Consider the following 46,938-nt stretch of genomic DNA (forward strand, 5'->3'; position numbering starts at 1 on the left):
CGTTGCCCGGTTCGGCGAGCATCCGGGCAATGACCACGCCGGCATCCACCGCCGAGTTTTCAGCGATGAACCGGGCCGGTGCTTCCAGTGCCCTGCGCAGAATCTGCAGGCCGGTTTTGACATCGCCCTCATGGCTGGCTTCCTCGGCGGCGATCATCGGCACCGCCTTGAGCAGCGCCAGGCCGCCGCCTGGAACAATGCCTTCGGCGATCGCTGCCCGGGTCGCGGAAATCGCGTCGTCGAGTGCATCCTTGCGCGATTTCATTTCCGCTTCGGAAGGCGCGCCGACGCGGATCACTGCCACGCCGCCAGACAGCCTGGCCAGGCGTTCCTGAAGTTTTTCCCGGTCGTAATCGCTGGTGGTGTTGTCCATTTGCACGCGGATCTGTTGCAGGCGCGCCTCGATAGCCTCGCGTGCACCTGCGCCGCCAATCAGCGCCGTGCTGTCTTTTTGCACCACGACGCGATGAGCCCGGCCCAACTGGCTCAACTCTACCTGTTCGAGGTTGATCCCCAGCTCATTGGAGATCACGGTTGCGCCGGTCAGAACGGCAATGTCCTGAAGCATTTCCTTGCGTCGATCACCGAAGCCTGGCGCCTTGATCGCCACCGCGCGCAATACCCCCCGAATCTGGTTGACCACCAGCGTGGTCAACGCTTCACCCTCTATGTCGTCGGCGATCAGGACCAGTGGCTGGCCACTTTTGGCAATCAGTTCCAGCAATGGCAGCAGGTCTTTGAGCACCCCGATCTTATGGTCACAGAGCAGCAGGTAGGCATCGTCAAGTTCGGCCTGCATCTTCTCGGTGTCGGTTACGAAGTAGGGCGAGACATATCCACGATCCAGACGCATCCCTTCCATGACCTCGACCACTGTTTCGGTGGTCTTGGACTCTTCGACACTGACCACACCTTCAATGCCGACCTTTTCCAGAGCGTCGGCCACCAGTTGACCGATGACCGCGTCGTTATGGGCCGAAAGCGTGGCCACTTGGGCCTTTTCCTTGGGCGTGCTGACCGGGCGCGATTGCGCCAGCAGTGATTGCATGACCAGAGAAAACCCCCGGTCCATACCGCGCTTGAGGTCGATCGCACTGGCGCCGGCGACGACGTTGCGGATGCCGTCGGCCAGCATTGCATGGGCCAATACCGTCGATGTACTGGTGCCGTCCCCCACGGCCTCGCCGGTGCGTTCCGCCGCTTGCCGCAGCATTTGCGCACCCAGATTCTCCTCGGGGTCCAGCAGGTCGATCCGTTTGGCAATTGTCACGCCATCGTTGCAGACCGTCGGATTGCCCCATTTATTCTGGATCAACACCGATTTCGATTTCGGTCCCAGGGTCACCCGGACAGCGTCCGCCAATTGTGTGGCTCCGCTGAGGATTTTCTCGCGAGCGCCAGCACGAAACAGGATTTTAGTGTGAGCCATCAGGTTGTTCTCCTGAAGAGTTCTGCATTGTTTCAGCTTCTATGAAATGGCACGTGCAGCGTTGATTTTTATCAACAAAGTCACACAGGCAGACGTGCAGTCGCAGTACGTACCGTTCGGATGATCGACCGTCGGTTGTTGGCCCGAATTGACAAATATCAACTTGCGCCGCAGCAAACCGGGCCCAAATGAAATCTTCAAATCCACCGTGTTTTCAGTGGACCTGACTGGAAGGGGGCGATTTGAAAGCGCGGTTCGCGTGGGATTTTTAGCCAACTCATTTGCGAGGAAAGACCATGGACAAGTTTCAGCAGAGTCAGAAAAACCAGCTGTTCAAAACACCGGCCCATGATCCTTATTGCTTGCCGAAAATCGAAGGCTCTGCCGTCTGCCCGCAGTGTGGGGCCGCTTACCAGGCAGGTAACTGGACCTGGAAAGTTCCTGAAAACACGGTGGTTCATGATGCGCAATCAGTAACCTGTCCAGCCTGTCAGCGTACCAATGACAACAAGCCGGCGGGTACGCTCAGGCTATCGGGCAGCTTCTTGGCCGCGCATCGAAGCGAGATCATCAACCTGATCGAAAACACCGAGAAAAACGAAAAAGCGGAACATGCCCTGGAGCGCATCATCAGCCTGGCCGACTCCGAGGGCGCGCTGGTTGTGACCACCACAGGCATCCATCTCGCGAACCGCCTGGGGCATGCACTGAAAGCGGCTTTCAAAGGGCACGCCGATTATCAGTACAGCGATGATGAGTTCGGGGTGAACATCGACTGGACGCGTGACGAGTAGAACCGGGCGAGGGTGTACTCGACGCTACGAACTTGAAGAGGTGACAGGAGGTCGGGATCGTTTACTGGTACTTGCGGGAGGAGTACGACCATGATCGCCAATGATTCAACGACACAATCTTCTGCCTGTTCTGAATCAATCAATCGATGTTCGGCGCTCTTTGCTGAGGCCGACCAACTGAGTAAACAAGCCTATGCGTTGTTGAGTGAGCCTGTTTCGACCCAGACGATACAGCGATTTTCTGCAGCGAAAAAACTGGCGGATGACAAATACCGTCAAGCCCACCAGGAATGGTTGAAAACCATGAGCAAGAGCGACTCATGATGGAGGGCTGCTGCCGGTAGCCTGCCCGGCGAAGGTATTTGATTTATATCAACGCCAAAGCGATTCCAACGGAGGACTCTGGGTTGACGCTGGTGCCTGATCCAGCGAGGGCGCAACGACCGCGCCCTCGCAACAGGCCATGGCGCGTTGAAGCCCACCTGCCTGGAGTCAGATCATGAGCCAGTATCAACGGTTGTTATTGATCATCAACCCGGCCCTGCGCCAGTCTCCTGCGATACAACATGCGGCGGCCCTGGCCAAGGCCAGCGGGGCACGTTTGCATATCGCTGCCTTGATAAAGTCGTTGGATATTCTGTCGCTGCTTGAAGAGGGCGTGCGGGAAACGGCGCGGGAGACCTATCTGCAGGACCATCGCGACTGGTTGAAGTATCAGGCAAAAAATATCCGTGGCCTGGGGATCGAGGTGACGGCAGAAGTGGCCTGGGCCGATGACCTGCAGCAGGATATTCTGGATCACGTCACGGAAATGCAGCCCGACCTGTTGATCAAGGAGGTTCAGCATGAATCGGCGCTCAAGCGCGCGTTCTTCACCCCGCTGGATTGGCACTTGCTGCGCCACTGTCCAGTGCCGGTCTATCTGATAGGCGGCAGTGGCCATACCTTGCCGCACAAGATCGTGGCCGCGGTTGACGCTTCGGGTACCGATGCCGACAAAGAGTTGAATGACCGGATCATCCAGCAGGCCAATGGCCTTGCGCTGCAGTGCAATGCCGAATTGCACCTGCTGTATGCCTGCGACACGACAGACTATCTGGGCGATATGGGCGGCGGCGGCCTGACTCTGTCGCAGCTGACCAAGCAGCTGCGCAGGGAACTGGAAAAATCGTTCCTGGCGCTGGCCGGTCGGTACGGTGTGGCCTCTGACCGTCGGCATTTCATTCTGGGGCACCCGGTCTCGGCGCTGAGTGAGTTTGCCGAGGCAAATCAGGTGGACGTGATCGTGATGGGCAGAGTCCAGTCCCATGGATTGAACAAACTGGTGGGCAGCACGACCGAACATATTCTGTATCAGGTGCCATGCAGCATCCTGGCGGTCTAGGGACAGTCCCGTTCACGGTTGATCACACCCCTGGGTGACGGGTTGTGATGAACAGCCGTTGAGGTGAAGCCCATGCATTTGCCGATGATCAAAAAGCAACTCACCCGTTTGCCGACAAAGCCCAATTGGCTGGACAGCGAGCAAGCCCGCGCAGCCTTTTCATGGCAGGCTCAAGCGCTCGAATTGGCCGGATTGCCAGGGGGCGGCATGAACCTCGCCTATGAGGCGGTGGATCGGCATGCAATGGGAGGGGAGCGTGAACAGACGGCGTTGCGCATTCTCGATCGCCATGGCGGGCACCGCGACATCAGCTATGGGCAACTGAGCACGCTGACTAACCGCTTTGCCAATGTGCTGAAAACGTTGGGCGTGGCCCCCGGTGAACGCTTGTTTGTGCTCTGTGGCCAAGGGCTGGAGCTGTATCTGGGCGTGCTCGGTGGCTTGAAGCTCGGTTGCGTGGTTTCGCCGTTATTCTGCGCGTTCGGCCCCGAGCCCATCGAAACCCGGATGCGTCTTGGTGAAGGCAGCGTGCTGTTGACCAGCGAAACTCTTTATCGACGCAAGATCGTAGCGATTCGTGAGCATTTGCCGGCACTCAAGCATGTGCTGCTGTATGACGCCGAGGGTGGGGATACGAACGCTGTGGCGGGCACCCTCAGTGTGCATCGATTGCTGGCCGAAGCCGCTGACGATTTCGACATCGCCCGGACAACGGTCGACAGCCCCGCACTTTTGCACTTCACCAGCGGCACGACCGGCACCCCCAAAGGCGTGTTGCATGTGCACGGTGCCGCGCTGACGCATCGGGTCACCGCCAAATACGCCCTGGATTTACACCCTGAAGATATTTACTGGTGCAGCGCCGATCCGGGCTGGGTCACGGGGACTTCATACGGGATTTTCGCGCCGCTGCTGATGGGGGTCACCAGCGTGGTCGAGGGCAACGAATTCGATGCCGAACGCTGGTACAGGATTCTCGAAGAGCAACAGGTGACGGTCTGGTACACGGCACCGACGGCCATTCGCCTCTTGATGAAAGCCGGTGACGCCTTGGCGCGCCGCCATCACTTTCCCTGCCTGCGATTTATTGCCAGTGTCGGCGAGCCGCTCAACCCCGAGGCTGTCTGGTGGGGCAAAGAGGTGTTGGGGCTGCCGATCCACGACAACTGGTGGCAGACCGAAACCGGCGGAATCATGATTGCCAACACGGTCTCGATGGCCATTAAACCGGGCTCCATGGGCAAACCGTTGCCCGGCGTCGAGGCGGCCATCGTCGAGCGCAAGGCGGACGGTTCGCTGGTGTTTCTCGAGGCAAATGAAGTCGGTGAACTGGCTCTGAAACGACCGTGGCCCGCCATGTTCCGTACTTATCTGGGGCAAGAGGAGCGCTATCGACAGAGCTTCGTCGGTGAGTGGTACCTCAGTGGTGATCTGGTGCGTCGCGATGCCGACGGTTATTACTGGTTCGTCAGCCGCGGCGACGATGTCATCAAGTCGGCCGGGCACCTTATCGGCCCGTTCGAGGTGGAAAGCTCACTGATGGAACATCCGGCGGTGGCCGAGGCCGCCGTGATTGGCAAGCCCGATCCTCTGCTGGGTGAAACCGTGAAGGCGTTTGTTTCCCTCAAGAGCGGATTCACCGCCAGCCCGGCCCTGCACGATGAATTGCTGGGCCATGGACGCAAGCGTCTCGGTGCCGTGGTCGCGCCAAAGGAACTGGCATTCATCCAGGCACTGCCGCACACCCGCAGCGGAAAGCTCATGCGACGCCTGCTCAAGGCTCGGGAGCTGGGTTTGCCGGAGGGCGATACTTCCAGCCTGGAGAATCCGTCATGAGTCTTCAATCGTTGCCCAAAGACTTTGCTCTCGATTTGCTGCGGGACATGGTGCGCATCCGTCGCCTTGAGGAGCGCGCCGGCGAGCTGTATGGAGAGGGCAAGATCCGTGGCTTCCTGCACCTGTACATCGGTGAAGAAGCGGTGGCGGTCGGCGCTCTGCATGCGCTGGCAGCCGACGATGCGGTGGTCGCGACGTATCGCGAACATGGCCATGCCCTGATCAAGGGAGTGCCCATGAAGACCATCATGGCCGAGATGTACGGGCGCCAGGAAGGCTGCTCGCGAGGGCGTGGCGGTTCGATGCACTTGTTCGATGCCGGTACACGTTTCTTCGGCGGCAATGCCATCGTCGCCGGCGGCTTGCCACTTACCGTCGGCCTGGCGCTGGCCGAGCGTATGCAGGGTGGCTCACGGCTCTCCACATGCTTTTTCGGTGAAGGTGCCATGGCAGAGGGGGCATTTCACGAGTCGATCAACCTGGCCGCTCTGTGGCAGTTGCCGATGCTGTTTTGCTGCGAGAACAACCTCTATGCCATGGGCACGGCCCTGGAGCGTTCGCAGTCGCAAACCGACCTGTGTGCCAAAGCCTCGGCGTACAAGGTCCAGACCCGGTCTGTCGATGGCATGGATGTGGTCGCGGTGTACGAAGCCACCCGTGAGGCGGTTGAACACATCCGGCAAGGGAGCGGACCTTTTTTCCTGGAGTTTCGTACCTATCGGTTTCGCGCCCACTCGATGTTCGACCCGCAGCTGTATCGCGACAAGGCTGAGGTGGAGCAGTGGAAGACCCGCGGACCGATTCACACCTACAGTGCCCGGCTCAAGGCCCAAGGCCTTTTGGACGAGCCCGGTTTTCTGGCAGTCCTGGCCCAGGTGGACGCTGAAGTGGAGGCCGCCGTCGCTTATGCCGAAAGCGCCAGCCTGGAACCGTTGGAGGATCTGTCTCGCGATGTCTACACCCCGAGGGCCGCGCCATGAGCACTCGCATGACCTACCGCGACGCGTTGCGCGAGGCACTGCGTGAGGCGTTGCAACGGGACCCTCGGGTATTTCTGATGGGCGAAGACGTCGGCCGTTACGGTGGCAGCTATGCCGTCTCTTTGGGGCTGCTTGAAGCATTCGGCCCGGAGCGCATTCGAGATGCGCCGTTGTCCGAGTTGGGCTTCGTAGGGGCCGGTATCGGGGCGGCGCTGGGGGGCATGCGGCCGATTGTAGAAATCATGACCGTGAATTTCAGCCTGCTTGCCCTCGATCCTCTGATGAACACGGCCGCTGCCCTGCGGCATATGTCCGGCGGCCAATTCTCGGTTCCCCTGGTTGTGCGCATGGCGACGGGCGCGGGACGTCAGCTTGCGGCGCAACACTCTCACAGCCTCGAAGGCTGGTATGCGCATATTCCCGGGCTGAAAATTCTCGCCCCGGCGACCGTCGAGGATGCACGCGGCATGCTCTGGCCTGCGCTGCTGGATCCGGACCCGGTGCTGATTTTCGAACACGCCCAGCTCTACAACATGGAGGGTGATACCGGCGACTGGAAGGCTCTGGACATCAGTGCCGCCAAGGTCCGCCGAGTCGGCAAGGACCTGACCCTGATTGCGTATGGCGGCACCCTCGGCAAAGCCCTGACGGCGGCTGAGCAACTGGCCGGGGAGGAGATTGATTGTGACGTCATCGACCTGCGGGTTCTGCGCCCTCTGGATGACACCACAATCATGACGTCGGTTTGCAAAACCCGCCGCGCCCTCGTCGTCGATGAAGGCTGGCGCAGCGGCAGCCTGGCGGCAGAAATCATCACGCGGATCGTCGAACAGGGCTTTTACGAACTGGATGCACCGCCAGCGCGGGTGTGCAGCGCCGAAGTGCCGATGCCTTATCCCCGGCATCTTGAAGAAGCCGCGCTGCCCCAAGTGTCGACGATCGTCACCGCTGCGCATGAGCTGTGCGAGGGGACTGCAACGTGATGGCAGGCATGTACCGCGTCCAGGTATCGGGCCAGGAGGGGCAACCATGATCGAGTTCAAATTGCCGTCGCTGGGAGCCGATATGGATGAAGGCACGTTGCTGGAATGGAAAGTCCATCCCGGTGATGCGGTCAAGCGTGGTCAGGTGATTGCCGTCGTCGATACGGCCAAGGCAGCTATCGATGTGGAGTGCTGGCACGATGGCACGGTGTTGCAACTGCTGATCGATGTCGGCGCCAAAGTGCCTGTCGGTACCGCCATCGCGCAGTTGCTGGAACCGGGTGAAAGTCCGCAGAGCGTGCGACGGACAGCGAAGCCCGCGCCTGTGCCGCGTGAGGTGGAAAACCTTTCAGCGCAGCGGCCGAAGATTTCTCCCGCCGCACGCAAGCGCGCGGCCGAACTGGGGCTCGATGCCAGTCAGTTGCAGGGTCATGGTCCACACGGCGTGGTGACCCTGGAAGATGTCGAAACAGCCGCCCGTGTGGCGCCGGAACCCGACCGTAACCAGGCCATGCGTCACGCGATCGCGGCGGCGATGAGTCGTTCGAAACGCGAGATTCCCCATTACTACCTGAGCGAAACCATTGCCCTGGATAAGGCCATGGCCTGGCTGCAGGCACACAACGCGCAAAGCCCATTGCCGGAGCGCCTGTTACCCGGTGTCTTGTTGCTCAAAGCGGTGGCGTTGGCCTTGCGCGACTATCCGCAGCTCAACGGTTCCTGGCAGGACAACGGCTTTAAACCGGCAGCCGATACAGACCTTGGAGTGGCAATTACCTTGCGCCAGGGCGGGTTGGTCGCCCCGGTTCTGCGGCATGTGGCCGACACGTCCTTGACCGATCTGATGAGTGAACTGTCCAGCCTGGTGGAGCGCGCCCGCAGCGGTTCTTTGCGCAGCTCCGAACTGGGTGGCGCCGGCATCACGGTCACCCAGCTCGGCGATCAGGGTGTAGACAGCGTACTGGGGGTGATCTACCCGCCCCAGGTTGCCTTGGTCGGTTTCGGCCGTATCGGCGAGCGGCCCTGGGTCAAAGATGGCCAGTTGTGTGTGATGCCCACCGTCGTCAGCAGCTTGTCAGCCGATCATCGGGTCAGCGATGGTCACTACGGCGCACGCTTCCTGGGGGAAGTCCGTCGTTTGTTACAAACCCCAGAGAATTTGTGAGGGTGAGCCCATGGACCCGCTATCGGTACGCAATCAGGTGTTGAACGCGTTGAAGCGCATCGCTCCTGAAGTCGACCCTGAGCAATTACCCGGTGACCGCCCGCTACGCGAGGAGGTTGATCTGGACTCCATGGATTGGCTTCGCCTCATCGAGGCCCTGAATCGGAGCCTGGGGGTGGTCATTCCTGAAGTCGATTACCAACAGGTGGACACCCTGGACAAGCTCGTCGCGTATCTGATGCAAAAGGAAAAAACCGGCGGACAGGCGCCATCGATAGGTAGTCGATGACGCTGCCGGTCAATACAGCAAGTTCTCCTGCCGTAGCCGCGCGAAGCGCGCAAGCGGCACTGCGTCGAGCGCCTGCGCCGCGTCAGGTGTTGCGCCATCGCGAATCGCCTGCCACACGCTTTGCGAGCCGATAGAATCACGGGTCGCCGCCAGGTCGAATATGTGGGGATAGAGTGTGTGCAAGGTGGCGAGCAGGGCCAGTCCCAGGCTGGCTACAGGGCGTTGCGCAGGCGTTGAGAGGCGGGTGATGCTCACGCCATGACAGAGTCGACCGTGCCAGTTTGATTCGGTGGGGACGAAGTCGACCGGCTCGAAATGCGCGCCGACGTCAAACGCATTCAGCGCGTTTGCGAGCCGGGTCGCGTCGATCCACGGCGCGCCGACCCACTCGAACGGGTGCGGTGTGCCGCGCCCCACACTCAGATTCGCGCCTTCGAGCAAACCGATATCCGGGTACAGGTCCAGCTGGGAGAGCGTGCGCAGGTTTGGCGAGAGCGGCACCCATCCCAACCCGGTGTCGGCAAAGGTCATCGTGCGCCGGTATCCCTGCATCGGCACCACGCGCAGATCCGCACCAATGTGCTTGTTGCGGTTGAATAGACGCGCCAGCTCACCGACGGTCATGCCGGGCTGCAGCGGTGCAGGGAAATAGCCGGTAAACGATTCACGGCGACTGTCCATCACCGGGCCGCCGAAACGTAGTGCGCCGAGCGGGTCGGGCCGGTCCAGCACGAACAGCGCAATGCCTTGCGCCGCGGCGGCTTCGAGTGCGTAGCCGAGTGTCGTCTCATAGGTGAAGAAGCGCACGCCGGCGTCCTGAATATCGAAGATCAGCGCATCCAGCCCTTTGAGCGAGCCGGCCGGGAAGCGCTGGGTTGCGCCGTAGAGACTGTGCACCGTGAGGCCCGTCGCCGGGTCGCGGGTGTCACCGACCCGTTCGTCCACGTCGATGTTCAGTCCATGCTCGGGCGAAAACAGCGCCACCAGTCTGACGCCTGGCGCATGGGCGAGGACGTCGACGGTGCGTCGGCCTTTGGCGTCGAATCCGCTGCGATTGGTGATCAAGCCCACGCGCAGGCCGGCGAGCGGGGCAAACTGCTGTGCCTCAAGCACATCAATACCTGTCTGCACCGGGCCCGTCGAGGTGGGCAGGCGATCGGCGGCCCGCAGTGCCGGCACCGCTGAGGGCAGCAACCGGCCGATTTGCGCGCCGCTTGCAGGTGCCCCGCGACTGGCCATCAGTGCAAGCAATTGCGCACGAAGGGGGCGAGCGTCACCGCGGTCATCGGGATACACCCGGTTGCTCAGGATGACGATGAATTGGCGGGTCACCAGATCAATCCACAGCCCCGTGCCGGTGTATCCGGTATGGCCGATGACGCCAATCGGCGGCAGACGATCATGGTTCGATACGAACGGTGCGGCCAGTTCCCAGCCGAGGCCGCGCCACGGCACGCTGTCGAGCGGCGAAGCGGCGCTCGTGAGGGCGGCGATGCTCGCTGGCCGCAGAATCTGCCGGCTGCCTGCGCGCCCCTGGTTCAGCACCATCTGCGCGAAACGCGCAAGGTCGTCCGCCGTGGAAAACAGCCCGGCGTTACCGGAGACACCGTCCATCCATTGCGCCGTCGGATCGTGTACGCGCCCCCGGAGCGTACCAGTCTTGGTGGCGAGTGTCGGTGCGCTGCGTATCGCTCGCAGGGTATCGGGCAGAAAAACCGTGTCGCGCATGCCCAGCGGCCCGAAGATGTGAGCCTGGCAATAGGCGTCGAGCGAGCTGTGGGTGATGCGTTCGACCAGTTCGCCGAGCACCACGAAATTCAGGTCACTGTAAATGACTTGGGCACCCGGCGCGTTGCGCAGCCGCTGCGCCGCGATGGCGTTCAACACACCTTTGCGGCCCGCACCGGGTGGCCGCCCAGGCAAATCTGGGCGCAGCCCGGACGTGTGTGCAAGCAGGTCACGCACCTTCACCGTCTCTTTGCCGTGCGCCCCAAAGGCCGGCCAATACCGTGCAACGGGGGCGTCCAGGTTGATGCGGCCCGTTTCGGCCAGTTGCAGGATGGCCGTGGTGGTCGCGATGACTTTGGTCAGCGATGCCAGATCGAACTCGGTGTCCAGCGTCATCGGCTCTTGGGGGGGCGTCGTCGTGCGTTGTCCGAAGGCCTGGCGATAGAACACATGCGTGGAGTCACCGATCAGGACGACAGCCCCTGGAACGCGTCCGGCGGCGATCTGGCCCTCGACGATCTGTGCGGCTTGCTGGCGCGTCGTCGCATCGAGATCGCCGGCGCAGGCAATGTGCGCCGCCATCGCCAGGCCAAGCAGCATCACCCAACGCTTCAGCGTTGTGGCAGATCGACGGCATCGTAGTGATTGCGTGGGTTCCATAACATCCATCCATCGGTGCCGGCTGCGTCGGCGGCGTGAACCTGCGCACTGATAGCGGCCGCGTCAAACGGGCGACGATCGAAGGCATAGTCACGAAAGGCCTGCAACCAGGGACGAAAGCGCACGCCCGGCAGGTGGGTGCGCTTCATCGCCTCCGCCAGGGTACGCCTGACAATCTGGCCGGGGTCGGCTGTCGGGTTGGTAAAGCCCGGCAGCCCCCATGTGAAGCTGGACGGGTACAGCATTGGCGAAATGTAGTCGAGCTCCGCGCCCAGCAGTTCGATTTGCTGGCCGATCGCCGTATCGTCGAGGTTCCAGCAGACGTAGCCGAAGATGTCCGCGGAGACGAATACATTGTAGGGGGCGAGTCGTGCGCGTGCGGCCTGCAGAAAGCCGATGATCGCCGCGGTCCGGTTGGCGCGGTTGTTGGGGAGGGCAAAGCGCAGCCCGCTCTTGTCGGGAAAACGCACATAGTCGAACTGGATCTCGTCGAAACCCATCTTCGCTGCCTCTTCGGCGACATCGAGATTGTGCTGCCAGACCTCGTGTGAAAACGGATCCATCCATTGCAGCTTTTCGAGATCCCGCCACGGCTGGCCGTCAGCGGTGTGCACGCTCCACTCTGGATGCGCACTGGCGAATGGATCGTCCTTGAACACCACGATGCGCGCGATCAGGTACGGGTGTTGCGCGCGCAGCTTGGCAAGCAACGCCGGAAAGTCGCGCATCTGAGGTGCCCGTGTGGTCAAGTGGGCCGTTGCGCCGATCGCCTCGCGCGCCGCACTGCGATAGGGCGTCAGGCCACGGTCACCCTTGACGTCGATCACCAGTGCATTGATCTCGGTTTTTTCACTCAGGCTGACAGCGTTGTTGCGCAGGATCGAACTGGTCACGCCGAACACCGACAGGTAGACCGCTTTGGGGCGAAACGGGGTCAGGGCGAGCGTCATAGGGGTTTCGTCGCTCACGTTGGCCTCGGTGCGTAAATACCCTGGGGCGCGGGCGGCGACACGCTCGACTGCCTCGGCCGTCTCGAACCGTCCGTTTTCGTCGGTACGCATCACGCCGGCAGAGGTCGTGATGATCGCGTCGGCGAGCGGTTTCTGCGTGCTCGAGTCGAGCACGACACCGGTGACGGCCAGTGCGCCTCGCCCGGTCAGCAGGGCAGTGACGACGAATAGCGCCGGGATCGCATAGCGCCTCAATGTGCGGCTAACGGTCATCGTGGGTTCCCTGCTGTCGGCTGAGTGTCCGGCTCACCGAGCAACTGCGCGAACGCGTGTGCGCCGTAGGCATCACTCATCAGAAAACGCGGCAGGGCGAGCAGTCGCGCGTGCCGGTCAGCCTTGCGCGCGTCTAGTGTGAAGGCCACTGTGTAACCCTCGTCGCGGGCGAGTGCGATCAACTCGTCGTCATAGATACCGAACGGCCACGCGAGCATGTCGATCTGCTGCGCACCGGTTTGCGACTCGATGCGTTGACGTGATTTTTGCAGTTGGGTACGGACGAATTGCTGGAAGTCCGCCGGCGTGCGGTGCCTGCGCTCGACGTTGAAATTGGGATGCCAGTACGTATGCGACTGGATGTCGAAGAGTCCGGTCTGCTTCAGGGTTCGCAACTGCTCCCAGGTCAGCGCATAGGACGCGTTGGAGATGGCCGATGGATAGATAAACAGGGTCACCGGAAAACGCTCGCGCTGGATGACGGGCAGCAGTTTGTCGAAGACCGAACGATGCCCGTCGTCGACGGTGATCGCCACCGGCTTCGACGCTAACGTCGCATCGGGATTGCGCAGCCAGTCGACCACCTCGCGCAGCGACACGATGTGATAACCGTGCTCGCGCAGGACGCGCAACTGGGTTTCGAAGGTGCTCATGCGCACGGTCATCGAGTCGTCCGCCGTGTCCGAGAAACGGTGGTAAACGAGGATCGTGACGCCTGGCTCGACGCTCTGTGCAGCGTTCTGTGTGGCGCCGGCCGCGCTCCAGGCCAGTGCGCAGACGCTTGTCAGCATGATGCGGATCAGCAGCCGGAACGCGACACTCCCACCGATACACGCCATGATTTTCCCGCACATGTCAGCGCTCCTGCGCGAGCCAGACGCTTGCAGTGTGTATTGAGCGTTCATCGTCTATCTGATGCAGATCAATTTCGCGCAATGTAGTCCGTTCCGAGGGGGCAAGTCGTCAGACAAAACGGCAGGCCGGTTGTGCCTTGATTTGATTTAGATCAACAGCAAGCCCTCGTGGGCGGATGACTTTATAAAGAATATGACACTCTTTTGAGGTATGCCCCTCATGAACATTGATAAGGCGATCTTGGGCCCCCCGCCCCGGTACCCGTCCCCCGGAAGGAGCCAGTGATCCGCTGGATTAGCACCGCCAATAACGATTGCTGGCTGCTTTTCCAATTACGGGGGCAGCTCGACCGTTTATCCACTTGCCCGGAGGTCTGCCTGTTTTCTGATGTGGATCAGATACGCCCCCAGGCCGACTCCTATTCTCGAATCAACCCACGGTATCGAGATGAACTGAAATGAACAGATCAAGCCTGATCGGCCAATGCATGTTAATGGCGGCAAGCATGTTGCTGGTGCCCTCTACCAGCGTCTTCGCCAACCCGCCGATGTCTGCTGCGCAAGGTGGCATGTATCATCGTTTTCAGGATTTCGATTGGGTCAAATACACGCAACAGACCCTGGACGATCTCAAGGGCAAGCTCAATCTCAAGCCGGAGCAAATGGCTGCCTGGGATACCTGGGCCACGGGGGTCATGGCGGACGCCAATCAGCATCAGGAAAAGGCCAAGGCCGAACGTGATGAAAGGGCGAGCACGATGAGGGCGCCGATGAATGAAACGACCCCCGAAAGAATGGCCAGAGAGATAGAGCGTTTGCGCACGCAAACCAAGTGGATGGAGGCGCATCTGGAGCGCATGGATGCTGCGCTGGTGCGTACCAAAACTTTCTACGAGGTTTTGGATGCTGAGCAGAAAACCATTTTCGATCTGTTCTGGACGGTGGTGCATCACCGGCTCTACGGCAATGACCGTTGGCAGATGCCGATGCACATGTTCAGACCACGGATGATGGAAGGCGACCAGGACGAAAAAAACAAACAGTAAGCGCTACTCACTGTTCGATTACGCATGTTGCGCCGTCATCGCGCGGCGCCATGGCGCCAGACTTCAATACAAAATTCCGTTTCGTAAGGGGGCACGTTGCATTCGACGATGTCAGTGGCGGCCACTTGCAGATGCACGCCGACGATATCGGCATGGATCGGCTGCTGGCAGACGTGCCGGTCGACCAATACGGCCGTGAAGACCCGACGAGCACCGAGTTGCGCCAGATACGCGCAGGTACGCAGGAGCGAATGGCCTTCAAACAGCACATCGTCGACAACGAGCAGGGTGGTGCTGGCAAGATCCTGCTCGCCCAGCAGCGGGTTTTCGGTCAGTTCGGTGTGGGCGTGCAGTACTTTGAGGTCATCGGCATAGCGCTTGACCTTCAAGGGGTAGAGCGGCAGTTCTGGCTGGCCGGTCTGATGTGACAGATGCTGTTGTAAACGCTGCGCCAGAGGTTCGCCGCGGCGCTGGATGCCAATCAGTGCCGCTTGAGTGGGCGGCAACAGTGCCGCTGCCTGGCGCGCCATTGCCTGCAACACCGAATCGAGTTCATCGCTGTCGTACAAGCGCAATCGCGGGCTCGCAAATAAGGTCGGCATGACAGTCTCCCATAACGCGCCGCTGTAGGGCGGCGCTGTCCACTATCGGCAACGTAATCCATTGGGCCCCAGCCTGATTGATATTGATCAACAACGACGAAATGAAATGCCCGGTCCCTTGCGCGGACAGGGTTGGCCTTGCGCGCGAGCTTGATAAAAATCAACGACAAGGAGACTCCAGCGGAGGACTTTTAATGAAAACTGATGCTTGATCCCGCAAGGACGTGGAGAGGTCAAGGCTGTGTGATACGAACCGACAGGTGTGCTCGCCTGGGGAGGTTTTCAAGTGATTTATAGTCCCTCAACGCAAACCCTCCTGCGTGACCGGGTTGATGCCGGTCGAAGGCTGGTGGAGCCGCTGCTCAAATACGCTCATCGACCCGATGTCATCGTTCTCGCCTTGCCCCGCGGCGGCGTGCCGGTGGCCTATGAAATTGCCACGGCCCTGGAGGTTCGCCTGGACCTGATGCTGGTCCGCAAGCTCGGGGTGCCATTCCATCAGGAGTTCGCCATGGGCGCGATTGCCAGTGGCGGTATCCAGATCGTCAATGACGATACGCTGCGGGCGAACCGTATCGATCAGCGCACGCTCGATAACGTGGTGGCACGGGAAACCCAGGAGCTGTTGCGTCGCGAGCGCTTGTACCGGGGCTCGCGTGCCCCCTTGGCGCTCAAGGATCAGGTGGTGATTCTGGTCGACGATGGCCTGGCGACCGGGGCCTCAATGATGGCAGCGGTCCAGGCGGCGCGCTTGCAAGCACCGTCGCGTATTGTCGTCGCCGTGCCGGTGGCGCCACCGGAGACGGTAGAGGCGCTGTTTAGCGAAGTCGATGAGGTGATCTGCCCGCTCACCCCCGAATGGCTGATGTCGATCGGCAATTGGTATTTGAATTTTTCCCAGACCTCGGACGAAGAAGTCATCGATCTTTTGCGTCGGGCCTGGCGCAGAGAGTCCAATACGAGTGCTTCCGGTCAGGAGAACTCCGATGTTTGAGCTTCGCTATCGAAAGCTGGACCTGGGGAACGTGGAGCTGTCTGCCGACCTGCGTCTGCCGGTGCACGCTGGCGGCTTGGTGGTGTTCGTTCATGGCAGCGGCAGTGGTCGTTCAAGCCCGCGTAATCAACAAGTTGCGCTGTCTCTGGCTCAGCGGGGGTTGGGCACGTTGCTGTTCGATCTGCTCACAGAGCCAGAGCAATACCTGGACAACCAGACCCGGGAATTGCGTTTCAATATTGCGCTGCTGTCCAACCGACTGGTGAAGGTGATCGACTGGATTGGTCAGGACGCCGAACTGCAACCGCTACCGATCGGATTGTTCGGCGCAAGTACCGGTGCCGCGGCGGCACTGTTGGCAGCGGCCGAGCGGGCGGACGTGGTGCATGCGGTGGTGAGCCGGGGAGGGCGGACCGATCTTGCGGGTGAGGCGCTGTCCCGCGTGAAGGCGCCGACCCTGCAGATTGTCGGTGAGCTGGATCCGGTGGTGCTCAATCTCAATGTGCAAAGCAGTCGCGCCCTGCAGTGCGAGCAGCGCCTGGAAGTGGTGGCGGGCGCGACACATCTTTTTGAAGAAGCAGGAACCCTCGAAGAAGTCGCCAGACTGGCCGGCGACTGGTTTGAGCAGTATTTGCGACGGTAGTCATCCCACGCAGACGACCACCGTCCGATACCTGTCATATGCCGAATGGAAAGGTTTCGTCTTCCGGTTCCAACGCCTGGCTTTTTGGCAGGGGCAACGCGGTTACCGGTTGCGTCTGTTCAATCCACACCATGGCGTCGAATTGTTCGGTCAACACTGACTCGAAATAATGGCTGAAGCGTTCGCTCGTGGGTCGATAAATTACACCGATGGCCCGTTCCAGCAGCGGTTTGGACAGGGCCCGGCGCAGCTCTTTCCGCTGTGGATCCCGCCAGTCGGTCAATGAAGCCGGGACGCCGGCGTCGAGGAACTTGCGCTCCCAACTGTCTGGCCGGGACGGCCGGATGTCCTTGATGAGCATCTCGCAATCCCAGTCGTCGGCCGCGGCCACCTGGCCACGGTCGGTGCTCATGCCGATCAGAACCACATCGCGCCCGTAGGCATTGCGGCACAATTGACCGATATTGAACTGACCTTTCCAGCCCATCTCTGTCGCGGCCGCATTGCCGATATGCGAGTTGTGCGCCCACACCACGGCCTTGGCTTGCGGACCGCGGTGTTCGAGCAACGCACGTAACGTGTCGAACATGTGCCTGTCGCGCAGGTTCCAGGAGGCCGTCGAACCTCGATAAATCGCTCGGTAATATTGTTCCGCCGCCTGGATGACCCGGGCGTTCTGGGTCGCATCGAAGAACGCTTCATCGTCCTTGATATCCCCGGCCAGTTGCTCGGCCAGCATGGCATTGAGCTGTTCGACCACCGCATGCTCGCAGGGCATCAGGCCGTCGCGTTCGACGAAGTGGCCGTACAGCGCAGGATCATCCTGCCACGGGGTCAAACAGCCATAGCGCCGCCGTGCTTCATGTGCCAACTGTGGGTCGACACGGTCCAGATAGCTCAGAACCTCATGGATGGAGTTGCGCAAACTGTAAACGTCCAGACCGCGAAACTCGACGCGCTGTTCAGGCGCGTGTTGGTGGTTGTACTGATGCAGCCAATGGGTGAACGCTCTCACATCGGTGTTGCGCCACATCCAGGTCGGGAACCGGCTGAAAATGTGCCGCGTCCAGGCCGAGCGCGCCAACCCTCTGACATAACGGTCTACATGGCCCGCGTCCGGCCAGTCTGCTTCAACGGCCACGATATTGAATCCGTGTTGCTCGATCAGCCGTTGGGTAATCGCCGCCCGGGTCCGATAGAAATCACTGGTGCCATGGCTGGCTTCACCGATCATCACCACGCGCGCATCGGCGAAGCGGTCGAACATTTCGCCAAAGGCCGGTGAATTCAGTTCCGGCAGGGGTTCGGCGTATTGGCGCAAGAGCGGAACAATTGAGGCCTCGTCTATGTGGGTATGCGTGCCATACAGGTGGTTCAGCATGTTTTGGGAAGGTGTGTTCATGAACGTCATCCCCATAAGGGTGGATTGCCCGACGTGCGATGCGGCGCGGCATCACGTCGACTGTCAGGGCAGGGCTCGCACGGGGTTGTTTTCGATCCATTCGACGTCGCGAGCCTGTACCGCCTCTTCAATCATTCCTACGCCTGAATGCAGTCGAGCATTTGAGTTTTATCAATAGTCGGTGCACAAAATGGCCGATGAGTGTCCGGTTGCTGTCTGACCTATATCAATGCCGGGAAGTCTGGATCGGTAATGCTGACTTCATGAAGCCTGTGCGATGGGAGTCACGCCATGAAGCACACCGCCATACCTTTGCAGGCACCTTTGGCGGTCTTGTCGCCCCCGACCAGCGGCAGTCAGGTGGTCGACAACGATCATATCGCTGCGGTTTTTGATGAAATCGCTGACCTGCTGGACATCGAGGACGCCAATCCCTTCCGGATCCGGGCTTACCGCAATGCAGCACGGACCCTGAGGGCGCTGACCTTTGATGTGGCGAAAACACTCGCTCGTGGCGAGCCGCTACCCAAACTGACCGGGATCGGGGTTGATCTTGCCGGCAAGATCAATGAAATCGTGACCACCGGCGATTGCTCGCTACGCCAACGCTTGCGTTCGACATTGCCACCCGGGCTGGTCGGGCTGCTTTCCATTGCCGGGTTGGGACCCAGGCGCGTCAAAAACCTTTATCACGACCTGGGTATCGAAACTGCGCAGCAACTCTGTCTGGCCGCTCAACAGGGTCGCATTCGCCATTTGCCCGGCTTCGGTGAGCGGATGGAAGCGCGGCTGTTGAGTGCCGCGCAGAAGGGGATCGGAAAGGATCGCCGTTTGCCGTTGGCTTTGGTTGAGCCGATGGCGCGCAGACTGACCGAATACCTGCAGCAGATGCCGGGAGTCGAGCAAGCAACCACTGCCGGAAGCCTGCGACGCATGCGCGACACCGTCGGCGACATCGATATTCTGGTGGCGGCAGCGCCTTCGGTGGATGTCACCACGCAGTTCATCAGCCATCCGGACATTTCCACCGTGCTGGTCAAGGGGCATACGCGTGCAAGCGTCATGCTGAACTCAGGCATGCAAGTGGATGTGCGTGTCGTCGAGCCGGCGGTGTATGGCGCTGCACTGGTGTATTTCACCGGTAGCAAGGCACATAACATCGCGATTCGTCAGAGGGCTCAGAAGCTTGGGCTGAAACTCAATGAATATGGTCTGTTCCGGGCCAACAATCGCCTGGCCAGCACCACCGAGGTTTCGGTCTATCAGGCATTGGGCTTGCCGTGGATCACGCCGGAACTGCGCGAAGACCGTGGCGAAGTCGCTGCGGCATTGGCCGGCCACTTGCCTGGGCTGATTGAGCTGACCGACCTCAAAGGCGACCTTCATGCGCATACCCGCGCTTCGGATGGAGGCAACAGCCTGGAAGAGATGGCGTTGGCGGCCCGGGAGGCTGGGCTGGAATACCTGGCGATCACCGACCATTCGCAGTCCCTCAGGGTGGCCCATGGGCTGGGAGTCGAGCAATTGTTGAAGCAGATCGACCAAATCGATGCGATTAACAGCCGCTTGCAGGGCATGACGTTGCTCAAGGGTATCGAGGTGGACATTCTCGAAGACGGCCACCTGGATTTACCCGACGATATTCTGGGACGTCTGGATCTGGTGGTGGGCGCCGTCCACAGTCATTTCGGCCTGACGCTGCGTCAACAGACCCAACGCCTTCTCAGGGCCATGGACCATCGCTACTTCACTATCCTGGCCCACCCCCTGTGTCGCCTGATCAACGAACGCGATCCTCTGAACCTGGACCTACCGGCAATCATCAAGGCTGCCGCGCAGCGTGGTTGCTGCCTGGAACTCAACGCGCAACCGCAACGCATGGATTTGTTCGACCTGCAGTGCCAATACGCCAAGGATGAAGGTGTGCTGATCAGCGTCAATTCGGATGCACACCGCACTGCTGATTTCGCCAACTTGCGTTATGGCGTCGCCCAGGCACGCCGTGGCTGGCTGGAAAAACACAACGTGATCAATACCCGATCACTGACCGAGCTCAAGGCATTGGTTGGTCGTTAATAGCCCCACAACGTTCAGGAGATGAAGGGCGAGGTTGTCTGGTACTCATAAAAAACCCCTTGTCGGTTTCCCGACAAGGGGCAGGCCCGGGACTCAGTTGCCTTTGATCTGCACGACCTTGTCAGCCTTCAGGGCTTCAGGCTTTTTCGGCAGCGAGATGCTCAGTACGCCTTTGCTGTAACTGGCTTCGATCTTATCGGCATCCACCTCTTTGGGCAGGTTGAATATCCGTTCGAAGGAGCCATAGCTACGTTCGCTAAGATAGTAGCCTTTCTTTTTCTCTTCCTTCGCTTCTTGCTTTTCCCCTTTGATGATCAGGCTGCCATTGGACAGTTTGATCTCAATGTCCTTCTGATCCATGCCGGGAAGTTCGGCAGTGATTTCGAAGCTTTTATCCTTCTCGACGATGTCTACCGCAGGCATGCTCTGACCGATCAATTCCCGACCCCACAAGGGTTCGACATCGAACAGCCCGCGATTGAACAGTGACAACCCTGAGCCAAGACTGAAGTCTTCGAACAGATGGTCGACTTGTTGCCGAAGCTTTTCGAAGGGGCGCATCAGATCAGTTGTCTTTGGGCGCAGAGCGGTTTTCGCTTCGGTATGAACGGGTACTTTCTTCACGGAGTTGCTCATTTCTTTTCTCCTCTTGGCGAATAAGGTGAACCGAAACATTGGTTTTGCGGCCCACCACGACAAAACAAGAACATCCTCACAAGGCCAATGTTCCGGACCACAACATCCAGCCGGCGATGGCAGCCGCCACCCAGATAATGATCAACAGTCCTGTCTCGGGGCCGTTGAGCGCTTGTCCCTGGCGAGCCTTCAGGGTACCCAGGTAAATCAATGAGCCAGGGGCGTAGAGCAAGGCGCTGAGCAACATGTATTTAGGCCCGGCGGCATACAGCAACCACAGGCAATACAGTGTGGCGACCGAGGCAATGGCCATGTCGCGCAGTTGCAGGCCTCGGTGGCCGGCGTAGGTCTGGCCCTGCCAGGTCAGTTTCAATGCGTACAAACCGCTGAACAGGTACGGCAGCAGAATCATCGAAGTGGCCAGGGAAATCAGGGTCAGGTAAGTGGCGCTCGAGTACAGCGTCAGCAGCAGGAACAGCTGTATGCAGCCGTTGGTGATCCACAGCGCATTGGCGGGCACGCCACGGGTGCTCTCCATGGCGAGCGTACCCGGCATGACCTTTTCCTTGGCGGGGGTGAATATCGATTCGGCTGCCAGCAGCGTCCAGGCGAGCAGGGCGCCACCGACTGAAATGATCAAGCCGATGCTGATCAACATCGCGCCCCACGGCCCGACAACTGCCTCAAGTACGCCCGCCATCGAAGGGTTTTTCAGGGTCGCCAGCTCCGGTTGTCCGAGAATGCCCAGCGACAACAGGGACACCGCAATCAGCAGCAACAAGGTAATGACGAAACCGATAACGGTGGCGCGGCCAACATTGACGCGTTCGGCCGCACGGGCGGAAAACACGTTGGCACCCTCGATCCCGATGAACACCCAGACGGTCACCAGCATGGTGCTTTTGACCTGATCCAGCGTGCTGCCCAGTGCAGGAGAACCCCAGAAGTCGACCATGAAGGTTTTACGCTGGAAGGCCGCGATCACTAGCCCGATAAACAGCAGCAAGGGCACGACTTTGGCCAGTGTGGTCAGGGCGTTGGCTTTGGCCGCGGTGCGCATGCCCCGCAGGATCATCCAGTGCAATGACCAGAGCACCACGGACGCCCCGACAATCGCCGCTTTGTTGTTGCCTTCGCCAAACAGCGGGAAGAAAAAACTCAGCGCGGAAAACAGAATCACCATGTAACTGACGTTGCCGACCCAGGCGCTGATCCAATAACCCCAGGCGGAGTTGAAGCCGAGGAACTCACCGCCCAACGCCCGGGCATAGGCAAACACGCCGTTGTCCAGGGTCGGTTGACGGCTGGACAAGGTTTGATAAACCAGTGCCAGCGACAGCATGCCGACGCCGGTGATCAGCCAGCCAATCAGGATGGCACCGGCACCCGCACTGGCGGCCATGTTTTGCGGCAGGCTGAAAATGCCGCTGCCGATCATCGAGCCGATCACCAGAGCCGTCAGCAGGCTCAGGGACAAGCGTTTGGGCTCCAATTGTCGCAAGCTGCCGGCGAGAGGTTGGGGGGCGGTCGGCGGGAGGATCGGTTGCGTACCGTGCAGATGAGTCGCCATGTTAAGTAAGCCTCCACGAAACGAAAGAATGGGCGCAGACCGCAGATGCGGCGGAGTGAACGTTGACTCTAAATATCTACGTGAACGGCCCCTGGCTGTTTGATTTAAATCAGAAAGAAAGAACACAGCGATTTTGTCCCGCAGCGGCCATTGCGCTAACGCCAGGCGACGCTTCAATTGATAGCGCGCAGCGAACATGCCGGGCATTCCAGACCTAAGCTCAACCCATGACGGCGATGAGCCGCAGGCATTTGTACAACGAGGGCTGCGCAGCGTTTCTTGAGGAACCCACATCGATGTTCAGTAAGTGGCTGGACCCGGTTTTATTGCTGCTCACCACCCTGACCCTGCTGGCCGGGGGCATTGCGCAGCTTGCTCACAAGTCTGACTGGGCATCGATTTGCTGGGCCGCGGGCAGTCTGGTGATGGCCCTGGTGCTGCTCGTCGAGATTGTCAGGCGCCTGGCCCGGCGCGAGGCGGGTGTGGACCTGATCGCTCTGCTGTCGATAGCCGCCGCGTTGTTTTTTCAGCAGACGCTGGTGGCGGCGGTGATTGCCCTGATGCTGGCGTCGGGGCGCATCCTGGAGTTCTTCACCCAACAACGCGCCGAACGCGAACTGCGTGCATTGGTCGACCGGGCGCCACGCGTTGCCTGGCTGCAGGAGAACGGTAATTTACGGCAGATTCCGGTCGAGCAGATCCAACCGCATCAGACGCTGCTTGTGCGCCTGGGGGAAGTGGTACCGGTCGACGGCCGTCTACTCAGCCCCACGGCGATTCTCGACGAGTCGGCGCTCACCGGCGAGTCATTGCCGGTCACCCGCCGGGAAGCAGAGCTAGTGCCCAGCGGGGTGACCAATGTCGGCGCGCCAATGCTGCTGGCCGCCACTCGAACCGCAGCGCAGAGCACCTACGCCGGGGTAGTGCGCCTGGCTGAAGCCGCACGGCAATCGCGCGCGCCTTTCGTGCGCTTGGCCGACCGTTACGCGTTGCTCTTCATTCCGCTGACTTTGCTGATTGCCGGCCTCGCCTGGTACATGAGTGGCGACTCTTTGCGCGCGCTGGCGGTGCTGGTGGTGGCCACGCCTTGCCCGTTGATTCTGGCCGTGCCGATTTCGATCATGTCAGGTATCTCGAGGGCAGCGCGGCGCGGCATCCTGATCAAGGACGGCGTCACCCTGGAAGCGCTGGCCGAGGTCAAGCAAGTGTTTCTCGACAAGACCGGCACGTTGACCAGCGGCCACGCCCGGCTGCAATCGATCGAGACCAACGGAGCGCTCGATCCGCAGCGTCTGCTGGGCCTGGCCGCTTCGCTGGCACAGGCCTCGACACACCCTATCTCCCAGGCCATTGTCGAGGCGGCCTGTCAGCGTGGATTGCCGCTCAGCGTGCCGCAGGCGGTCGAGGAGAGTCCGGGTTCTGGTCTTTGCGGGTTGATCGATGGCCTGCGGGTGCGTTTCGGCACGTTGTCGTTTGTTCAAAATGAATCGCCGGTTGGCGACTGGGCTGCCACCATGCTGCGCCGCATGGATTACCTGGCGTGCAGCGGCAGCTTCGTTGAAGTGGATGGGGCTCTCGCGGGCCTGCTGATCTTCTCCGACAAGCTGCGTCGGGAAACCCCGCTGACCCTGCGCCGACTGCGCAACAGAGGCGTCGAGCGGATCGTTATGCTCACGGGTGACCGAGTGGAAACCGCCGAGATGATTGCCTTGTCGGCCGGGATCGACGAGTTGCGCGCCGGGTTGAGTCCTGGGGACAAGGTGCGTGCGGTACAGGATGCCTGCCAGCACGCCAGCACACTGATGGTCGGTGACGGCATCAACGATGCCCCCGCCCTGGCGGCGGCCAATGTCGGGGTGGCCATGGGGGCGAGCGGTGCCACGGCGTCCGCGCAAGCAGCGGGTGTGGTGCTGCTGGTGGATCGTCTGGATCGACTGGTCGAGGCGTTGGACATCGCCCGTCAGACCCGCCACATCGCCCGTCAAGGCGTATTGGCCGGCATGGGCATGTCGGTGCTGGCCATGGGGGTAGCCGCCTTCGGCTACCTGCCGCCGCTGGTCGGTGCCGTGGTTCAGGAGGGCATCGACGTGGTGATCATCTTCAATGCCTTGCGTGCATTGGGGCCGTTGCCGGGTTTGCGCCAACGCAAGCTGGCCGCCGAGCATATCGATCACCTGCAAGACGAACACGACCAGCTCGCTTCGGTACTGAGCGATCTGCACCAACTGGCAAGCGACTTCGCCCAGCGCCCACTCGAGCAAGCACAGAGCGACTTGCTGGCGCTGGTAAAAAACCTGCAGGAATCACTGGCCCGCCACGAACGGGACGATGAAAACACTCTGTACCCGCTGTTGACGCAAAGCTTGCCCGGCGAGGACCCCATGTCGGCGATGAGCCACGTCCACCGCGAGATCTTCCGCCTGATCCATTTGCTGGCGCGCATGAGCACGGATTTCAGTACCGACCCTGCGACAGCGTCTGTCGATGAGATCCAGCATCAGTTGATCCGCCTGGATACCCTCGTGCGGCTGCACTTCGATCAGGAGGAGGAGCTTTTTCGTTACCTTGATAAGCGCTGAAAAGCCATGCAGCCTCAGTGGTGGACCGCCGAATGGCAACCGGCGACCAGCTGCTTGAGCCCGTGCAGGTTCAGCACCTTGACCTCACGACCGACTATTTCCACCAGCTCCTGTTCCCGCAGGTGGGCGATACCCCGGCAGATGGTTTCCAGGCGCAACCCCAGGTAGGAGCCTATTTCGTCGCGCCGCATCTTGAGTATGAATTCGCTGGATGAGTAGCCACGCATGCTCAAGCGTTGCGACAGGTTCAGCAGAAAGGCGGCCAGACGCTCATCCGAGTTCATGTTGCCCAACATCATCAGCAGATCGTGATCACGGACGATTTCACGGCTCAGAAACCTGTTCAGGTTGTGTTGCAGAGCCGGCAGCTCCCGGGCGAGTTTTTCCAGCTGAGAAAAATGGATGGGACAGACTTCACTGTCCTCCAGGGCAAACGCATTACAGGTGTGTTCATCGGCGCTGATGGCATCCAGGCCGAGCATCTCGCCGGGCAATTGGAACCCGGTGACCTGCTCGCGGCCATCGATCGACAGCACGCTGGTCTTGAATGAGCCGATACGGATCGCATACAGCAAACGCAAGGGATCGCCTGCGCGGTAGAGGGGGGCGCCTTTGCGGACCTTGAACCGTTGCAAAATCAGCTTGTCCAGGCGCTCGAGTTCCAGTTTGTCGAGACCAAAAGGCAGGCAAAACGCTAATACACTGCAATTGGAACAGGCAGCCTTGAGGTGTTGACCCTGAAGCAGGCGGACTTCAGTCATGTCAATGGCGCCATGGGGGTTTATATATAAAGCATAGGTGTTGTGCATTTGGGCACGGGCTCCGTTCGGAGGATTGCCGGGAGCAATCGACGAACGGGAAGCCCGCTGGCCCGCCGCAAACCCTTGATGCTCCGGGGAAATTAGGGTTTCCCCGGGCTCGTTGACTCAGGCAATGCGCAGATGATCATCAACTTGCCTCACTCCCGGTACTGACCAGGCAGCACGTTCGGCGATCTTACGCTCGCGCCATAAATGAACCTTGCCTTCCAGCTTCACCACATCGCCTTCGACCTTGATGTGAATTTCCTTGGCATCGACTTCGGCATTGCGCTTGAGGGCTTCTTCGATACGACGCTGGATATCGTCCACGTTCACTTGCGGACGAAGGACGAGCCGATTGTCCACGCCTACCACCCCCGACAGCTTGCGCACAGCCATCTCGGCGGTTTCTTTCTGGTACTGCCAGTCCACTTCGCCTTCAAGGGTGATCCACCCTTTCTGCACGATGACTTTGATGTCCTGCTCAGGAATGTCGGAGCTCCAGGTGAGGATATTCAAGGCGCGGGAGGCAATGGCGTCGTCCGCCGTGCCCGCGCTTTTCATCGGCCTGACCTGAATTTCTTCGGCCACGGCCCGTACCCCTTTTATGCTTTTTACCGCGCGTTCCGCGCTTACTTTTTGCGCGTAGCTCTTAACGTGCCCGGTGAGCGTGACGACGCCATTGTCCACGGTCACACCGATGTTGGCGGCATCGATCTCAGGCTGGAATTCAAGCTCATCCATAATGCTCTGACGCAGACTCAAGTCGTTCATGGTGATGTCCTTTGTCTGAAAGGTTGGTAGGCCAGGTGCGAAACAGCTCTCTACAGTTCCTCAGGTGAAACCACCCAGACACTGCACGGCATTTTGTACAGCAGATGCTCCACCGTGCTGCCCACCAATCGGCCCACGCCTCGGTGGCCGACCCGGCCCATGACAATCACGTCGATATCGTAGGCGTCGGCGTATTGGGTAATGACCTTGCTCGGGTTGCCCATGATCATGTGCTGTTGCTCTGGCGCAATACCATTGCGCTCGGCCAGTTCACGGAAAGCATCGGCCTGAGCATCAAACAGTGTCTTGGCTTTGCCTGGGGAAAACAGCGCTGAGCTACTGTCGAAATCGAACTCGTCCGCACTGAGGGATGAAAGATCGTGGGCGTAGATCACGTCGAGCTGAGCGTTACAGGTGCTGGCCAGTTTTGAGGCTTCGCGCAAAATCCTGTCGTTGAAATCCTTGTACTGGGTATTGCTATGGAAGGGATCGACCGCGGCGACGATTCTGCGCGGCAGCACGTGCTTCACGTGGCTGACAAAATGCAGCGGCACCGGGCATTCGCGCAGCAAATGGATATCCAGGGGCGTGAACATGATGCGTGACAGCAGCGACTCGTATTCCAGTGCCTTGATCAGTACCGCCATTGGCTGTTCTTTGAGATGAATGAGGATTTCCTGCAAAGGTCGTTCGACCCAGATCACCTCTGTGGTGACGGGCACTCCGATTTTACGCAAGGGGCGAGCCTGTTCTTCGAGCCATTGCCGATGGCGCTCGACATACCCCAGCCGCATCTCCTCCAGCGCTTGTTCGTTGACCATGCTCGCCGTTGCCAGGCCTTGCAGGTAATCGAAGGCAACGATATGCAGGGCCGCGCCCGAGGCCTTGGCCAACGCAGCGGCGCGGTCGAACGCGGGGCTGTTTTCCATGAGGGGCGAGACGACCAGCATGAAGCGTGATTGCTCAGACATGACCAAACTCCCGTCAATAATCGTAGATATTCCCGTACTCCCTGGCACCCCTGCGTTTGGGCAGTGGTCCTCTGGCTTTTATCCTGCCGCTAACCGGGGGGCCGGGATTGATCTTTATCAATCTGGCGAGTGATCCAGCTTGCTGCCCGACGTGTGGCGGGGGGCGCCAGGTCCATCTATAAAACATTGACCACTATCAATCTCTCCTGCGTCATGCCGGTGCAGTCTTGGGGTTGTGGCTTATACCCGGACAGGAATCACATGAACGAAACCTTGGGCCTGGCAGGGGCGGCAGCTGCGCTGGGGATCGGCATGCTCGTCGGCCTTGAACGTGAACGGCACAAGGGGCGTGGGGACAGTCGCGCCTGTGCCGGATTGCGTACGTTCGCGATCACCGCGTTGCTGGGTTATGTGGCGATGCAAATCGGTGGTGGTTTGCTGGTGGGCATCATGGCGGTTTCGGTGGCCTTGCTGGTCACTGTGGCTTACTGGCGAAGCCTGGGCACTGACCCTGGTGTCACCAGTGAAGTGGCGTTATTCACGGTATTGGCATTGGGGGCTTTGTGTAACAGCGCGCCCGAACTGGCCATCGCCATCGGCGTGGTAGTGGCGGGGCTGCTGACGTATCGCCAAAAACTGCATCATTTTGCGCGCAGCCAATTGACTGAAGGGGAGATGCGCGACGGTCTGGTGCTGTTGGTCGCGGCCCTGGTGGTATTGCCATTGGCGCCGGATCGCTTTATCGGCCCCTATGCCGCCATCAATCTGCGCACCATTTGCACCCTGACGGTGTTGCTGATGGCCGTCGGGGCGGTCGGGCATATTGCCGTTCGTACCCTGGGTGCCCGTTACGGCTATGTGGTCAGCGCCATCGCCTCCGGGTTTGCTTCCAGCATCGCGACCATCGCCGCGATGGGGCACCTTGTCGCCAAGGAGCCAGGCAACATCAAAGTCTTGAGTGCGGCAGCGATGCTGTCCAACCTGGCTACCATCATTCAGGTCGGCCTGATCCTGGGGGCGGTCGACATCGGTCTATTGCGCTACATGTGGGGGCCGCTGTTGTTGGGTGCCGCCGCCACGGCGCTGTATGGCTTGAGCCTGATGTTGCCCAAACCTGCGAGTGGCGACAATCAGCCGGTCAAGGTCGGCGGTGCGTTCAACCTCAAGCTGGCGTTGGTCATCGCATTGACCATGACCGGCGTTACCTTTGTGTCTTCGATGGTGCTCAATCACTTTGGTGAAGTGGGCGTGATGGTCACGACGACGCTCACCGGTTTCGCCGATACCCATTCTTCGACGGCGTCCATTGGCGCCCTGGCCAAGGCCGGGCTGTTGCCGTTCGACGCCATTGCCGGGCCCACGCTGGTTGCCGTCAGCAGTAACTCCCTGAGCAAATGCCTGGTGGCCTGGGTCAGCGGCGGGCGACGGTTCGCCGCGTATGTCATTCCCGGCCAGGTCTTGCTGACGTTGGCGATGTGGGCGGGCATGTTGCTGCATTAACGGGCATACGCGCGCTGTAGCTGACAAAGATCAAGTCGCCTGAATCTGCTGCGATCACTCTAGGGTTCTACTCATTGCATCGAGATGGCCGCGTGCCGAGGTGTCCCATGTCGCAGACTCAGCGTTTACTGTTGATCGCCCCCCATTCCATGACCCGTACTCCGGCGTTCGACCGGGCCGCCGCGTTGGCTCGCGCGATGCAATCGCCGCTGCACATCGTGGCATTCGATTACTTGCAGGCCCTGGCCGTCGCCGGTCTGTTTGCCCCCGAGCAAATTGCCCAGGCCCGGGAAGGCTATTTGCAAACCCATCGGCAATGGCTTGCCGAGCAAGCCCATTTGATAAGCAAACACGGCGTCGAGGTCACCAGCGAGGTGGTGTGGGTACAGCACCCTTACGAGGAAATCCTGCAATTCGTCAACGAGATGTCACTGAGCCTGATCATCAAGGACGCCCAGGAGGAGTCGGCGTTGAAGCGGGTGTTTTTCACACCGCTGGATTGGCAGTTGTTGCGCGATTGCCCGGTGCCGGTGCATTTGGTGACCAACGCCCGGAACGCGCGGCCACGTAACGTGCTGGCCATCGTCGATGTGTTGCGTAGCGAAGAGCAGGATCTGGTGTTCAATGACCAGATCATCGACGCCGCCACCAAGCTGGCTGAGCAGTGCGAGGCGCAGATCGAGTTGGTGCATGCGTATGACTGGACAGCCGTGTATGCCCTGGACATGGGCGTTGGCGCACTCCCGTTGGCCTCCGGTCTTTACGAAGCCATGGGCACCGCGCAACACCAGGCGTTTACGGCGCTGGCCGAGCGTCACGGCGTGCCGTCGCAGCGTCGGCACTTCGTCGAAGGCGCGCCAGTGCCGAGTATTTGCAAGTTCGCCGAGGACCATCACACCGATGTCATTGTGATGGGGACGGTGCAGCACTCGGGGTTAAACAAGTTATTGGGGACCACTGCCGAACAGCTCTTGCACAGAGCCCCTTGCAGTGTGCTGGCGATCAAACCCGACAGGTCGTTGTAACCCTGAACGTAGACTTGCCCCACGGCGGACCGTTGGCCGGTACGTCGTGGGGCAATCGGCTTTACGACATATACAGACGATGAATGACCTGACGGCTGTCGTTGGGATCATTGTGCCGATCGAAACCCAAGGCCTTGGCCAGGTCGCGCATGGGGGTATTGCTTGCGGCGTCGACCGAATACATCTGATTGAAACCGTTCCTGCGGGCCGCCTTGATCAGATGCTCCATCAAAATGGTGCCCAGGCCCAGGTTTTGCCATTCATCAGCGACCGTCACCGCACACTCACACTCATGTTCCGCTGTGGCGGCGTAGCGGCTGACGCCGATTTCGATCAATTTGCCATTTTCGTGAACCAGCGCGATGTAGGCCATGCGCTGTTTGTTGTCGGTGTCCATCAACTGATCGAGCATGGCGCCGCCGGGTTCGTTGATCTGCGCGAGAAAGCGCATGTGCCGGGACTCGGGCGACAGGCGTTTGATGAAGGCATATTCAAGATCGCGGTCCTTTTCCAGCAAGGGCCTGATCAGCACATGGCGGCCGTCCCTGAGCGCTTCGATCCAGTATTTTCCAGTGACCGAGGCATAGGCGGCCGCGGCCCGATCATTGTGTTCTTTGACTGAGAGCATGGACGGTCCTCCATCCTGTTTGAAAAAGCGGATGCGTGGAAATCAGTCACGCGGTCGATTCCTTTTTACGCTGCTGGCAGCCGTTGAATCTGATCTGGATCAGACACCCGTCACGAGGGCGTTCATTGGCGGGTATTTGATGTAAATCAACCTGGGGGAGGGGGCAACGAGCGCAGTCTTGGCCCATGCCGGCGCGTAAGGACCGGTTTCGAGCGGAGGTGTGAGATGGGGCAATATCAACGTTTGTTACTGATCGCCGACCGGACCCTGCATCAGTCCCCTGCCTTGCTCCGTGCCGTCGCGCTGGCCAAGGCGAGCGGGGCCGCGCTGGATGTGCGGGCCTTTGTCGATCCGGCACCGATTGTTCATTTGTGGGAAGAAAAAATCGATGAAGCCGGGTATCAGCGCTACCTGCGCCACTGTCATCGATGGGTGGCCGACGAAGTCGAGCGGCTCAGTGGGCAGGGTGTGACAGTAACGGTTGAAGCGGTCTTCACCACCCATCCGCTGCTGGATATTTTGAAGACCGTCGAAGACCTCAAGCCCGACCTGCTGATCAAGGACGTCACGCTGGAACCGGCGCTCAAACGGGTGTTTATCACCCCGCTCGATTGCCACCTGCTTCGTGAATGCCCGGTCCCCGTGCACTTGGTCAACCAGATCCGTTACGCACTGCCGCACCGGGTGGTGGCCGCCGTGGATCCGTTCGATCCGGCGACGCAAATCAGTGGTCTGAACGACACCATCATCCAGACCGCCAACGCACTGGCGCTGCAATGCGACGCACCACTGCACCTGCTGTACGCCTATGACTTGTCGCCGGCGTTCAATGGCGATGCACCGCTGATCGCCGGTGGCTGGGGGGTGGACTTCGTCGAGGAATTGCGCGAATCCCTGCACCGGGCGTTTATCACCCTGGCGGATCGCTATGGTGTTCCTCCCGAGCGTCGGCACTTTGTCATGGGCCTGCCGGTGCCGGTGATCAGTGAGTTTGTCGAGCAATACCTGGCGGATGTGGTGGTGATGGGCACTGTCCATCGCGTGGGGATCGACCGGTTGATTGGCAGCAACACCGAGCGGGCGTTGTACTCGGTACCGGGCAGCATTCTGGCGGTCAGGCAGCCGGGTTCGAGCGTCGCGCGGTAAGCCGATCGCTGGCCGGCCATTAGTTGATAAAAATCAGAGCCGCATGGCGAGAGCCCCTCGATACTTGAGCCACAACCTGAAGCTATCCAGATGAGGTGGGTGAGGGTGAAAATTCAACGTTTGCTACTGATTGCCCCGACCGAAATGATCCGCACCCCGGCGTTCGATCGGGCGCGGGCCCTGGCCTGTGCAACCGGTGCGGTGCTGCACATTGTCGCTTTCGATTATGTCCAGGCGCTGGCGGCGGCCGGCCTGTTTGACCACGACGCAATGGCCCAGGCGCGGGAAGGTTACTTGCAGGTACATCGTCAATGGCTGGAGCAGCAAGCCCGGTTTCAACGATGCGAAGGCGTGCAAGTGAGCACTGAAGTGGTGTGGGCCAGACCGACCCTGGCGCATCTGCTGGAGTACGTGAATGACTTCCATGCAGACCTGGTGATCAAGGACACCCACCGCGTATCAGCACTCGATCGCGCCTTCCATCGTCCGCTGGACTGGCAGTTGCTGCGCGACTGTCCGGCGCCCTTGCACCTGGTCTTCGATGCCACAAATCCCAAGCCGTTGAGCATACTGGCGACCATCGATTTGTCCCATCTGGAAGAGCTGACCCAAGGGCTCAATGATCGGATTCTCGACTTGGCCTCGAGCCTGGCCGAACCCTGCGGCGCCACCTTGCACCTGCTCAATGTCAGCGGCTGGTCGGAGCTGGGGGAGGCTGAAGTGAACGTGCCGACCGCGACGTTGGCTAGCAGTTTGAGAGACGCGGTCAGCGATGCTCAGCTGGAGGCCTTTGAGGCGCTTGCCGACCGCTACGGCATCGAGAAACAACAGCGCCATTTGCTGCCCGGCACTCCCGCCGAGGTGATTGCCCGTTTCGCACAACAAGGTGCCTTCGACATGGTGGTGTTGGGAACGACCTACCATCGCGGGATCGATATATTCATCGGCAGCACGGCCGAAAGTGTGTTGAACCGGTCACCTTGCAGCCTGACGATCGTCAAGCCCCGGCTAGACTGAAAAGATTAACCCGTGTGGCCCCGGTTGATAAAAATCAACTGCCCATGGGCGTAAAGGAGCGATCAATAGCGCTCCATGAATGCGCAAGGAAACGGCCATGCGAATGACATTTCTCGGTGCTGCGGGCACGGTTACGGGCAGCAAGTACCTGCTGGAACATCGCGACCAGCATGTGCTGATCGATTGCGGCCTGTTCCAGGGCTATAAACAATTGCGCTTGCACAACTGGGACCCATTCCAGCTGCCGGTTCGCGACCTCGAAGCCATTGTGCTGACCCACGCTCATCTGGATCACAGCGGCTACCTGCCGGTATTGGTGCGCAACGGTTATCGTGGCCCGGTGTATGCCACGCCAGCCACCTGTGAACTGGTGAAAATCCTGCTGCGCGACAGCGGCCGCTTGCAGGAAGAAGAGGCCGAGTTCGCCAATCGCCATGGCTTCTCCAAACACTCTCCGGCCTTGCCGCTGTACACCGAGCAAGACGCTGAGCGGGCATTGAAGTTGCTGCGGCCGGTGCAGTTGCACCATCGGGTCGATATTGTTCCGGGGATGAGCATTCTGTTGCGCGGTGCCGGACATATTCTTGGCGCAGCGACGCTGGAAGTCGTCGCCGATAGCGTCACGGTTGTGTTCTCCGGGGATCTGGGGCGACCGAACGATCCATTGATGTTTGCCCCGGAGACGATCGAGCAGGCCGATTATCTGCTGGTGGAGTCGACCTACGGTGACCGTCGGCACCCCGACGAGCCCCCGGAGGATCAACTGGCCGAAGTCATCACCCGTACCGCGCTGCGCCATGGCATCACGCTGGTGCCATCGTTCGCGGTCGGTCGCGCGCAATTGCTGATGTACCACCTGTATCGCTTGCAACAGAAACACGCGATTCCCGACCTGCCGATCTACCTCAACAGCCCCATGGCCACCGACGTCACGCGTTTGTACCAGCGCTTTCGCAGTGAACACCGGTTGTCCCTGGAGGAGTGCGAAGGCATGTGCCGTGTCACGCGTTTTGTGCGCTCAACCAGAGATTCCATCGACCTGGACCAGCAGCGCACACCGGCGGTGATCATCGCCGCCAGCGGCATGGCCACTGGCGGGCGGGTGCTGCACCACCTCAAGGCGCTGGCGCCCAACCCGATCAACACGTTGCTGGTGCCGGGTTTTCAGGCGGGCGGTACCCGCGGCGCGCAGATCATCGCAGGCGCTCCGTCGGTACGTATTCACGGTAAAGACGTGCCCATCCGCGCCGAAGTGGTGCCGATGGAAACCCTGTCCGCCCACGCTGACGCCGATGAAATCATGGCGTGGTTGCGTGGTTTCAAGCGGCCACCGAAACACACCTATGTGGTACATGGAGAACCCAACGCTTCGGATGTATTGCGCCGGCGCATCAGCCTGGAGCTGGGTTGGTCGGTCTCGGTGCCGGAGTACCGCGACACTGTGGAGCTGAGTCCTCTTTAGCGCTCTGTCGACTACAAAAAAGGACCACTAAAAAAGCCCCTGGCTGATTTGTTTCGCCACGCGAGCCGTCTATTTCGAGAACTTTCGTGCCCCGGCCACGCAAAGAATCACCGCCACGGTCACCCCCAGCATGGCAAGGCTGACCTGCTCATGCAGCAACGTGGCAGCCAGTGCCAGGCCGAAAAACGGCTGCAGCAACTGAAGCTGGCCGACGGCGGCAATCCCGCCCTGAGCCAGCCCGCGGTACCAGAACACAAAGCCAATCAACATGCTGAACAGCGAGACGTAAGCCAGGCTCAACCAAGCAGGCGGAGTAATTGCCGAGAGCGAAGGCGGGGTCAGGAACCAGGTCAGCGGGGCCATGACGGGCAGCGACAGCACCAGCGCCCAGCAAATCACCTGCCAGCCTCCCAGTGTCTTTGAAAGCTTCGCGCCTTCGGCATAGCCCAATCCGCACGCCAGGATCGCCAGCAGCATCAGAATGTCCCCCGCAGGAGACGCCGTCAGGCCTTGGGAGACGGCAAATCCCACCACCAGCAGGCTTCCCAGCACCGAGAAAAACCAGAACACCGGCCGGGGCCGCTCGCCACCGCGCCAGACCCCGAACGCTGCGGTGGCGAGCGGCAACAGGCCAACGAAGACGATGGAGTGCGCAGACGTTACATATTGCAGGGCCAGTGCAGTCAGCAGCGGAAACCCTAATACAACGCCCAGGGCCACGATGGCCAGGGAGAACAGTTGATGCCTGGCCGGGCGTTTTTCCTTGAACAGCAACAGCAAGCACAGCGCCACAATGGCAGCGATACTGGCCCGGGCAACCGTCAGGAGGACCGGGTCGAACTGTAGAACGGCCACCCGTGTCGCCGGCAGCGAGCCGCTGAAGATGAGCACGCCAATGAACCCGTTGAGCCATCCGCTCGCGGTCTTTTCCGTGGTGTGCTGTTGCAGGTTCGATGTGCGTTCCATTCTGGATCCCCTTCATGCTCAGGTTGCATGGAAGGCATCGTATGGACGAAACTCAATACAATCAAAATATTGTCATGGATACATCTGCTCATGCCTCGTTCCCGCTACAAATCACTGGTGGATACGTTTGCCGCGGATATTCGCTCAGGGCGCCTGTTGCCGGGCACACGCTTGCCGACTCACCGTCAGTTGGCGACCACGGAAGGCCTGGCCCTGGTGACGGCAAGCCGGGTCTATGCGGAGCTGGAAGCCATGGGCCTGGTCAGCGGGGAGACGGGGCGGGGGACGTTCGTCAGGGAAACCTCGTGGTCGCCCAACCAGGCTATCGATCAACACAGCGTTGCTGCCGGCATGACCGACCTGAACTTCAACTACCCGGCGCTTCCCGGGCAGGCAGAACTGTTGCGCAATGCCCTGCGCCAACTCGCCTCGGCCGGCGATCTGGAGGCGTTGCTGCGCTACCAGCCACACGCCGGGCGACCCCATGAGCGCGCCGCTGTGGCGCGCCATCTGCGCGTTCGAGGGCTGACGGTCGAAGCCGAGCAAGTGCTGATCGTCACCGGCGCCCAGCAAGGGCTGGCGGTGACGATGATGGCGCTGTTGCAACCCGGTGACGTGATTGCCGCGGACGCGTTGACCTATCCGGGGTTCAAGGCCCTGGCCGACACGCTGCACCTTGAAATCGTGCCCATTCCGGTGCTCGATCACGGGCCGGATCTGCAAGCGCTGGAAAGCCTGTGCCGGCATCGACGGGTGCGGGCCGTGTACACGATGCCGACCCTGCACAATCCGCTGGGCTGGGTAATGAGTGCCGAACAACGCGAATACCTGGTGACGATTGCGCGCGAGCATGGGCTGCTGATCATTGAAGACGCCGCTTACGCCTTCCTCGCCGAGAATCCACCCGCACCGCTGGCGGTACTCGCCCCCGAGAGGACGATTTATGTGTCAGGGCTCTCCAAAAGCGTGGCCACCGGACTGCGCGTCGGCTTCGTCGCCGCCCCCCTGCAGAACGTGCCCGCGCTGGAGCGCACAATCAAAGCGACCACCTGGAATACCCCGGGTGTGATGACGGCGATTGCCACCACCTGGCTTGACGACGGCACCGTCATGCAACTGGAAGCCGAAAAGCGTCGGGACGCGCAGGCCAGGCAAATCGTGGCCGGCGAGGTACTGGCGGGGCTGCGCTGTATTGGCCATCCGTCGTCGTATTTTCTATGGCTGCCATTATCGGAAGACGCACGGGCCGACCAGATCGCCATGGCGTTGATGCGGGAAAACGTCTCAGTTTCAACCGCCGAACCCTTTGCCACTTCGGCCAACGTTCCGCATGCGTTTCGCCTGGCGCTGGGCTCCGTGGAGATGGGGGCGCTCAGGGAGGCGCTGGAGAAAGTGAAGTGGGTGGTGGGGGCTTTTACCTAGGGGTGGCGCAAATGCCGTCAACCAAGCGCAATACCTGTGGGAGCGGGCTTGCCCGCGAAGGCGCAGTGCCCGGCAACATCAATGTCGACTGACACTCCCTCTTCGCGGACCATCGTCAGCAAGATCTACCTAACTCACTCGATCGCCTGATCCCCCGGGTGGATGACGTTCCTGCTTGAAGAAACCCGGAAAGTCCTCAGCGTCGAGGGCTTTCCTGTGGTCAGTAAAACGCCTTTATTCCAACAACTAGCGCATTACAATTTCACTGAATTTGACGGTAAGCATCTCATCATTCCCATCCCGAAATGCCAACTTGATCGCTGGTGTTTTGCTGAGCTTGCTGTTGCTCTGCTGGAAGATCAGCGTAACGCGTGTCGATACATTGCGAATCAGTTGAAAGCGTAGCCGGGCGCTGTCCTCGACCTGGCCCACCCGGATCGACTCGAACTCGAGCGGACCGCCGGATTCGTCGAACAACCGGGTGCCGTCGTCGAAGCGAAAACTGCGGTCCATGTTCAGGTTGGTCAGTTCAAACGTGCAGGTAGGGAGTCGGCCGATATTTTCGCAACCTTCCAGTTCTATGCGAATGTTATCCAGCACTTCCATGCGCTTGCCGAGCAGATTGTTACCTTCGTTTTCGACGATTTTGGCTTGCAGTTTGGCGAACTCGAAAGAAGGCTTGGCGAATTCGGTGCCCAGGATGAAGAAGCCGAAAGACAAGCCGGCGATCATGAAAAACTGCAACGCGCCGCGGAGCATCGGCGTGAAATTACGAATCTGCCAGCCTATTGAAACAGCGCCCAGAAACAGAAATGTACTCACCAGTAACACCACGTTTTTCCAGCTGATAAAGCTGAAACCGAACACGCTCGGATCCGGCACGGCGTAGGTGATCAACGCCCACATAATGCCCAGCACAACGCTGAGGCCTGTCATGCCACGGGTGACCAACGTTGTGAATTTCTGAGTGCGGGTAAGCGGTATAGCTGAATTTTGCTGGGATATCACGGTGCTGATTCCTTGTTCCGTAGCCGATCGTCCGTCCTTGAAGGTGACTGTCAGGCTGTAGCAATAGAAAACCTCGAGAAATCAAGGTCAGGGCCTGATTGTGGCGGGGTGCCATTATCCAGTAATAGTGGGGCGGGTAAAGACGTGGGTGTACCAATCACGAGTAGGTGAATGGCTCAAGAAAGGTTTGCGGATCAATGCAGAGCCTTAAGCCATAAGGAATGACTGAATAGCCGTCGTAGCGACCCGAGGCGCGGGGCTCTTGAAGAGCTGGGGCTCGGCCGGGCTGGAATAACCCTCGAATATTTGCTTAAGTCCAGCTATCGCAGCCACACGGGTGCAGCACTTCAATCCCTGAAGGGCGTCCCACCCGGAGAACTCCATGCCTCTTCGATTCCCGCGTTTAGCCGCATTGCTCGCCATCCTCACGATCGGCGTCTTGCCCTGTGCCCAAGCCGTTGAATACACCCGGGTCAACACCACCGCCAGCAAGATCTCCTTCACCTATAACCAGTTCGGCTCCAGGGTGTACGGCACCTTCGGAAAATTCGACGCCACGCTCGATTTCGACACGGCAAACCCCACCGCGGCCCACGCCAGGCTGACCATCGATCTTGCCAGCATCGACGCCGGCAGCAGCGATGCCAATGCCGAACTGCAAAAGCCTGCCTGGTTCAACACGGCGGACTATCCGGTGGCCACCTTTGAATCGACCCGGGTGAAAGCGCTGGGCAATCAGCGCTATCTGATCACCGGCAAACTTAACCTCAGGGGCATGACGCGTGAGCTGCAGGTAAAGGTGCTGTTGAAGCCGGAGCAGGCCATCGGGATTTTCGATGGCAATATCATTCTCAAACGCAGTGACTTCAAGATCGGGGAGGGGGAGTGGGCCGATACGGTGGTCTCCAACGACATCGACATCCGCTTCCGCATCGTCGCGCCGCAGCGTTGATTTTCCTGCGAGGGGCTCGATCTGTGACAATGGCCGGGCTGATGTTCAGTAAGCCTTGATCCGGAGTCAGAAACGCAATGCCCCAGCTCACCCACTTTGCCACTCCATGCCCGGAGCCCATCAACAGCCAGATTCTGCAGATGGTCGTCGACAACCTGACCGACATCAGCATGGTAGGCATCGCGCCGAGCAACCCGTTGTACAACGTCTATCAATACGCGGTGGGCTATGAGGTTCATCTGTACCTGGAAGCGCTCGGCGGCGCCAAAGGCATTGCGGTCGAATTGATCGTCGCCATGGATGACGAAGATCCCGAGAAGGTCATCGGGTTTTTGCTGTACCTGCCGGTCAAGGACGATCCCGAGGCCTGCGGCGTGGCCTATATGGCGGTGCAGGCCAGCCATCGGCGGCGGGGTGTCGCGCGGGCGATGCTGCAAGACATGCTCGGTCGCTACCCGCATGCCGAGTTGACATGCACCGTCGCCAAAGTGCCCTGGTTCGAGTCGATGGGCTTTCAAGTGCTGGGCGTGCGCGGCACTCAGGTGCTGATGAACACCCGGGATCACGCCACTGAAGGCCTGATGGGCCTGTTGGATGTCACCTCGATCTACAGTTCTTTGGAGGTGCGGCAGATACATACGTATCTGCTGCAAAAACACGGCAAGCGGGCAATGATCGATGCAGAGAAGCAACGTGACCGGCATCTCGACCAAGTGACGCGCAACGCCAAGGCGTTTGTGCTGGATCGTTTGAGCAAAAACGCCGAGCGCGGGTCTCGTCCCGTCTAGACTGCCAAGTCCTTTCAGGCGCGCAGGCTGGCCGAGGCGTGATATTCTGTCGCATTAACTTGGTTTGACCTATTCGGTTCGTGCGTCCACAGACGTGCGACAGAATCAATGTCGCTCAAGTAGCTGAGCCAATAATGATAAAAAGTCAGTGCACGAGGGACATATAACTGAGGTCGATGGAGACACGTCGGCCTTGTGTGCCCACCTTCAAATCTTTCTGAATGCAGAAACCCGCGGCACGCTGCCTGCGTACCCGTGAACCTGGGTTGCTCATGAATGAGGGTTGGAGGCGGATGGCGTTTATCATAGGTGCTACAAATGTTTAAGAAACTGAACACAGCCCTGCTGGGGCTGGCTTTGTCGATGGGGATCACGTCCGCTTACGCGGAGGCAAAGAAAGTTGATGTGCTGCTCATTGGCGGCGGCATCATGAGTGCAACGCTGGGTGTATGGCTCAATGAGCTGGAACCCGATTTGTCGATGGAAATGGTCGAGCGCCTCGACGGCGTTGCCCTGGAAAGTTCCAACGGCTGGAACAACGCCGGTACCGGTCACTCCGCCCTGGCTGAATTGAACTACACCCCGGAAGACGAGAACGGCAAAGTTCAGATCACGAAAGCCGTTGAAATCAACGAAGCCTTCCAGATCTCCCGTCAGTTCTGGGCCTGGCAAGTTCAGCAAGGCGTGCTGAAGAACCCGCGTTCGTTCATCAACTCCACTCCGCACATGAGCTTTGTGTGGGGCGATGACAACATCAAATTCCTGAAAAAGCGCTACGAAGCCCTGCAAGCAAGCCCGCTGTTCGCCGGCATGCAGTACTCCGAAGACCCGGCTGTGATCAAGAAGTGGGTTCCGCTGATGATGGAAGGGCGTGACCCGAACCAGAAGGTCGCGGCCACCTGGAGCCCGCTCGGTAACGACATGAACTTTGGCGAGATCACCCGCCAGTTCGTCGCGCACCTGCAAACCACACCGAAGTTCGACTTGAAACTGTCTAGCGAAGTGCAAGACATCACCAAGAACGCAGACGGCAGCTGGCGCGTCAGCTACAAAAACCTGAAAGACGGCACCGAAACCGAAACCGACGCCAAGTTCGTGTTCATCGGCGCGGGCGGCGGTGCACTGCACCTGCTGCAGAAGTCCGGCATTCCTGAAGCCAAGGAATACGCAGGCTTCCCGGTTGGCGGTTCGTTCCTGGTCACCGATAACCCGGCCATCGCCGAACAACACCTGGCCAAGGCCTACGGCAAAGCCTCCGTTGGCGCACCGCCAATGTCGGTTCCGCACCTGGACACCCGTGTCCTGGACGGCAAGCGCGTCATCCTGTTTGGCCCATTCGCGACCTTCAGCACCAAGTTCCTCAAAGAAGGCTCGTACCTGGACCTGCTGACCACCACTACCACACATAACGTGTGGCCAATGACCCGCGTCGGCATCAAGGAATACCCACTGGTCGAGTACCTCGCAGGCCAACTGATGCTGTCTGACGAAGACCGCCTCAATGCCCTGAAAGAATACTTCCCGAACGCCAAAGCTGAAGACTGGCGCCTGTGGCAAGCCGGCCAGCGCGTGCAAATCATCAAGCGTGATGAAGCCGCTGGTGGCGTGCTGAAGTTGGGTACCGAGATCGTTGCTTCGCAAGACGGCACCATCGCCGGCCTGCTGGGCGCATCGCCAGGCGCATCGACTGCCGCACCGATCATGCTGACCGTGCTGCAGAAAGTGTTCAAGGACAAGGTTGCGACCCCTGCCTGGCAAGAAAAGCTGCACCAGATCGTGCCTAGCTATGGCACTCAGCTGAACAGCAGCCCTGAGAAAGTGGCTCAAGAGTGGGCCTACACCGCCAAGGTGCTGGAGCTGACTCCGCCACCGGTGATTGGTCAGGCAGCGGCTCCTGCTGCTCCGGCTGAGAAGCCTAAGGCTGTGAAAGAAAATGCTGCGACGGATATGGCTCTGTAACTAGAGGCCTAATCGAAAAGCCCACTGAACCGGTGACGGTCAGTGGGCTTTTTTGTGTCTGGGATTCAGCTCTGGCAGGTAGCGCAATACCTGAGTTTGGCGCGTTTTTTGTGGCGAGGGCGCTTGCCCCCGTTGGGCTGCGAAGCAGACCTGAAGAGAACGGTTTCACTCATCGCCATGCATCAATTCCAGGCTTTTTATCCATTTATCCGTAGCCTCAAACCTTGCGTAATACGCCTGCTTTTCTGGATCACTCAGTTGAGTGAAGAAGGGGAGGAAGTAGTTGTCATTGTAGTAACCCTGAGCGCCTTGCATATCACCTCCCCACCAGGAAGGGTTGTACCCCTCGAACGCTATCCAGGGCGGCGGTACGGCCAATTCTTCACGCTGAATGATGTTCAGAAAATCGACTCTGTTGGTAACCATCCGAATCGTTGTGGCGTTAAATTCTCCATCGGATTTGATGTAAATCAGGTGCTCGTTTTCCTGGATGTCTGAATAGCGCTTTACGGGGTGGTCGTTGAATGGCTTTTCAGCCTCGAATCTGAAATTCGATTCCACGAGTGCCGAGAATTTATGAACGTCTTTATTGCTGATTAAAAAAGCAGAGTAATAGGCCGAGACATCGACACTCTCCAAAGACGTCACTAGCGGATAGCCGGTCAGCAGCCGGGTGAGGCGTGATAAAGGCTCAGTAAAAACCGACTTCAACTCTGGTATGGAATAACCGACGATTTGCTCTTCCTGGCCCCGTCGCACGAAGGTTTTGATGCGATTGAACATGCTCATTCCCTGTCCTCGATCCTTGAGATTACCAATCAACCTTGTCCGTTTTTGAGCGCTGAACAGATAGGCGTGCTGCTCCGCTTTCCACGCATCCGGGTACGCAAAAAATCGCAAAAAATAAATCCGTCCCCATATTTCCCATATTTCACTTCGTTTACGGCTTGCTCAAGTCGGGCCAACCCTATGACTCGAAACTTGCGCTTGCCCAGTGAGGTTCAAGACGGTATCTACGTGTTCGTGGTGTTCGTGTGTCGCAGATATCGCCGATACAAAACGACACCCATGACAACCGAAAGCAACCCGACCCCCGCATTACCCAAAAGCCAAATCGCAAAGTTCCGACTTTGGTCTGCCTCACTCTCGTAGAACGGCCCAAAGTAGCCAGACACTGCCACGAATATCAAATTGAACACCCCAACGGCCAAGGCAACAACAAGGATGACGAACAATGCCCCTTTAACTATTTTCATATGACCTTCCAAAACCATATTTCCTTCGACTCGTGGTAGTCGGAGAAGCTGCCCTCAATGGAAAAACCCAACTGAATACGAGGGTAGCTCAGCCAGTCCGTTAATCTACGCCCGTTCCATAGATCGATATGATCGCCGCTGCGATTGCCGAAGGTCTCGTTGCCTCGGCGCCAGAAGACCTTGAAGAAAAATGATCCCTTGCTGCCCTTCAAGATCATCCTCGAAGTCCTTTGGCTTTATCTTTTTGACGGCGTGCAGGCCGGGAATTTTGGCTTGGCTTTATTCGTGCTGAGCACTCCGGCGAGGAGGTTGGTCCGTGCCGGGGCGGTGTCGGCACCAATCGATAGACCGCTATTGGCTTGTTAACTGCCTGCCAAGAACTGCCATAAGCGTCCCATTCATGGCCTGAAGTCGCCTGTTGCTCACGTCCCCTGGACCTGATCCGCGCTTTTTCGCCTCACCTGCCACTATCACCGCAATCGACGTGGATCTAAAGTCAGGGGCGCACTTTCAGGGGACTTCCAGTCATGTACAGCTCGCTTGCCATACCGAGCACCGCTCGCCAATTGCATGACCGGATCTATGCTGGCGAGATCATTCGCTTCACTGACCTGCCGCCCATGACGACGCTGGTGGAATATACACGTGCGTTCCTCGAAGACGCGCTGCATCCCTGGTCGCCGCAACAGATCCATCACCATTTGAGCCACCCTGAGCAGACTGAGCGCTTTGCGAAAATTCAGAACGACTTCGCAGGCTTGTCAGAGATCCAGCAGTGCTGGCAGGACGTCGTGCAAAGCCTTGGCATCGCCCCCGATACCCTGGCGTGCGATCGCCTGCATTTGCGTTTTCAGCCGCATTGCGAGCCAGGGCAGTCGACGCCGCGTGCCCGCACGACGGCCACCATCGCGTTTCACCGCGATACCTGGGGGTCGAATATCTATGCGCAAACCAACTGGTGGGCGCCCATCTATCCCATCGCGGCAGGGCGTACCGTCGCCTTGTATCCAGGCCTCTGGCAGCGACCGCTGGGTAATTCAAGCGCAGATTTCGATATGCGCGCCATTTTGCGGCGATCCCATCGAGACGGCCGCAATGCCGTGGATGCCGACGAAGCCATTCCACATCTGCTGGAAGCGATCGACCCGCAGGAGGGGATTGCCGTCGATATCGCTCCGGGGAGCCTGATCGCCTTTTCCGGGGCTCATGCCCATGCCGGCGTCGGCAATAGCACCGGGCTGACACGCATCTCTTTCGAGACCCGATCAATACTGATCGCCGACCTGTTGGCCGGATTGGGAGCGCCCAATGTCGATGGTCATGCACCGTGGAAGACTATTGGACTGTTTCGCCGAATGAACGATGCGCAGCGCCTGAATGAGATCCTTGGCTGCGGCTTTATCGAGCCCTATCTGCGGCCAGCAGAGCCCTGACGCTGACGCCGCTAGTCGCTTGGGGAACTCCCGGTGTGCTTGCGGTGAAGCCATTGCCGCGGTCCGGAAAAGAAACCGCGGCGACCGATCAATCAGGCGGCGGGGAGCAGGCCTTTCTGTTTGGCGACATGAGTCGCCAGTGCGTCCATCAACTCCGGGGACAGGCAGTCATAGGGTTCCAGGCCGATCGAGCGCAAGCGCTCGCGGATAGCCTTCATTTGCGCTGGCGGTGTGCCGGTTTCGATGATGGAGGACACGAACGCCGCGAATCCCGGCGCAGCCCATCCGCGCTGTGGCGAAAGCTCTGTGTGGACGAAGTCCAGGCCATAAAACGCATGGTCCTTGTTCTCGATGCGCCCAAATAGATGGGCGTGACACTGCTTGCAGGCGTGGCGTTGGATGGTGGCGGATTCGTCGACAATCTCCAGTTTTTCGCCGTGGGCAATGACGCTGACCTTATCTCGAGGCACCACGGCGATAACGGCGAATGTCGCGTTTTTGGGTTTCCAGCATTTGCTGCAGCCGCACGCGTGGTTATACAAAGTTTGTGCGTCGATCTTGACCTCGACCTTGTCGGTCGCACACAGGCATTGCAGGGTGCCACCTGTAAAATTCGCGGCGGCGGGTTGGATGCCATTGTCCAGTGCAGGGTGAAGTTGCAAGGTGCTCATGCTGGCGTCTCCGTTTCAGGGTGTCAGACAAAAGTGCCTGGGGCCGTGCCCCAGGCCGGTAGTTCATCGGAACTCGATGACGGCGCGGATCGATTTGCCTTCATGCATCAGATCGAACCGCGGCGGATTTCGAAAAGGGCACAGTGCATAAACGAGTGACCTCCTTCGGTGCGACCGGTTGGTTACCCAGATCAAGAATAGTCTGCAACGGACTACTGGCCGCCAGTCAATTGTGTCCAAAGAATCAGGGACAATTCATAATGCTGTCCATCTCCATTAACACCTCCAAGATCGACACCCATGCCTGAAGAGTTCGAAGTCCCCAGCCCACACGAGCAACATATTGAGCACACCACCCATCATGCGCATGCACAAGGCGACAGCTTTGCCAGCAAGATTGCGGTGATGACAGCCATCATGGCGACCGTCGGCGCCCTGATGAGCTATCAGGCCGGCTCAACGGAGAATGAGGCGGCCATGGACAAAAACAACGCCGCTATCCAGAAAACCGAAGCCGCCAACGAGTGGAGTTACTACCAGGCCAAGTCCAGCCGGCAGAACCTGTCGGATCTGGCAAGCCATCTCCCAGGGCTGGATTCCGCCCATTATGTTGCTGAGGCGCGGCGGTATGGGGAACAGAAGGAGGAGGCGCGCAAGAAGGCTGAAGCATTCGAACAACGGGCAAGGGAGTGGGACGAGAAGTCAGAGCAGGCGTTGCATCAGCATCACCGCTGGGCCCAGGCAATGACAGCGATTCAAATAGCAATTTCACTGGCGGCCATTACCTTGCTGACGCGTAAGGAATGGCTCAAGCGGATCTCGTTTGGGGCCGCGGGTGTTGGCGTCATGTTGGGCTCGCTGGCTTGGCTGCATATCTAAGCGAGGCGCTCAGAAGTTCGCCTGTCGAATGCGACTGCTGAACGATTTAGCCAATCTGTTGCATCGACCGGTTGAATCCACAGCCAAATGCAGACGTTCGCCGTTGGCTCCTAACACCCCGAAAGGGGGACATCCCACCAGGAATCAAACCTTTTTTTTGCCCAATGAATCAGCCCATTTATTGGCGAATCTATACAGAGGGAAGAACGACTCCGAAAGCTCCATACCCAGTGGAGTGAGCCCGTAACCGCCCTCGTTTGACTCAATGAAACCTGCCCCACGAAGTTCGTTGACCCTACTTTGCAAGACAGTGGGCGAGATATCGCCACACACACTTCGCAGTGCACGGGAACTGAGTGAACCGTGCTGAAGCTCCCAAAGGATCCTCAACGCCCATTTCTGTCCGAGCACATCCAAAAGTGCCATGATTGGGCGACGCCCACTCATCATTTGCAAACCCAAGCTGTGATCATCATTCATGCATATGGCCCTTGCTCGCTACAGATAATGTAGCAAATACTAGCGCTACACATTTGATAGCGAAGGGTACATCATGACTCGAATCAAAACACTCGAAAAACCCTACACGGAAGGCCTCCAGGCGACGTTTGACAAAATAATGGGAGAGGGCGTCCCACCACTGTTGTTGTTCACCACCATCGCCACCAGCGAAAGGGCATGGCGGAAGTTCACGGCTGGTTCACTGCTGGATGGAAACCTGCTGACGCTTCGTCAGCGGGAGCTAATCATCAATAGGGTCTGCGCACTTACCGGATGCGAATATGAGTGGGGTGTGCACGTTATGGCTTTCGCAGAGCGGGCCGGATTGACGAGAGACGATATCGGCCACACCTTGGATTATCCGCTCCGGGCGGAGCACTGGACGGAGGAAGAGGCGGTGCTGCTGGCTACTATTGATGCCCTGCACAACCGCGCTACCTTGACTGAAGCGGAATTTCAGGCCACTCGACGATACCTCGATGATGATCAAATCCTTGAACTGCTGATGCTGGCGGGCTTCTATCGAACGGTATCGTATATCGCCAATAGCCTGACCCTTGCCCTTGAACCAAACGCGGCGAGATTCCGTGATTTTCGGCATGAAGCAGCGCAATCGTCTTAGGCTGACGACTCGCTTTCTGGTCATGAGCTGCCCCCGCGAAGGGCAGCTATGGGTACGGATACAGCCCTTGGTGACAGGCAGAGATCGACCAAAAGTGGACGGTGGACAAGGTGATGGCAAATGAGTAGTGTCACGGATGCTGCTTTCGACTCTAGAGGGCAGCAGGGCTCGCCGTCATCCATGTAGCGTTTCTCCCTGAGCAATGTCGCATTTACCGCGACCACCTCTAAGCTAGACAAGGACTTACAGGACGACAAGGGGAGTTATACGACACGCCATCGCGAT

General features: G+C 59.4%; 44 protein-coding genes (1 of these 44 running past the window's edge). 25 read left to right on the forward strand and 19 right to left on the reverse strand.

The window, feature by feature from the left end; genetic code table 11:
* Nucleotides 1-1,429, reverse strand: partial view of a chaperonin GroEL gene (groL, locus tag AC30D7_RS09155; protein WP_490133814.1) — the 5' portion only. Its footprint begins 188 nt before the window's first position; the window shows 1,429 of its 1,617 coding nt (coding positions 1-1,429); its start codon is at nt 1,427-1,429; the stop codon falls past the left edge of the window.
* Nucleotides 1,430-1,725: 296 nt separating this feature from the next.
* Here groL and AC30D7_RS09160 point away from each other — a divergent pair, with 296 nt between their 5' ends.
* The 8 genes from AC30D7_RS09160 (at nt 1,726) to AC30D7_RS09195 (ending at nt 8,860) form a co-directional block, all read left to right on the forward strand.
* Nucleotides 1,726-2,223: a BCAM0308 family protein gene (locus AC30D7_RS09160; protein WP_490133815.1), complete on the forward strand. Its 498-nt coding sequence runs from the start codon at nt 1,726-1,728 to the stop codon at nt 2,221-2,223.
* Nucleotides 2,224-2,313: 90 nt separating this feature from the next.
* Nucleotides 2,314-2,547, forward strand: a complete 234-nt coding sequence (locus AC30D7_RS09165; protein WP_204124358.1) for a hypothetical protein — start codon at nt 2,314-2,316, stop codon at nt 2,545-2,547.
* A 175-nt stretch (nt 2,548-2,722) separates the two neighbouring features.
* Nucleotides 2,723-3,607 (forward strand): universal stress protein, encoded by an 885-nt coding sequence (locus tag AC30D7_RS09170; protein ID WP_204124357.1) that lies wholly within the window; start codon nt 2,723-2,725, stop codon nt 3,605-3,607.
* Nucleotides 3,608-3,679: 72 nt separating this feature from the next.
* Nucleotides 3,680-5,443, forward strand: a complete 1,764-nt coding sequence (gene acsA / locus AC30D7_RS09175) for an acetate--CoA ligase (protein ID WP_490133816.1) — start codon at nt 3,680-3,682, stop codon at nt 5,441-5,443.
* On the forward strand, nt 5,440-6,423 hold the full coding sequence (pdhA, locus tag AC30D7_RS09180; RefSeq protein ID WP_490133817.1) for a pyruvate dehydrogenase (acetyl-transferring) E1 component subunit alpha: 984 nt from the start codon (nt 5,440-5,442) through the stop codon (nt 6,421-6,423). Before acsA ends, pdhA begins: the two co-directional genes overlap by 4 nt.
* Nucleotides 6,420-7,406 (forward strand): alpha-ketoacid dehydrogenase subunit beta, encoded by a 987-nt coding sequence (locus AC30D7_RS09185; protein ID WP_490133818.1) that lies wholly within the window; start codon nt 6,420-6,422, stop codon nt 7,404-7,406. Before pdhA ends, AC30D7_RS09185 begins: the two co-directional genes overlap by 4 nt.
* Before the next feature lie 46 nt (nt 7,407-7,452).
* On the forward strand, nt 7,453-8,571 hold the full coding sequence (locus AC30D7_RS09190; protein WP_490133819.1) for a dihydrolipoamide acetyltransferase family protein: 1,119 nt from the start codon (nt 7,453-7,455) through the stop codon (nt 8,569-8,571).
* Between the two features lie 10 nt (nt 8,572-8,581).
* Complete coding sequence (locus AC30D7_RS09195) at nt 8,582-8,860, forward strand: acyl carrier protein (protein ID WP_064616916.1); 279 nt, start codon at nt 8,582-8,584, stop codon at nt 8,858-8,860.
* 9 nt (nt 8,861-8,869) lie between these two features.
* Here AC30D7_RS09195 and AC30D7_RS09200 read toward each other — a convergent pair whose 3' ends face one another.
* From AC30D7_RS09200 to AC30D7_RS09210, 3 genes are read right to left on the reverse strand one after another with little or no spacing between them, the layout of a single operon-like run.
* Nucleotides 8,870-11,188 (reverse strand): exo-beta-N-acetylmuramidase NamZ domain-containing protein, encoded by a 2,319-nt coding sequence (locus AC30D7_RS09200; RefSeq protein WP_490133820.1) that lies wholly within the window; start codon nt 11,186-11,188, stop codon nt 8,870-8,872.
* Nucleotides 11,189-11,199: 11 nt separating this feature from the next.
* Nucleotides 11,200-12,471 (reverse strand): putative glycoside hydrolase, encoded by a 1,272-nt coding sequence (locus AC30D7_RS09205; RefSeq protein ID WP_490133821.1) that lies wholly within the window; start codon nt 12,469-12,471, stop codon nt 11,200-11,202.
* Nucleotides 12,468-13,325 (reverse strand): polysaccharide deacetylase family protein, encoded by an 858-nt coding sequence (locus tag AC30D7_RS09210; RefSeq protein ID WP_433785901.1) that lies wholly within the window; start codon nt 13,323-13,325, stop codon nt 12,468-12,470. The genes AC30D7_RS09205 and AC30D7_RS09210 overlap by 4 nt, the downstream gene beginning before the upstream one ends.
* 458 nt (nt 13,326-13,783) lie before the next feature.
* On the opposite strand from AC30D7_RS09210, the gene AC30D7_RS09215 reads away from it, so the two are divergent.
* Nucleotides 13,784-14,371 (forward strand): Spy/CpxP family protein refolding chaperone, encoded by a 588-nt coding sequence (locus AC30D7_RS09215; protein ID WP_490133822.1) that lies wholly within the window; start codon nt 13,784-13,786, stop codon nt 14,369-14,371.
* A gap of 35 nt (nt 14,372-14,406) precedes the next feature.
* Here the strand turns inward: AC30D7_RS09215 and AC30D7_RS09220 are convergent, their stop codons facing one another.
* Complete coding sequence (locus AC30D7_RS09220) at nt 14,407-14,973, reverse strand: phosphoribosyltransferase family protein (protein WP_490133823.1); 567 nt, start codon at nt 14,971-14,973, stop codon at nt 14,407-14,409.
* 289 nt (nt 14,974-15,262) lie between these two features.
* On the opposite strand from AC30D7_RS09220, the gene AC30D7_RS09225 reads away from it, so the two are divergent.
* On the forward strand, nt 15,263-15,967 hold the full coding sequence (locus AC30D7_RS09225; RefSeq protein WP_490133851.1) for a phosphoribosyltransferase: 705 nt from the start codon (nt 15,263-15,265) through the stop codon (nt 15,965-15,967).
* Nucleotides 15,960-16,610, forward strand: a complete 651-nt coding sequence (locus AC30D7_RS09230; protein ID WP_490133824.1) for a dienelactone hydrolase family protein — start codon at nt 15,960-15,962, stop codon at nt 16,608-16,610. The genes AC30D7_RS09225 and AC30D7_RS09230 overlap by 8 nt, the downstream gene beginning before the upstream one ends.
* A 34-nt stretch (nt 16,611-16,644) precedes the next feature.
* Here AC30D7_RS09230 and AC30D7_RS09235 read toward each other — a convergent pair whose 3' ends face one another.
* Nucleotides 16,645-18,012, reverse strand: coding sequence for an erythromycin esterase family protein (locus AC30D7_RS09235; protein ID WP_490133825.1), 1,368 nt, complete (start codon nt 18,010-18,012; stop codon nt 16,645-16,647).
* Nucleotides 18,013-18,303: 291 nt separating this feature from the next.
* Here AC30D7_RS09235 and polX point away from each other — a divergent pair, with 291 nt between their 5' ends.
* Nucleotides 18,304-20,088 (forward strand): DNA polymerase/3'-5' exonuclease PolX, encoded by a 1,785-nt coding sequence (gene polX, locus AC30D7_RS09240; protein WP_490133826.1) that lies wholly within the window; start codon nt 18,304-18,306, stop codon nt 20,086-20,088.
* Nucleotides 20,089-20,181: 93 nt separating this feature from the next.
* Here the strand turns inward: polX and AC30D7_RS09245 are convergent, their stop codons facing one another.
* Together AC30D7_RS09245 and arcD are read right to left on the reverse strand one after the other, a co-directional pair.
* A complete protein-coding gene (locus AC30D7_RS09245; protein ID WP_490133827.1) occupies nt 20,182-20,724 on the reverse strand; it encodes an Hsp20/alpha crystallin family protein in 543 nt (180 codons plus the stop codon).
* A gap of 76 nt (nt 20,725-20,800) precedes the next feature.
* Nucleotides 20,801-22,294, reverse strand: coding sequence for an arginine-ornithine antiporter (gene arcD / locus AC30D7_RS09250; protein WP_433785914.1), 1,494 nt, complete (start codon nt 22,292-22,294; stop codon nt 20,801-20,803).
* Nucleotides 22,295-22,590: 296 nt separating this feature from the next.
* Here arcD and AC30D7_RS09255 point away from each other — a divergent pair, with 296 nt between their 5' ends.
* Nucleotides 22,591-24,873, forward strand: a complete 2,283-nt coding sequence (locus AC30D7_RS09255) for a heavy metal translocating P-type ATPase (protein WP_433785916.1) — start codon at nt 22,591-22,593, stop codon at nt 24,871-24,873.
* A gap of 14 nt (nt 24,874-24,887) precedes the next feature.
* On the opposite strand, the gene fnr is transcribed toward AC30D7_RS09255, so the two are convergent.
* The 3 genes from fnr to AC30D7_RS09270 all read right to left on the reverse strand — a co-directional run bounded on the left by fnr (nt 24,888) and on the right by AC30D7_RS09270 (nt 27,418).
* The gene (fnr, locus tag AC30D7_RS09260; RefSeq protein WP_433785918.1) at nt 24,888-25,634 is read right to left on the reverse strand and encodes a fumarate/nitrate reduction transcriptional regulator Fnr; all 747 of its coding nucleotides are present in this window, start codon (nt 25,632-25,634) and stop codon (nt 24,888-24,890) included.
* A 165-nt stretch (nt 25,635-25,799) separates the two neighbouring features.
* A complete protein-coding gene (locus AC30D7_RS09265) occupies nt 25,800-26,447 on the reverse strand; it encodes a BON domain-containing protein (RefSeq protein WP_064616928.1) in 648 nt (215 codons plus the stop codon).
* A 50-nt stretch (nt 26,448-26,497) separates the two neighbouring features.
* Nucleotides 26,498-27,418, reverse strand: a complete 921-nt coding sequence (locus AC30D7_RS09270) for a universal stress protein (RefSeq protein ID WP_490133828.1) — start codon at nt 27,416-27,418, stop codon at nt 26,498-26,500.
* Nucleotides 27,419-27,679: 261 nt separating this feature from the next.
* Between AC30D7_RS09270 and AC30D7_RS09275 the strand changes: the two genes are divergently transcribed.
* On the forward strand, nt 27,680-28,918 hold the full coding sequence (locus AC30D7_RS09275; protein ID WP_490133829.1) for an MgtC/SapB family protein: 1,239 nt from the start codon (nt 27,680-27,682) through the stop codon (nt 28,916-28,918).
* Nucleotides 28,919-29,025: 107 nt separating this feature from the next.
* Entirely contained in the window at nt 29,026-29,943 is a 918-nt protein-coding gene (locus AC30D7_RS09280) for a universal stress protein (protein ID WP_490133830.1), read from the forward strand.
* A 61-nt stretch (nt 29,944-30,004) separates the two neighbouring features.
* On the opposite strand, the gene AC30D7_RS09285 is transcribed toward AC30D7_RS09280, so the two are convergent.
* Nucleotides 30,005-30,571: a GNAT family N-acetyltransferase gene (locus AC30D7_RS09285; RefSeq protein WP_490133831.1), complete on the reverse strand. Its 567-nt coding sequence runs from the start codon at nt 30,569-30,571 to the stop codon at nt 30,005-30,007.
* 225 nt (nt 30,572-30,796) lie between these two features.
* Here AC30D7_RS09285 and AC30D7_RS09290 point away from each other — a divergent pair, with 225 nt between their 5' ends.
* From AC30D7_RS09290 to AC30D7_RS09300, 3 genes are all read left to right on the forward strand, one after another.
* Nucleotides 30,797-31,717, forward strand: a complete 921-nt coding sequence (locus AC30D7_RS09290) for a universal stress protein (RefSeq protein WP_490133832.1) — start codon at nt 30,797-30,799, stop codon at nt 31,715-31,717.
* Between the two features lie 105 nt (nt 31,718-31,822).
* Entirely contained in the window at nt 31,823-32,734 is a 912-nt protein-coding gene (locus AC30D7_RS09295; protein WP_490133833.1) for a universal stress protein, read from the forward strand.
* A gap of 97 nt (nt 32,735-32,831) precedes the next feature.
* Nucleotides 32,832-34,196, forward strand: coding sequence for an MBL fold metallo-hydrolase RNA specificity domain-containing protein (locus AC30D7_RS09300; protein ID WP_490133834.1), 1,365 nt, complete (start codon nt 32,832-32,834; stop codon nt 34,194-34,196).
* Nucleotides 34,197-34,265: 69 nt separating this feature from the next.
* Here the strand turns inward: AC30D7_RS09300 and AC30D7_RS09305 are convergent, their stop codons facing one another.
* Nucleotides 34,266-35,162, reverse strand: a complete 897-nt coding sequence (locus AC30D7_RS09305) for a DMT family transporter (RefSeq protein ID WP_490133835.1) — start codon at nt 35,160-35,162, stop codon at nt 34,266-34,268.
* A gap of 90 nt (nt 35,163-35,252) precedes the next feature.
* On the opposite strand from AC30D7_RS09305, the gene AC30D7_RS09310 reads away from it, so the two are divergent.
* Nucleotides 35,253-36,584, forward strand: a complete 1,332-nt coding sequence (locus AC30D7_RS09310; protein ID WP_490133836.1) for an aminotransferase-like domain-containing protein — start codon at nt 35,253-35,255, stop codon at nt 36,582-36,584.
* 246 nt (nt 36,585-36,830) lie between these two features.
* Here AC30D7_RS09310 and AC30D7_RS09315 read toward each other — a convergent pair whose 3' ends face one another.
* Complete coding sequence (locus tag AC30D7_RS09315; RefSeq protein WP_490133837.1) at nt 36,831-37,520, reverse strand: hypothetical protein; 690 nt, start codon at nt 37,518-37,520, stop codon at nt 36,831-36,833.
* Between the two features lie 454 nt (nt 37,521-37,974).
* On the opposite strand from AC30D7_RS09315, the gene AC30D7_RS09320 reads away from it, so the two are divergent.
* The 3 genes from AC30D7_RS09320 (at nt 37,975) to mqo (ending at nt 41,291) form a co-directional block, all read left to right on the forward strand.
* Complete coding sequence (locus tag AC30D7_RS09320) at nt 37,975-38,544, forward strand: YceI family protein (RefSeq protein ID WP_204124340.1); 570 nt, start codon at nt 37,975-37,977, stop codon at nt 38,542-38,544.
* A gap of 77 nt (nt 38,545-38,621) precedes the next feature.
* Nucleotides 38,622-39,332 carry a GNAT family N-acetyltransferase gene (locus tag AC30D7_RS09325; RefSeq protein WP_490133838.1) on the forward strand — a complete coding sequence of 237 codons (711 nt, stop codon included), beginning with the start codon at nt 38,622-38,624 and terminating at the stop codon, nt 39,330-39,332.
* Between the two features lie 318 nt (nt 39,333-39,650).
* Nucleotides 39,651-41,291 carry a malate dehydrogenase (quinone) gene (gene mqo, locus AC30D7_RS09330; protein ID WP_490133839.1) on the forward strand — a complete coding sequence of 547 codons (1,641 nt, stop codon included), beginning with the start codon at nt 39,651-39,653 and terminating at the stop codon, nt 41,289-41,291.
* A gap of 165 nt (nt 41,292-41,456) precedes the next feature.
* Here the strand turns inward: mqo and AC30D7_RS09335 are convergent, their stop codons facing one another.
* From AC30D7_RS09335 to AC30D7_RS09345, 3 genes are all read right to left on the reverse strand, one after another.
* The gene (locus tag AC30D7_RS09335) at nt 41,457-42,074 is read right to left on the reverse strand and encodes a hypothetical protein (protein ID WP_490133840.1); all 618 of its coding nucleotides are present in this window, start codon (nt 42,072-42,074) and stop codon (nt 41,457-41,459) included.
* A 230-nt stretch (nt 42,075-42,304) separates the two neighbouring features.
* Nucleotides 42,305-42,547: a hypothetical protein gene (locus AC30D7_RS09340; protein WP_490133841.1), complete on the reverse strand. Its 243-nt coding sequence runs from the start codon at nt 42,545-42,547 to the stop codon at nt 42,305-42,307.
* Complete coding sequence (locus tag AC30D7_RS09345; protein ID WP_490133842.1) at nt 42,544-42,765, reverse strand: T6SS effector amidase Tae4 family protein; 222 nt, start codon at nt 42,763-42,765, stop codon at nt 42,544-42,546. Before AC30D7_RS09345 ends, AC30D7_RS09340 begins: the two co-directional genes overlap by 4 nt.
* Before the next feature lie 309 nt (nt 42,766-43,074).
* On the opposite strand from AC30D7_RS09345, the gene AC30D7_RS09350 reads away from it, so the two are divergent.
* On the forward strand, nt 43,075-43,980 hold the full coding sequence (locus AC30D7_RS09350) for a hypothetical protein (RefSeq protein WP_490133843.1): 906 nt from the start codon (nt 43,075-43,077) through the stop codon (nt 43,978-43,980).
* Nucleotides 43,981-44,072: 92 nt separating this feature from the next.
* On the opposite strand, the gene gfa is transcribed toward AC30D7_RS09350, so the two are convergent.
* Nucleotides 44,073-44,651 carry an S-(hydroxymethyl)glutathione synthase gene (gene gfa, locus AC30D7_RS09355; RefSeq protein ID WP_490133844.1) on the reverse strand — a complete coding sequence of 193 codons (579 nt, stop codon included), beginning with the start codon at nt 44,649-44,651 and terminating at the stop codon, nt 44,073-44,075.
* Nucleotides 44,652-44,951: 300 nt separating this feature from the next.
* On the opposite strand from gfa, the gene AC30D7_RS09360 reads away from it, so the two are divergent.
* On the forward strand, nt 44,952-45,530 hold the full coding sequence (locus AC30D7_RS09360; protein WP_019579485.1) for a DUF4337 domain-containing protein: 579 nt from the start codon (nt 44,952-44,954) through the stop codon (nt 45,528-45,530).
* 144 nt (nt 45,531-45,674) lie between these two features.
* Here the strand turns inward: AC30D7_RS09360 and AC30D7_RS09365 are convergent, their stop codons facing one another.
* Complete coding sequence (locus tag AC30D7_RS09365; protein ID WP_490133845.1) at nt 45,675-46,010, reverse strand: winged helix-turn-helix transcriptional regulator; 336 nt, start codon at nt 46,008-46,010, stop codon at nt 45,675-45,677.
* 73 nt (nt 46,011-46,083) lie between these two features.
* Between AC30D7_RS09365 and AC30D7_RS09370 the strand changes: the two genes are divergently transcribed.
* On the forward strand, nt 46,084-46,653 hold the full coding sequence (locus tag AC30D7_RS09370; protein ID WP_028940206.1) for a carboxymuconolactone decarboxylase family protein: 570 nt from the start codon (nt 46,084-46,086) through the stop codon (nt 46,651-46,653).
* Nucleotides 46,654-46,938 lie beyond the last annotated feature (285 nt).

The organism is Pseudomonas sp. DF5 (genome assembly GCF_058148225.1).

Coding starts and splice junctions, on each gene's coding strand:
- AC30D7_RS09160 (WP_490133815.1), top strand. CDS start 1,726: ATGGACAAGTTTCAGCAGAGTCAGAAAAACCAGCTGTTCAAAACACCG.
- AC30D7_RS09165 (WP_204124358.1), top strand. CDS start 2,314: ATGATCGCCAATGATTCAACGACACAATCTTCTGCCTGTTCTGAATCA.
- AC30D7_RS09170 (WP_204124357.1), top strand. CDS start 2,723: ATGAGCCAGTATCAACGGTTGTTATTGATCATCAACCCGGCCCTGCGC.
- acsA (WP_490133816.1), top strand. CDS start 3,680: ATGCATTTGCCGATGATCAAAAAGCAACTCACCCGTTTGCCGACAAAG.
- pdhA (WP_490133817.1), top strand. CDS start 5,440: ATGAGTCTTCAATCGTTGCCCAAAGACTTTGCTCTCGATTTGCTGCGG.
- AC30D7_RS09185 (WP_490133818.1), top strand. CDS start 6,420: ATGAGCACTCGCATGACCTACCGCGACGCGTTGCGCGAGGCACTGCGT.
- AC30D7_RS09190 (WP_490133819.1), top strand. CDS start 7,453: ATGATCGAGTTCAAATTGCCGTCGCTGGGAGCCGATATGGATGAAGGC.
- AC30D7_RS09195 (WP_064616916.1), top strand. CDS start 8,582: ATGGACCCGCTATCGGTACGCAATCAGGTGTTGAACGCGTTGAAGCGC.
- AC30D7_RS09200 (WP_490133820.1), bottom strand. CDS start 11,188: ATGCTGCTTGGCCTGGCGATGGCGGCGCACATTGCCTGCGCCGGCGAT.
- AC30D7_RS09205 (WP_490133821.1), bottom strand. CDS start 12,471: ATGACCGTTAGCCGCACATTGAGGCGCTATGCGATCCCGGCGCTATTC.
- AC30D7_RS09210 (WP_433785901.1), bottom strand. CDS start 13,325: ATGTGCGGGAAAATCATGGCGTGTATCGGTGGGAGTGTCGCGTTCCGG.
- AC30D7_RS09215 (WP_490133822.1), top strand. CDS start 13,784: ATGAACAGATCAAGCCTGATCGGCCAATGCATGTTAATGGCGGCAAGC.
- AC30D7_RS09220 (WP_490133823.1), bottom strand. CDS start 14,973: ATGCCGACCTTATTTGCGAGCCCGCGATTGCGCTTGTACGACAGCGAT.
- AC30D7_RS09230 (WP_490133824.1), top strand. CDS start 15,960: ATGTTTGAGCTTCGCTATCGAAAGCTGGACCTGGGGAACGTGGAGCTG.
- AC30D7_RS09235 (WP_490133825.1), bottom strand. CDS start 18,012: ATGAACACACCTTCCCAAAACATGCTGAACCACCTGTATGGCACGCAT.
- polX (WP_490133826.1), top strand. CDS start 18,304: ATGAAGCACACCGCCATACCTTTGCAGGCACCTTTGGCGGTCTTGTCG.
- AC30D7_RS09245 (WP_490133827.1), bottom strand. CDS start 20,724: ATGAGCAACTCCGTGAAGAAAGTACCCGTTCATACCGAAGCGAAAACC.
- arcD (WP_433785914.1), bottom strand. CDS start 22,294: ATGGCGACTCATCTGCACGGTACGCAACCGATCCTCCCGCCGACCGCC.
- AC30D7_RS09255 (WP_433785916.1), top strand. CDS start 22,591: ATGTTCAGTAAGTGGCTGGACCCGGTTTTATTGCTGCTCACCACCCTG.
- fnr (WP_433785918.1), bottom strand. CDS start 25,634: ATGACTGAAGTCCGCCTGCTTCAGGGTCAACACCTCAAGGCTGCCTGT.
- AC30D7_RS09265 (WP_064616928.1), bottom strand. CDS start 26,447: ATGAACGACTTGAGTCTGCGTCAGAGCATTATGGATGAGCTTGAATTC.
- AC30D7_RS09270 (WP_490133828.1), bottom strand. CDS start 27,418: ATGTCTGAGCAATCACGCTTCATGCTGGTCGTCTCGCCCCTCATGGAA.
- AC30D7_RS09275 (WP_490133829.1), top strand. CDS start 27,680: ATGAACGAAACCTTGGGCCTGGCAGGGGCGGCAGCTGCGCTGGGGATC.
- AC30D7_RS09280 (WP_490133830.1), top strand. CDS start 29,026: ATGTCGCAGACTCAGCGTTTACTGTTGATCGCCCCCCATTCCATGACC.
- AC30D7_RS09285 (WP_490133831.1), bottom strand. CDS start 30,571: ATGCTCTCAGTCAAAGAACACAATGATCGGGCCGCGGCCGCCTATGCC.
- AC30D7_RS09290 (WP_490133832.1), top strand. CDS start 30,797: ATGGGGCAATATCAACGTTTGTTACTGATCGCCGACCGGACCCTGCAT.
- AC30D7_RS09300 (WP_490133834.1), top strand. CDS start 32,832: ATGCGAATGACATTTCTCGGTGCTGCGGGCACGGTTACGGGCAGCAAG.
- AC30D7_RS09305 (WP_490133835.1), bottom strand. CDS start 35,162: ATGGAACGCACATCGAACCTGCAACAGCACACCACGGAAAAGACCGCG.
- AC30D7_RS09310 (WP_490133836.1), top strand. CDS start 35,253: ATGCCTCGTTCCCGCTACAAATCACTGGTGGATACGTTTGCCGCGGAT.
- AC30D7_RS09315 (WP_490133837.1), bottom strand. CDS start 37,520: ATGACAGGCCTCAGCGTTGTGCTGGGCATTATGTGGGCGTTGATCACC.
- AC30D7_RS09320 (WP_204124340.1), top strand. CDS start 37,975: ATGCCTCTTCGATTCCCGCGTTTAGCCGCATTGCTCGCCATCCTCACG.
- AC30D7_RS09325 (WP_490133838.1), top strand. CDS start 38,622: ATGCCCCAGCTCACCCACTTTGCCACTCCATGCCCGGAGCCCATCAAC.
- mqo (WP_490133839.1), top strand. CDS start 39,651: ATGTTTAAGAAACTGAACACAGCCCTGCTGGGGCTGGCTTTGTCGATG.
- AC30D7_RS09335 (WP_490133840.1), bottom strand. CDS start 42,074: ATGTTCAATCGCATCAAAACCTTCGTGCGACGGGGCCAGGAAGAGCAA.
- AC30D7_RS09340 (WP_490133841.1), bottom strand. CDS start 42,547: ATGAAAATAGTTAAAGGGGCATTGTTCGTCATCCTTGTTGTTGCCTTG.
- AC30D7_RS09345 (WP_490133842.1), bottom strand. CDS start 42,765: ATGATCTTGAAGGGCAGCAAGGGATCATTTTTCTTCAAGGTCTTCTGG.
- AC30D7_RS09350 (WP_490133843.1), top strand. CDS start 43,075: ATGTACAGCTCGCTTGCCATACCGAGCACCGCTCGCCAATTGCATGAC.
- gfa (WP_490133844.1), bottom strand. CDS start 44,651: ATGAGCACCTTGCAACTTCACCCTGCACTGGACAATGGCATCCAACCC.
- AC30D7_RS09360 (WP_019579485.1), top strand. CDS start 44,952: ATGCCTGAAGAGTTCGAAGTCCCCAGCCCACACGAGCAACATATTGAG.
- AC30D7_RS09365 (WP_490133845.1), bottom strand. CDS start 46,010: ATGAATGATGATCACAGCTTGGGTTTGCAAATGATGAGTGGGCGTCGC.
- AC30D7_RS09370 (WP_028940206.1), top strand. CDS start 46,084: ATGACTCGAATCAAAACACTCGAAAAACCCTACACGGAAGGCCTCCAG.